This window comes from Alteromonas sp. K632G, assembly GCF_017653625.1.
In the GTDB taxonomy this organism is placed as follows: Bacteria; Pseudomonadota; Gammaproteobacteria; order Enterobacterales; family Alteromonadaceae; genus Alteromonas; species Alteromonas naphthalenivorans.
Window position 1 is genome coordinate 1 of the sequence record NZ_JAGGDM010000024.1, and the last position, 57,470, is coordinate 57,470.

Annotated in this window: 48 protein-coding genes and 1 pseudogene; 24 read left to right on the plus strand and 25 right to left on the minus strand. The window is 43.0% G+C overall.

The features are described 5' to 3' along the window. Positions 1-71: 71 nt before the first annotated feature. Positions 72-1,124 carry a cell division protein ZapE gene (zapE, locus tag J5X92_RS18940; protein ID WP_208806314.1) on the minus strand — a complete coding sequence of 351 codons (1,053 nt, stop codon included), beginning with the start codon at positions 1,122-1,124 and terminating at the stop codon, positions 72-74. 120 nt (positions 1,125-1,244) lie between these two features. Further along, positions 1,245-1,844 carry a DUF1456 family protein gene (locus tag J5X92_RS18945; RefSeq protein ID WP_013783121.1) on the minus strand — a complete coding sequence of 200 codons (600 nt, stop codon included), beginning with the start codon at positions 1,842-1,844 and terminating at the stop codon, positions 1,245-1,247. A gap of 202 nt (positions 1,845-2,046) precedes the next feature. On the opposite strand from J5X92_RS18945, the gene J5X92_RS18950 reads away from it, so the two are divergent. The 3 genes from J5X92_RS18950 (at position 2,047) to J5X92_RS18960 (ending at position 3,991) form a co-directional block, all read left to right on the plus strand. Further along, positions 2,047-2,616 carry a DUF4136 domain-containing protein gene (locus tag J5X92_RS18950; protein ID WP_013783120.1) on the plus strand — a complete coding sequence of 190 codons (570 nt, stop codon included), beginning with the start codon at positions 2,047-2,049 and terminating at the stop codon, positions 2,614-2,616. 108 nt (positions 2,617-2,724) lie between these two features. Next, entirely contained in the window at positions 2,725-3,288 is a 564-nt protein-coding gene (locus J5X92_RS18955; RefSeq protein ID WP_013783119.1) for a DUF1439 domain-containing protein, read from the plus strand. A gap of 115 nt (positions 3,289-3,403) precedes the next feature. Continuing rightward, positions 3,404-3,991: a hypothetical protein gene (locus tag J5X92_RS18960; protein WP_126871699.1), complete on the plus strand. Its 588-nt coding sequence runs from the start codon at positions 3,404-3,406 to the stop codon at positions 3,989-3,991. A gap of 30 nt (positions 3,992-4,021) precedes the next feature. Here J5X92_RS18960 and gloA read toward each other — a convergent pair whose 3' ends face one another. Beyond that, positions 4,022-4,570 carry a lactoylglutathione lyase gene (gene gloA / locus J5X92_RS18965; RefSeq protein WP_013783118.1) on the minus strand — a complete coding sequence of 183 codons (549 nt, stop codon included), beginning with the start codon at positions 4,568-4,570 and terminating at the stop codon, positions 4,022-4,024. Positions 4,571-4,848: 278 nt separating this feature from the next. Between gloA and J5X92_RS18970 the strand changes: the two genes are divergently transcribed. Then, entirely contained in the window at positions 4,849-7,107 is a 2,259-nt protein-coding gene (locus J5X92_RS18970; RefSeq protein WP_244361085.1) for a tetratricopeptide repeat-containing diguanylate cyclase, read from the plus strand. Between the two features lie 5 nt (positions 7,108-7,112). On the opposite strand, the gene J5X92_RS18975 is transcribed toward J5X92_RS18970, so the two are convergent. Further along, positions 7,113-7,769: an NAD(P)H-dependent oxidoreductase gene (locus tag J5X92_RS18975; protein WP_013783115.1), complete on the minus strand. Its 657-nt coding sequence runs from the start codon at positions 7,767-7,769 to the stop codon at positions 7,113-7,115. Positions 7,770-7,990: 221 nt separating this feature from the next. Between J5X92_RS18975 and J5X92_RS18980 the strand changes: the two genes are divergently transcribed. The 3 genes and pseudogenes from J5X92_RS18980 (at position 7,991) to J5X92_RS18990 (ending at position 11,443) form a co-directional block, all read left to right on the plus strand. Beyond that, a complete protein-coding gene (locus J5X92_RS18980) occupies positions 7,991-9,964 on the plus strand; it encodes a class I adenylate cyclase (protein ID WP_041452481.1) in 1,974 nt (657 codons plus the stop codon). A gap of 280 nt (positions 9,965-10,244) precedes the next feature. Next, a pseudogene (locus tag J5X92_RS18985) lies at positions 10,245-10,751 on the plus strand (cupin domain-containing protein); the annotation flags it as partial. A 119-nt stretch (positions 10,752-10,870) separates the two neighbouring features. Then, positions 10,871-11,443: an acyl-CoA thioesterase gene (locus J5X92_RS18990; protein WP_013783112.1), complete on the plus strand. Its 573-nt coding sequence runs from the start codon at positions 10,871-10,873 to the stop codon at positions 11,441-11,443. A gap of 72 nt (positions 11,444-11,515) precedes the next feature. Here the strand turns inward: J5X92_RS18990 and J5X92_RS18995 are convergent, their stop codons facing one another. Next, positions 11,516-13,900 carry a peptidase U32 family protein gene (locus tag J5X92_RS18995; RefSeq protein ID WP_013783111.1) on the minus strand — a complete coding sequence of 795 codons (2,385 nt, stop codon included), beginning with the start codon at positions 13,898-13,900 and terminating at the stop codon, positions 11,516-11,518. Between the two features lie 108 nt (positions 13,901-14,008). On the opposite strand from J5X92_RS18995, the gene J5X92_RS19000 reads away from it, so the two are divergent. Beyond that, positions 14,009-14,776 (plus strand): glutathione S-transferase, encoded by a 768-nt coding sequence (locus J5X92_RS19000; RefSeq protein ID WP_013783110.1) that lies wholly within the window; start codon positions 14,009-14,011, stop codon positions 14,774-14,776. Between the two features lie 66 nt (positions 14,777-14,842). On the opposite strand, the gene J5X92_RS19005 is transcribed toward J5X92_RS19000, so the two are convergent. The 12 genes from J5X92_RS19005 to J5X92_RS19060 form a co-directional block, all read right to left on the minus strand. Beyond that, positions 14,843-15,736 (minus strand): hypothetical protein, encoded by an 894-nt coding sequence (locus tag J5X92_RS19005; protein ID WP_013783109.1) that lies wholly within the window; start codon positions 15,734-15,736, stop codon positions 14,843-14,845. Between the two features lie 221 nt (positions 15,737-15,957). Continuing rightward, complete coding sequence (locus J5X92_RS19010) at positions 15,958-16,452, minus strand: hypothetical protein (protein WP_013783108.1); 495 nt, start codon at positions 16,450-16,452, stop codon at positions 15,958-15,960. A gap of 15 nt (positions 16,453-16,467) precedes the next feature. After that, positions 16,468-17,517: a YHYH protein gene (locus tag J5X92_RS19015; protein ID WP_013783107.1), complete on the minus strand. Its 1,050-nt coding sequence runs from the start codon at positions 17,515-17,517 to the stop codon at positions 16,468-16,470. Between the two features lie 206 nt (positions 17,518-17,723). Further along, positions 17,724-19,400 carry a peptidoglycan-binding domain-containing protein gene (locus J5X92_RS19020; RefSeq protein WP_208806316.1) on the minus strand — a complete coding sequence of 559 codons (1,677 nt, stop codon included), beginning with the start codon at positions 19,398-19,400 and terminating at the stop codon, positions 17,724-17,726. A 2-nt stretch (positions 19,401-19,402) separates the two neighbouring features. After that, the gene (locus J5X92_RS19025; RefSeq protein WP_126871590.1) at positions 19,403-19,753 is read right to left on the minus strand and encodes a hypothetical protein; all 351 of its coding nucleotides are present in this window, start codon (positions 19,751-19,753) and stop codon (positions 19,403-19,405) included. A 17-nt stretch (positions 19,754-19,770) separates the two neighbouring features. Then, a complete protein-coding gene (locus J5X92_RS19030) occupies positions 19,771-20,070 on the minus strand; it encodes a hypothetical protein (protein ID WP_208806317.1) in 300 nt (99 codons plus the stop codon). Continuing rightward, on the minus strand, positions 20,070-20,885 hold the full coding sequence (locus J5X92_RS19035) for a hypothetical protein (protein ID WP_208806318.1): 816 nt from the start codon (positions 20,883-20,885) through the stop codon (positions 20,070-20,072). Before J5X92_RS19035 ends, J5X92_RS19030 begins: the two co-directional genes overlap by 1 nt. Positions 20,886-21,167: 282 nt before the next feature. Further along, the gene (gtfA, locus tag J5X92_RS19040; RefSeq protein ID WP_126871587.1) at positions 21,168-22,649 is read right to left on the minus strand and encodes a sucrose phosphorylase; all 1,482 of its coding nucleotides are present in this window, start codon (positions 22,647-22,649) and stop codon (positions 21,168-21,170) included. Positions 22,650-22,781: 132 nt separating this feature from the next. Then, on the minus strand, positions 22,782-24,002 hold the full coding sequence (locus J5X92_RS19045; RefSeq protein WP_244361101.1) for an MFS transporter: 1,221 nt from the start codon (positions 24,000-24,002) through the stop codon (positions 22,782-22,784). A gap of 200 nt (positions 24,003-24,202) precedes the next feature. Continuing rightward, positions 24,203-26,743, minus strand: coding sequence for a TonB-dependent receptor (locus tag J5X92_RS19050; protein ID WP_013783099.1), 2,541 nt, complete (start codon positions 26,741-26,743; stop codon positions 24,203-24,205). A 761-nt stretch (positions 26,744-27,504) separates the two neighbouring features. Beyond that, positions 27,505-28,029, minus strand: a complete 525-nt coding sequence (locus tag J5X92_RS19055; RefSeq protein WP_041452480.1) for a RidA family protein — start codon at positions 28,027-28,029, stop codon at positions 27,505-27,507. A gap of 9 nt (positions 28,030-28,038) precedes the next feature. Further along, positions 28,039-29,370, minus strand: coding sequence for an aminotransferase class V-fold PLP-dependent enzyme (locus tag J5X92_RS19060; protein ID WP_013783097.1), 1,332 nt, complete (start codon positions 29,368-29,370; stop codon positions 28,039-28,041). Between the two features lie 331 nt (positions 29,371-29,701). On the opposite strand from J5X92_RS19060, the gene J5X92_RS19065 reads away from it, so the two are divergent. Next, the gene (locus tag J5X92_RS19065) at positions 29,702-30,166 is read left to right on the plus strand and encodes a hypothetical protein (protein ID WP_013783096.1); all 465 of its coding nucleotides are present in this window, start codon (positions 29,702-29,704) and stop codon (positions 30,164-30,166) included. Between the two features lie 76 nt (positions 30,167-30,242). On the opposite strand, the gene J5X92_RS19070 is transcribed toward J5X92_RS19065, so the two are convergent. Beyond that, the gene (locus tag J5X92_RS19070; RefSeq protein ID WP_013783095.1) at positions 30,243-31,016 is read right to left on the minus strand and encodes an SDR family oxidoreductase; all 774 of its coding nucleotides are present in this window, start codon (positions 31,014-31,016) and stop codon (positions 30,243-30,245) included. Positions 31,017-31,123: 107 nt separating this feature from the next. Here J5X92_RS19070 and J5X92_RS19075 point away from each other — a divergent pair, with 107 nt between their 5' ends. The 8 genes from J5X92_RS19075 (at position 31,124) to J5X92_RS19105 (ending at position 39,206) form a co-directional block, all read left to right on the plus strand. Then, a complete protein-coding gene (locus J5X92_RS19075) occupies positions 31,124-31,465 on the plus strand; it encodes a winged helix-turn-helix transcriptional regulator (RefSeq protein WP_013783094.1) in 342 nt (113 codons plus the stop codon). 215 nt (positions 31,466-31,680) lie between these two features. Next, the gene (locus J5X92_RS19080) at positions 31,681-32,073 is read left to right on the plus strand and encodes a BlaI/MecI/CopY family transcriptional regulator (protein ID WP_013783093.1); all 393 of its coding nucleotides are present in this window, start codon (positions 31,681-31,683) and stop codon (positions 32,071-32,073) included. After that, entirely contained in the window at positions 32,066-33,289 is a 1,224-nt protein-coding gene (locus J5X92_RS19085; RefSeq protein ID WP_013783092.1) for a TonB family protein, read from the plus strand. Before J5X92_RS19080 ends, J5X92_RS19085 begins: the two co-directional genes overlap by 8 nt. 363 nt (positions 33,290-33,652) lie before the next feature. After that, positions 33,653-33,919, plus strand: coding sequence for a DksA/TraR family C4-type zinc finger protein (locus J5X92_RS19090; protein WP_013783091.1), 267 nt, complete (start codon positions 33,653-33,655; stop codon positions 33,917-33,919). A 691-nt stretch (positions 33,920-34,610) separates the two neighbouring features. Further along, positions 34,611-35,813, plus strand: coding sequence for a hypothetical protein (locus tag J5X92_RS19095; RefSeq protein ID WP_013783090.1), 1,203 nt, complete (start codon positions 34,611-34,613; stop codon positions 35,811-35,813). 57 nt (positions 35,814-35,870) lie between these two features. Further along, a complete protein-coding gene (locus tag J5X92_RS21345; RefSeq protein ID WP_013783089.1) occupies positions 35,871-36,005 on the plus strand; it encodes a hypothetical protein in 135 nt (44 codons plus the stop codon). Positions 36,006-36,364: 359 nt separating this feature from the next. Further along, positions 36,365-37,267 (plus strand): SDR family oxidoreductase, encoded by a 903-nt coding sequence (locus J5X92_RS19100; protein ID WP_126871585.1) that lies wholly within the window; start codon positions 36,365-36,367, stop codon positions 37,265-37,267. A gap of 202 nt (positions 37,268-37,469) precedes the next feature. Then, positions 37,470-39,206 carry a M1 family metallopeptidase gene (locus tag J5X92_RS19105; RefSeq protein WP_013783087.1) on the plus strand — a complete coding sequence of 579 codons (1,737 nt, stop codon included), beginning with the start codon at positions 37,470-37,472 and terminating at the stop codon, positions 39,204-39,206. A gap of 86 nt (positions 39,207-39,292) precedes the next feature. Here J5X92_RS19105 and J5X92_RS19110 read toward each other — a convergent pair whose 3' ends face one another. From J5X92_RS19110 to J5X92_RS19120, 3 genes are all read right to left on the minus strand, one after another. Continuing rightward, positions 39,293-40,015 carry a hypothetical protein gene (locus tag J5X92_RS19110; protein WP_013783086.1) on the minus strand — a complete coding sequence of 241 codons (723 nt, stop codon included), beginning with the start codon at positions 40,013-40,015 and terminating at the stop codon, positions 39,293-39,295. A 295-nt stretch (positions 40,016-40,310) separates the two neighbouring features. Next, positions 40,311-42,017 carry a metallophosphoesterase gene (locus tag J5X92_RS19115; RefSeq protein ID WP_244361088.1) on the minus strand — a complete coding sequence of 569 codons (1,707 nt, stop codon included), beginning with the start codon at positions 42,015-42,017 and terminating at the stop codon, positions 40,311-40,313. A gap of 395 nt (positions 42,018-42,412) precedes the next feature. Further along, positions 42,413-43,651 carry an endonuclease/exonuclease/phosphatase family protein gene (locus tag J5X92_RS19120; protein WP_013783084.1) on the minus strand — a complete coding sequence of 413 codons (1,239 nt, stop codon included), beginning with the start codon at positions 43,649-43,651 and terminating at the stop codon, positions 42,413-42,415. Between the two features lie 169 nt (positions 43,652-43,820). Here J5X92_RS19120 and J5X92_RS19125 point away from each other — a divergent pair, with 169 nt between their 5' ends. Then, positions 43,821-44,354: a PepSY-associated TM helix domain-containing protein gene (locus J5X92_RS19125; protein WP_013783083.1), complete on the plus strand. Its 534-nt coding sequence runs from the start codon at positions 43,821-43,823 to the stop codon at positions 44,352-44,354. On the opposite strand, the gene J5X92_RS19130 is transcribed toward J5X92_RS19125, so the two are convergent. From J5X92_RS19130 to J5X92_RS19140, 3 genes are all read right to left on the minus strand, one after another. Further along, the gene (locus J5X92_RS19130; RefSeq protein WP_126871584.1) at positions 44,337-46,451 is read right to left on the minus strand and encodes a TonB-dependent receptor; all 2,115 of its coding nucleotides are present in this window, start codon (positions 46,449-46,451) and stop codon (positions 44,337-44,339) included. The genes J5X92_RS19125 and J5X92_RS19130 overlap by 18 nt on opposite strands. A 93-nt stretch (positions 46,452-46,544) precedes the next feature. After that, positions 46,545-49,802, minus strand: a complete 3,258-nt coding sequence (locus J5X92_RS19135) for a hypothetical protein (protein ID WP_013783081.1) — start codon at positions 49,800-49,802, stop codon at positions 46,545-46,547. 337 nt (positions 49,803-50,139) lie between these two features. Further along, the gene (locus J5X92_RS19140; protein ID WP_013783080.1) at positions 50,140-51,033 is read right to left on the minus strand and encodes an SDR family NAD(P)-dependent oxidoreductase; all 894 of its coding nucleotides are present in this window, start codon (positions 51,031-51,033) and stop codon (positions 50,140-50,142) included. 733 nt (positions 51,034-51,766) lie between these two features. On the opposite strand from J5X92_RS19140, the gene J5X92_RS19145 reads away from it, so the two are divergent. The 6 genes from J5X92_RS19145 to cyoE all read left to right on the plus strand — a co-directional run bounded on the left by J5X92_RS19145 (position 51,767) and on the right by cyoE (position 57,277). After that, the gene (locus J5X92_RS19145) at positions 51,767-52,186 is read left to right on the plus strand and encodes a hypothetical protein (protein WP_013783079.1); all 420 of its coding nucleotides are present in this window, start codon (positions 51,767-51,769) and stop codon (positions 52,184-52,186) included. Positions 52,187-52,400: 214 nt separating this feature from the next. Then, positions 52,401-53,342, plus strand: coding sequence for a ubiquinol oxidase subunit II (gene cyoA / locus J5X92_RS19150; RefSeq protein ID WP_244361091.1), 942 nt, complete (start codon positions 52,401-52,403; stop codon positions 53,340-53,342). 2 nt (positions 53,343-53,344) lie between these two features. Further along, complete coding sequence (gene cyoB / locus J5X92_RS19155) at positions 53,345-55,333, plus strand: cytochrome o ubiquinol oxidase subunit I (RefSeq protein WP_208806319.1); 1,989 nt, start codon at positions 53,345-53,347, stop codon at positions 55,331-55,333. 29 nt (positions 55,334-55,362) lie between these two features. Then, positions 55,363-55,956, plus strand: coding sequence for a cytochrome o ubiquinol oxidase subunit III (gene cyoC, locus J5X92_RS19160; RefSeq protein ID WP_208806322.1), 594 nt, complete (start codon positions 55,363-55,365; stop codon positions 55,954-55,956). After that, the gene (gene cyoD / locus J5X92_RS19165; protein WP_208806320.1) at positions 55,956-56,348 is read left to right on the plus strand and encodes a cytochrome o ubiquinol oxidase subunit IV; all 393 of its coding nucleotides are present in this window, start codon (positions 55,956-55,958) and stop codon (positions 56,346-56,348) included. The genes cyoC and cyoD overlap by 1 nt, the downstream gene beginning before the upstream one ends. A gap of 53 nt (positions 56,349-56,401) precedes the next feature. Further along, positions 56,402-57,277 (plus strand): heme o synthase, encoded by an 876-nt coding sequence (gene cyoE / locus J5X92_RS19170; protein WP_208806323.1) that lies wholly within the window; start codon positions 56,402-56,404, stop codon positions 57,275-57,277. Here the strand turns inward: cyoE and J5X92_RS19175 are convergent. Then, a partial coding sequence (locus tag J5X92_RS19175) for a hypothetical protein (RefSeq protein WP_208806324.1) occupies positions 57,256-57,470 on the minus strand: 215 nt, incomplete at its 5' end. The genes cyoE and J5X92_RS19175 overlap by 22 nt on opposite strands.

Here is a 57,470-nt window from a genome sequence, read left to right on the forward strand (position 1 = left end):
TTTAGCAACTGGCTGATATGCTATTTACGACAAAATCGCTCGGTAATTAGACCGACACAATCCCTTGGTAATCACACCAATGCAATAAATCGGCGTAATGCATCATCCATTGGCGCTAAAACCACTTCCCGCTCTCCGGTTTCAGCAGAGGCGATGTTGATATTCGAACCATTATCTTCAGTGCCCCGCGCTTTAATTCTCTCGTATGCCTGGCCACTCATAGGCGGTACGTTGAACACTAATATGGTTTTGTACAACTTGGCTAACTCTACGTAATCAAAGTGACTACGAGGCCCTTCACACAACGAGGAAAAATCAAAGCAAACTGCCTTATGGCTTATGCCTGAGTTGCTTGTATCAGCGTCACTTTGGGCGATGATATTAATAGTTCGCCCCAACACCGTTACGCTTGACGCCACATCATTGAATGTTAAGTCGTACTGACGAAGGAGGGTTTGATGCAATTCCGCCTGCGCTTGCAATGGCTTAGGTAATTCGAAATAACGTTGAAGGTAATTAAGAGCACGCTTTCTATGATCTTGTTCACCATTAAGATGCAGCACGTGTAAATGGGCTTCAATGGCCGCGATAGCGGGTAAAAAACGTGAGCGCTGTAATCCATTTCGATAAAGCTCGTTTGGCGCACAATTGCTGGTACACACCACTACCATGTTAAGTTCAAACATGTACTGCAGTAAGTTACCTAGTAACATGGCATCGCCAATATCAGAGACAAAGAATTCGTCAAAGCACAGAACCTTGTACTGCTTACTTAGCTGCTTGGCAATATGGCGCAGGGGCTCAGACTTACCGGATAGCTCAGTAAGACGCTTATGCACATCCTGCATAAAATGATGGAAATGTTGTCGTTTACACAAAGCGCTAGGCAAACACGCGTCTAGCAAGTCCATTAAAAAGGTTTTGCCCCGCCCTACCTTGCCCCACAAATAAATGCCTTTACTCTGTGGTTGCTTACTTTTATGAGAAGCGTCTTCGTGAGCACCCTGTAACGAAAGATACAGTTGCTGAAGTAATACAATGGCGTGTTCTTGTGATGGGTCTTTTTGAAGTTTACCCGAATCGACTAACGCTTGATATTTGGTAAGCGGTGAGGACCGTTGCATACAGGTTTTTAAATGATTGTTGCCGAGGAAGATAGCGTTGCGCGTATGTTTGAACTTTCAAACTATTACACTCTATGAACACAGTGCAAAGCGCAACGCTCGATGATTACCAGCTTACGCTTAAGAGGTTTTACCCCACACTGAACTTGGCTTATTGGCTTTCTCTTTCGCTTTCTCTTTCGCTTTTTGGGCCTGCATATCCGCTTTTACGTTCTCGCGTACTTGCTCTTTCGTATGCGCTGTTTTTTTCGCATCAGGGCGGTATTTTTTCACCATGCCTTGCAATAAATTTCGCACAACTTGGTCGCCAGCCACTTTATAGTTTCTGTGATCGGGTTTTCTGAAAAACGCAGAAAGTTCGTTCTTGCTTAATCTGAAATCAGCCATTTGAAGCGCGTTAATCATGTCTTCGTCTTTGTAGCTCATAGCAATACGGATTTTTCGAAGCACTTCGTTGTTACTCAAACGCTCACCGGCTTTTAAAATAACAGGCTCAACACCTTCTTGTTTGCCACGTCTTTTAATGATTAAGCCGTCTAAGAACAAAGAAATGATTTTGTCTCTGCAAGGTAGATACCCTTCTTCACCTTCTTTTTTCATAATTGAATGAAGGTAGTCTACATCCATGTCGTAATCTACTAACTTGAAAATACCGATAGCAGCGGTATCGTTAATTGCCAAAGCAAAACGTAGGCGTCGTAGAACATCATTGTGGATCATGGTTTTTAGTCTTAATCTAGAGGTGGCTCATTTATTATGGCGTAGTTTATCGCAATGGCTAATAGACCGCGAATTAAAAGCGCGGGTTTGCGTGATTTGATTCGGCTTTATGTTTAATTCGTGTTATTTACGGTAATAAATCGATCCTAATTGGTGGTTTTCTTCTTTAAACTACTAAAGCAGCTCTTTATTCGGCGTACTTATGACACCAACAAATAAAAGTAAACATACGGCAAGCAAACCCTTTTACCTGATTTTAGTCTTATTGGCGGTAAGCTTCTTAGCTGGGTGTGCCAGCAAGGGCCCCCAAATTAACATTGATGAAAGCCAAAATTTTGCTGAAATCAATACATTTTTTGTTCGACCACCACTTAATAGTTTGAACCCAGAAATAGAAAGCCAACTTACATCAGCGATTAGCCGAGCTCTTATCGCCAAGGGGCTCAAGCCCTCGCCAGAAGAAGGGGCAGATGTACTGGTAGGTTTCCTTCCTTCTACCGCCAGTGAAGAAAATGACACGCGGTTAAATCTAGGATTAGGCTCGGGTGTGTTTGGGCGTTCTGGTGGCATCTCTCTTGGCAGTATATTCAGCGTACCTATTGGTGAGCGTGTGACGCAATATCAAAATCTTCAAATCGACGTAGTAAGAGGCGATACCTTTATTTACAGTGCGTTGGGTAGTGTAGAAGTAGAATCTACCGATTCAGTCACTATCCAAAATAAACTTGGCGAGTTAGTGGCCAATTTACTTGAAGCCTTTCCAGCAAAATAAAAGTCACTTATGTCGGGCACATGACATAATGAGAATAGTTAGCTTGCTTGTTATAAGACACTCTCTTGTTTTCATCGTAGGCTATAAACTCTATACAGAAGGTTTTTTATGAAAGTTATATTATTTGCTATCACACTTTTTCTCACTGGATGTGCAAGCACTAACGGCTTAGCGGTTTTCTCTTTTTCAAATGCTGAAGTTCAGTCGTTGCTTACCAAGCAAATGCCTAATTTAACTGAAAACGTTAATCTTATGGGCTTGCCTGTACAGCTCAATGTGAATGATGTGAGCGTAAATATTGGCCCAGATAACCGCGATGTCATATCACTGGGGTTAGACACAGGGGCAGAAATTAATGCTTTCGCCTTTAAATATCCGGTACGTTTAACCTTTCAGATTGAAGGCAGCCCTTACTATGATAGTGAGCAAAAAGCCGTATTTCTCCGCAACCTTAATTTACTCGACTCAAGCGTAGAAGCAGGAAGCTATAAGGGGAATCTAAAACCATTAAACAATGAAGTGATGAATTTACTCAACGCTTTTCTGGCGGTTAACCCTGTTTATAAATTAGATATGAATAACCCTAAAGTGGCGCTATTAAGCAAAGTACCGCTAGACATGAAAGTGGTTGAGGGTGCTGTTCAATTAGTACCAAGAAACTGGAATAACTAGGCCATAATAAAAAATAATAATAAGGTAACGCATGAAAATTAGCTTAACACTGCTTCAAATAGCACCTCGATTAGTCGCACTGGGCACCTTAGCGCTAATAATGACGCCAATACTAATGCCAGCAACCGCTTTTAGCGCAGAAAAAATGGCGACTGTCCCTATTATTCAGCCAGCCCCTTTAGTGTCGATTGCCAGCCACGATAGTTTTTTTGACAGTATACGCGCGCTGTGTGGTAAAGCGTTTGCGGGGAAAGTAACGGTTGATAACCAGCCCACTAGCAGCATGACTGATAAACCTTTGGTTATGCATGTCAGGCGCTGTAAAGACGATGTGTTATATATCCCCTTCCACGTGGGTGAGGATGCATCTCGGACGTGGATCATTACAAAAACGGGCTCTGGGTTGTCGCTCAAGCATGATCATCGCCATAAAGATGGTAGCTACTCGGAATCGACCATGTACGGCGGCCATACCCTTGATGCTGGTTGGCCCCAAGTTCAATCTTTTCCCGCCGATGCCTACTCTAAAGCCTTGTTTGCGAAAAGTGGCATTCCCCAATCAAGCTCCAATATTTGGCAAATGTTTATTTACCCGGAAACCTTTACCTACCGATTGATTAGAGAAGGCAGAGAGTTCCGGGTCGATTTTGATTTAACCCAACCTATACCCGTACCTGCGGCACCATGGGGCTATGCTGACTAAGTTTGGCATTACAAGACGGGGCGCCTTACGCTACTTAGCTAAATGCGGGGCGCATACCTTAGCCGTTTGCTTAGCATCGAATATTTCAATCCAATAATCATCTGGATCTTTAATAAATGCGATGCCTTTCATCGAACCATCGTTAGGACGTTTTTGGAAAGGGACACCTAGCGCTTCAAACCTTTCACATGCAGCGTCTAGATTCGGTACGTGAAAGCCAATATGACCAAAGCCTTTCGGTTCGCTATTGCCATTATGATAATGAACCGTGTCTGCGGTATCGCCCCAGTTATGAGTGAGTTCTAACATGGCTGGACGACCAAAGGTTTGGGCGGTTCGCTCACTGTCATCTTTGCTAATATCAGAAAAATCGTCACCCGCTGCTAAGAAATAAAGGCTAAATTTCATCCCTTCAAAGTCAAGACGTTTTAGCAAGGTCATTCCCATTACTCGTGTATAAAAATCGAGTGAACGTGCAGGGTCGGCAATACGTAGCATGGTCTGGTTGAAAATAAACCCTTCTGTCGCCTTATCCTTGTCTTCACACAATCCTTCGGCGTTATCAAAATGTCGGCTCATTGAAATAGTATCCTTAGTTAAGTGACTTCGTCAGTGCTTTAAATGGGGGCAATCAAAGCTATAAGCAACAATGAAAGCAGCAATAGATGTTTTATTGTACAACGGCTTAGACTATTGGACCTTTGATAGCAGCACATTCTCTCTGTTAGTACAAAGCCTGAACATTTATACTTTGTTTATTCAGTTGGCATAACCCGAACTCATAGTAAATGCGCTTTTTTGTTTTGATCCTGTTACTGGTCATTTGTACTTCCGCCCGTTCGCAGCAGGCTAGCCCCTTGCCTTCTCAGGATGAAGCTTCATTTCAGCGCGCTGAAACATTACTTTCCCAGGCACAACAAGCACAAGATTCCTCACCAAAACGCAGCACTATATGGGCTAATCAAGCCCTAAAAATATCGGAAGAAATAGACGACGTTAGCACGTCAGCACAAGCGCATTTTCTACTTGGAAAACTAACGAGTCGAACCGATCAATACAAAAAATCACAGCACCATTTTTTTACCGCGTCAGCTATATTCGAAAAGCTCAACGATACGGAAAATTATATATCGTCGAATGTGGGCTATATCGATGTATTGGTGAAAGATAAACAATTCACCAAAGCGGAAAACGCGATTACAACGCTAGTGCCATTGGCTTTTCAATACGGCGTAGATTTCCCTATTGGGATTACCTTAAAAGCCAAAGGTGATTACCATTTCGCACGGGCAGAATACACTATTGCGGTTGTGCAATATTTGATGGCTATTGAATATCTTACGGTCAACGAAAGCCACATTCAGAAACTAAACGCAAGAACCCTCGTCAGAATTGCTGAGGCCTACAAGCGATTAGAAAACCGAGAAAAAACCGTTGAATATTATGAAAAAGCATTAGCTATATATACAGACTTAAATGAAATAAAGTCTATGGCACGTACCTTTAATACACTGGCTGAAGCACAACGATACCTTGGTAACTTAGTACTTGCGCTAGACTACGCATTACAAAGTTTAGCCCTTCACGGCCAAATAGATGATGCTGAGGGCCGCGCTAAAGCGTTGATGGGAGCAGGGATTATTTACCGCTACATAGGCCGCTATGAACAGTCTTTAAAGCATGTACATCAAGCTCATAAGTATTATAAGAAGGTCAATGATGCGACGGGCATAGCAAAAACGTCGAATCAGATAGGTCATATATATTTTAGGCTGGAACAATTCGACCAAGCCCGCTCGTTCTACATGCTGTCCATTAGCTTGCCAGAGGAAAAAGTTGAGCCTAAAACCCTTGCTACCGCGCTAAGAGAAAGCGCGATTATCGATTACAACAAGGGTAACTATGCTTCGGCAACCTTGTTAGCGCAAAAAGCAGATGATATTTATCGGGACAGCAATGACAAGGCAAAGCAATCAATAACCCAGCGAATATTGGCGAACATCAAACGAGACGAAAATAACGTTTCCGGCGCGCTTGATTATTATAAAGAATCACTGGCTTTAGCCACAGAGATCGAAAGTGATTTTTATCAAATTAAAACGCTCATTCCATTAGCAGGTATGCTCATTGATACCGACATGGAAGAGGCTATTAAGCTGTTAAAAAGCGCCCTGACATTAGCACGTAAAAATGGCTACAAAGCCTATACGTTAGAAAGTTATCGTTATTTGCGACTAGCAGAGAAACGTAGAGGCAATACAGCGGCATCTTTACAATACGCTGAACAAGAAATTGCCTTAAGCGAAGTTATTCAAGAAGACACCAGTAACAACGAACTCGCGCTGGAGAAAGCCAAGCTACATTCATTAAGACTAGAAATAGAGTTAGAAACTCTGCGAGAAAAAAACAAACTCGATAAACTTGAACTGGCCCGAAAGAACAATGAAATTGAGATAGCCCAGCAAGCCACCACCATTTCAGAACTTGAATTAACTAAAAATAGATATGCCAGTGTCGCATTAGCATTGTTATTGGCCGTTTGTTTAGCAGCTATACTGTTAATTTATCGTCGCTTTATGTTGTCGAAACAACACAACAGGGAACTCGACTATTTAGCCACGCGAGACCCATTGACGAACTGCTTTAATCGCCGCGTTCTGTTTGATTTAATGGAACGAGATTTTGCAAGAAAGCCAAAGCCTGAAGACTATTGCGTGATAATGATAGATATCGATTATTTTAAATCTATCAATGATAGTTACGGGCATACCATCGGTGACTTAGTACTTCGAGGCGTTGCTAAAACTTTACAAAAGTGTGTTCGTCAGAACGACATTGTTGCAAGGTTTGGTGGGGAGGAGTTCTGCATTGTATTGCCAGATACCTCCTCACACCAAGCCATGCGTATAGCGGAAAATATGCGAGAAACTATTCAAGTTTGTCGCTTTGATGATATCGCGATTACCTGCAGCTTAGGCGTATCATCTATTCGCTTTAACGCAACGACGCCTTCTGAGTTTATAGACCAAGCCGATCTCGCATTATTTAAGTCGAAATCATTAGGCCGTAATCGGGTCACCTTGTGGAGCGAGGCTCTTGCTAGAGCGCAAGACTAACGTAACTATACAACGGTAATCACATCTTCCATTGGCAAACGTGCTTTAGGTAAACCGTGGTTCCAGTCCTGCTCTTCGTCTGCATAGCCAAGTGCAAGCGCCACTTCACAAACATGTCCGTCTAACTCTTCGCTAAACAATTCACCAATCAAGTCAGCGTCCACGCCTTCCATCGGTGTAGAAGCAATACCAAGGCGGGCTAGAGTGTGGAGCAAGTTTCCAAATGCTAGATAAACTTGAGCTTTTGTCCATGCGCCGTTGTAGCCGTTCTCATCAGTATTAGCTTCTGCAAAAGCGTAAGCCCCCATAAACGAGTCTCGCATTGCTTCTGGTAAGTGACCAGACGCCACTTCAGCATCAACACGTTTAACAAATTTCTCTTTGGTAAACTTAGGGTCGTAAGCAAATAAGATTGTGTGAGATGCTTCTTTTGCATGCAATTGGTTGAACTGGTGCTTGTTAGCAAAAGTGTCGTGTAGGCGCTGTTTTGCACTGTCACTTTCAACCACAACAAACTTCCAAGGTTGAGAGTTTATAGAAGAGGCTGATAACCTTAATGCTTCCAATATAGTGGTTAAGTCTTCTGAAGAAATACGTTTGCTACTGTCGTACTTTTTAACGGTATAACGCTGGTTTAAATCACTGATAATTTGGTTAGACATAACTAATTCCTAATATTTAATGCGAATACTTTAGATGCAGAGAAGTTTAACGAGTTATACTAAAGACGATAAGCCCAGTAATGATTGAATGAGTTTAAACAAATTTTTGATAATGGAAGCGCAGGCTAAACGTCTATTTTTCACTGCCATACTAGAAATAGGAGGCAGACAATAGAAAATCGCGCTATTTTTGAAATCACTATCGATACTAAAGAGCAGTAATGACAGAGCAGCAGTCTCTATCAATTAAAAAGAATCTAACAATACGCCTGTTACGTGTACTTAGGTACAACAAGGCAAGAGTAGAACGTGCACTTATGCTTATGCCTGCTGAGCACAAGCCGTTGTTCCATGTACTGCCGTTTTTACTGCACGTAAATCATCCTGAGCTTCCAGGTTATATTGAAGGCGAAAATATTCCCTTTGGTATTCATAACTACTCATTTCGCGATGTTGTTGAAAATGCACTTTTGCAATGCTTCCCAGATAAGCGTGATTTGCTCTCTGATATCAAGCCTCTGTGGCCCCGTCAGCGAGCGATTGATGCGTTAGTGCTTATGGGAAGTATTGGCACCATTGCACAAACTGACACCTCTGATTTCGACTATTGGGTGTGCGTCGATGGTAAGCAACTATCAGAAACATCGCTTACTAAACTACAAGAAAAATTAACTGCCATTGAAAGTTGGGCAGACCGCAAATTCGGTATAGAAGTGCACTTTTTCCTATCTGAAATTGACAATGTGCGACGTAACGACTTTGGTATTGCCGATGGAGAAAGCGCAGGCTCCGCTCAATCCCTGTTTCTTAAAGCTGAGTTTTACACCACCAATATTGTAGTGGCTGGAAAGGCTCCTTTTTGGTGGTTAACCCCAGAAAAAACAAATGATCAGCAATATGCAGCATTAAAAGATCACCTAGAAGAGGGTGGATCTCCAGATTTAAGTTGGTTTATGGACCTTGGTAACCTTGAAAAGCTCGACGCCAGCGAGTTGTTTGGTGCTGCAATATGGCAGTTAAGCAAGGCCATGGATTCGCCGTTCAAGTCGGTACTAAAAATAGCGAAGTTAGAAGTTTATCTTGCTCATATTGAGCACGGTCAGCCTTTATGCAGCTTGCTTAAAAAGCATGTTCACCGAGGTGCCGAAGCACCTGGACAAGTCGCAGTTATCGACCCTTATGCGCTGATGTTCGACCAACTTATTGAACATTACGAAAAAGAGGGGCAGCCTGAAGACATGTTATTGCTTCAACAGTGCCTATACCTCAAATGCAATTGCAAACTCAGCCAACCGCCGCTACGTGGCGAAACCTCAACGTTTAAACGCAAGATAATAGCGGCCTATGCTAAAAAGTGGGGGTGGACAAAACAAGACCTTTATCATTTAGATAATCAGCACGAATGGTCGTTTCATGAGCGGGTTCAATTAAGCCGACGTATTCATCGGTTTCTTTTGAAATGCTATCGACGTATTTCAAGTCAGCTTGGTGCTGAACAACAAACAATGAGTAAAGAAGACATGACCGTACTAGGTCGTCGACTGAGTACGTTTTATGGCAAGAAACCGAACAAAATTGAATTTCTACGCCGCGCGTTTGATGAAAACCTTTACTGCGAAACGGTAACCGTGGCGCTAAAGCACAGTAAAACAGGGCAAGAAACTTGGACTGTGTATGCCACAGATATACTCAGCAAGTCGGGAAAAATATCGCAAAATCAGAAGATAACGCAAACATCCTCTGCTATTGAGTTAATTGTATGGTGCGTAGCAAATCGTATTATCGACGCAAAAACCACCATCTACCTTGATTACAATGCCACAGAGGTAAGCGAACTGGATTTGAACGACTTATTGAAACATATCTGCCGCTACTTTCCGCCCATTAAAGTCTCTTCGCTGCAAAGAGATAATTTGCTCACTAGCGCTCGCATTACAACCTGCTTAGCTGTTGTAAATTTCAACACGCTCAGGCAAAAGGCGAGCGTTGAAGAGGTCTCTGTGTTGTATACCACGTCGTGGGGCGAAACCTTTTTATTCCACGGAAAAGATGTGCTTGATACACTCTGGTTTGAGCTTGAAGAAACGGAGCCTGCACCGCCTTGTTATGCCATGGTGCCTCGCGGAAATCAGCAGGCTCGCATTCAGGGTGAGTTTTTAGAATCCACTGGTGTGAGTTTTTCACTTATTCACTAAACACGTCCCCTGTGTTCTCCCCCTTCTATTCTGCGCCTCTCTTTATTGCCAAACAGTCACATTGGCCATAAGATTCCTTCTCTTGAGCCTGAAAAAGCTAATATTTTTTTGTTTATCTAGGTATGCTAGAAAACAAAACTACGTATTACGTTGTGGGGCTACCATGCTAAAAACTAAAACCCAAACATCCGTTCTCCCTTTTGTTTTGTCAGTAACCTTGCTGTGTACCCTGCTAAGTGCCTGCACTAACGTTACTACCACTACTCAATCGGCAAAGTCTCTCGATAAAAAACTCACCGCAGAACAACTCATCGAGTCTCTTGATTTAACCGGCCACGTTGAAGGCGGTTTTTTTCGCCAAACTTTTAAAGCAGATCACAGGCCGCTAATAAGTACAGAAAACGGCGATAGAGTGAATATGACCTCTATTTATTACCTGCTAAGTGCCCAATCTCCTATCGGACATTTTCATATGAATCGTTCTGACATCATGCATTACTTCCACATGGGAGACCCCATTACGTATTACCTCATTAACCAAGATGGCAGCCTTGAAACCCATGTATTAGGCCCCGATCCTACGCAAGGCCACAAGATGCAAATGGTGGTAAAAGGCGGAACCTGGAAGGCGTCAAAAATACTGACTACCGGCTCCTATGGTTACGGCCTAATAGGAGAAGCGGTAGCGCCTGGTTTCGAATATATTGATATGCAGTTGGGCGAACGCGCTGAGTTAATTAAGCAATTTCCTCAGCACAGTAAGCTCATTACATCGTTAACCCGATAAAAGAAGTCGCTCGCATTGTTCGAAGGTCAAACCTAAGCGCGCTTATGATAAAAACACTTTTACCCTAAATAGCCATCTACCCTACAACTACATCAACTATCACAATATAAAGGTTAACTATGAGCCCACGTACTGTCGCATTTTCAAGAACACGCTTAACTGAGCTAATGGTTCCTTCTTTTGCCAACTTCGGTGGAAAAGTCCATGGCGGAATTATTTTGTCTTTAATGGATAAAGTGGCCTACGCCTGTGCCAGTAAGCACGCTGGCGCCTATTGCGTTACGGTTACCGTTGATGGCGTTGAGTTTTTACAGCCTGTGGAAGTGGGCGAACTATTATCGCTAGATGCTACTGTGCATTACGTCGGAAACACTTCATTGGTGGTGGGTATTAAAGTCACGTCTGAGAACATCAAGACCAATAAAGTGAAGCATACCAATAACAGCTTTTTCACGATGGTGGCTAAAGACGACAACGGTGTGCCAGTAAAAGTGCCCGAGCTTGAACTCAGTAACCCTCACGAAATGCGTCATTTTGTCACAACGATTAAGCGTAATAAAGTAAAACGAGAAGCGCAGGCAAGAATACAAAAAGAACACGACGACTTCATTCCAAAAGAAGACTTTGTATTGCTTGATAAACAGCGCTGCACCATCACCTTCGACAAAGATGCGTCTTATACCCAAGAGTAAGATACAAAAAAGCCCTTGGTGTTTTGCAACAACCAAGGGCTTTTATTAATGCTTACACAGGTATGCGCTAGCCTACAATCCTGCGTGGTACTGGCTTACTGTTGACGCTGGCACCATACTATTTAGCGTGTCTTCAACTTGTTTATCACCGGCTAATAGCTGTTCGAATTGGCGAATTAGCGCTACCTTGTCTGGCGATACTTTGTCTCCCGCACCAATGTTGGTTAAATCAATCATGAAGCCGTCGAACAAGTCAGATAAATCGTTCATTACTTCCATATTTAAAAACTGGTCTTCGTTATAAATACTCGGATAACCGGCTTTTTGCTTATCGATGGCGAACGACATACCTTTCATATTAGTAATGCTGGTTGATTTGTCACAAGAGAGCATACACCCGTTATCGATACGCGGCTTCTCGCAACCTACACTTTGCTGGAAAAAACACTGACGGCTGGTCATCAACAAAATAGGGTGATAAATACTGTAAAACAGTTTGAAGTTTTCAGGCCGTGCAATGTTCTTCATTTGCATGCGGTTTAGCTCGTTTGAAATAAACGCACCGTGACAATCGAAATCTTCTTTCATGGCCATTAAAGCATACGAGTTAGTGGTATTTAAGAAAGGCCCTGCAATCCACTTGATACCCAGTTCATTCGCTTTAAAAGCAATACCGGTATTGTTGGTTATAATTAATGGCGGCATGACTTGTTCAAGAATGTTCACTGCCACATCGTAGTCTTTGCCAATAAGTACTGCAGGAAACCACGGAATTAAGCGGGGGTTGTCTTGTAAAAAGCCTATATATTTAGTGCAATTACGCTTGTAAGCATCTGGCAACTTAAAGTAGATATCAGCATCCGTCTCATCAGCTAAATGCACGTCTGCCTCATCACAGATTAGCAACGAAAGCGCGGGCTGTTTATCGGCTTCGCTTTTAGGGTAACTCGTGAGTTTTGGTAATATCACTTCAGGTATTAACGACTGTTCACCGTTAAGCTGCTTCATGGCTTCGTTTTTAAGCGCCGTTACATCGCGAAACGGCAAACTAAGGCCTGTACCTAATTGTGTGACATCAAGGTCGGCGATGCCATATTCGCCTGTGCCTAAACTTCTAAAACGCTTCTCTAACAAGGTTTCGTCTAGCGCGTTTTTCTCGCTTTTAGACAACACACCTTCAGAACGTAGCGTAATGGTTTTAGGAGCAATGGTGTTGATACTGTCCTTACCAGACTCGCCTTGAACATCTTCAGTATTAGAAGAGTTGCCTGCTGCTAACCCATGGGATTTGATAGTCAGGGTTAAGCAACTTCCCTCTTCACCTGAAAACACTAGTGTTGTAGGTATTTTATCAATAGATAAGTATTGAATTTTCTCTCTTACCAAGTCGTGTAGCTCGTTCTTTTCTTGATAAAGAGTTTGCTTCACTTCTTGTATTTGCACCACTGAAATACGATTAACGTCTTTCGCCGACGCATCATTTGCGCTTTCCGTTTGAACCGCTTTTTCAATGGCATGATTTTTTGAGTTATCACGTGGATTATCAATAAACATCGATTGATTCAAATCGCCACGTAAGAACGCGTTAGAAAAGTCTCGGTTGAAAACCTTATAAAGGCGTTCGCCGTCTTCTAACAATTCGCCTGTTTCTAAAAAGCCATCTATCTGCTTTCTAAAACTATCAATAACGGTATGAACGTAACTTGCGCCTTTTATCCGCCCTTCTACTTTAAAAGAATACACGCCAGCTTCTATCAATGCAGGCAGGTCGAAAAAGGCTGAATTGTCTTTAATATTTAGCGGAAAATTATGCCCCGATTCGGTGGTTTCATATTCTTCGCGGCAAGCCTGACTGCAGCGGCCTCGGTTACCCGAGTTTCCGGCACTCGCAGAGGTTGAATAACATAGCCCTGAGAACGCCACACATAAAGACCCATGCACAAACACCTCGGTTAGCACGTCGTGTTCGCGGCTTACTTTGGTAATGGCAGTAATTTCCCGCAGGTTTAATTCTCTCGACAAATTAACCCGTGAAGCCCCTAGTTTTTTAAGGAAAGGGATTTGACCGATGTTATGCGTGGTCATTTGGGTAGAAGCATGAATATCAAGCGTAGGAAAATGCTTTTTGATAAGATTGAACATGCCAATATCTTGCACAATCACGCCATCAAGCGTGGTATTTACCAACTTGCTTAGTAGCTTTGCAAGAGTGGGAAATTCTTTTTCAAGAATAACGATATTCAACGTTAAAAAGATTTCGCAGTCGTATTGGTGCGCCAAGCGAATAACGCCCACCAGCGCATCAAATGAAATATTAGACGCACGATTTCGCGCATTAAAATTATCTAACCCGCAGTACACCGCATTGGCGCCTGCAATAATGGCGGCTTTAATCGCATCAACATCGCCACCTGGGGCTAATAATTCAATTTTCGGATTCGTGTGAGTACTGTTCATGTAGATGCTATATTGTGGGAAACTTTATGCCGAGGATTTTACCTGCATATTTGCCCAATGAATATCATAACGGCAGATTAATCGCGGTAAATGGAGATAAAACACCCAATGCCACCGTCAAAGCCACCTGCTACGCTACAACCTAATCACAAAAACGCACCTGCAATTGCACAAAAATATGAACCTATACGTGGGCAGCGCCCCATACTTTATTCTTTACGTAATTGCCCTTATGCCATGCGCGGAAGAATTGGTTTGTTTAAAGCGGCGCAAGACGTTGAAGTGCGTGAAGTGGTATTAAGCAATAAGCCCGATGCCATGATTGAAGCGTCTGCCAAAGGTACGGTGCCCACTCTCGTATTGCCAAATTCAGATGGCACTAATACCGTGATAGATGAAAGTTTGGATGTGATGCTGTGGGCACTGCATCAAAACGATCCAGAAGACCTACTGCATCAGCAAGACCCCAACGCTCTGCCCGCCATGCTGGCATTAATTAAAATATTCGATGACGAATTCAAAACACAGTTAAATGCTTACAAAGCTGCTAAACGTTATCACGAAAATAATGTCACCGAGTGCAGGCAAGCCTGTGAAGTATACCTGCAAGATTTAGAAGCGCGTTTAGGTGCTAATAGCATTGAAGGAAGTGCTCAACAAGGCCTCGAAGATGCACAATCGAAGCGGTTTATTTTTGGCACAAAAGAAAGCCTAGCAGATATCGCCCTACTGCCCTTTATTCGCCAATTTTCTAAAGTTGAACGAAAATGGTATCGAGAATCGCCCTACCCTAACCTAAAGCAGTGGCTAAACAGTTATATACAAAGTGTTATGTTTAATAAAGTAATGACGCAGTATGAGCTGTGGAAGCCATAAGCGAAGCACAAAAAAAGGCTGTTCTATTGTTGTAGAACAGCCTTTTAAATAGATTTTTCAGTCTGTCTATTTGGTATTAATTTTAAACTTACCATCTCGCATGAAAGTAGCAAATGCGCCATTGGGATCTGACATCATCATCATAGGTACAACTGAAAAAGGTTCATCACTATCACGGTAAAGAGTGACCTCCTCGCCTTCAAGTAGCGCAAGCATTCCTTCCAATATCATTTGTCTTGGTTCCTCAGCTTGCTCCAGCGCTAATTTTAACTCTTCTATCGCTTCATCACGTAAATTATCGCCGTCTTTTTCAGCAGTAGCTTGAGAAGCAAATAGTCTATCTACTAATCCATCATCTGCTAACGAAAACTCAAACGCGCCAATTTCAATGGCGGCCATTAAATGCTGTGCCATTAACTCGGGGGCTGTTGATATCGGTGCTTTAGTGAAAAGATCGGTTGAAAGTGAAACGCGACCAGCATCTTCTACATCGAAAGAAAGCTCTTTAATACGATATTCGTTGTCTTCTTCATTTACTTCAAAGGAAAAACGTTGATCTAGCGTTTTTCCCTCTTTCATCAGCATGTGAACCAGAATCTCTTGAATATCGTCAGGCGTATCATCAACACCCTGGCCTTTAAATTCTAAAAAAGAAACTCCCGAAAAATGCACTTCACCTTCTGTGGTATTTTCCAACTCGGCTTCAAAGCCCGAAAGCGCTATGTTATCGACCAGAATATCTCCCTGTCTGGCATCACCAATGCGAATATCGTCAATGGACACATCACCAAAAATAGTCGCACTTACATCGCCGTAAGAAACCTGGGTGGTAGCAGGGAGGTCGGCGATCATTTCATCTACTGCGTCTTTGGCTTTTGAGGAAGCATAAACATTTCCTCCTACATAACAAACGCCAAGTGCAACTAAAACGCCTACAACAAGCTTTGTGTTTTTACTCATTTACGTGTCCTTTCTTTTACACTATCCCGAATTTCACACAATCAAATTTCGCTTAATCAAATATCACGCCATTTACACCCCACAGAAACCGAATCTGCAAGATGGAAGATGCAATATGAATAAGTACATCAAACTGACTGCTAAAATCGATGCTATAAGGCCATGGTAACGAATTTTAACGAAAAGTTATGCCCAATTTTTATAGCCGCGCTTCAATCAGTTCAACGTATAGGGATAGTTGCCGTAAAATTGTTCGACTTATTTAAAATAAATGACTGTTTATTTGCAGCCCATGGCGTAACAATTAGCTTAGTGGTGTGACGGTAGATATCTTTTACTGCGCCGTTAGTAAGCACAACTTGCTTGGCGCTTTTGGGAAGCTTGATTTGGGTAAAAACAACCGACGTTTCGTGCCCAAGAGATACCGTACCTTCACCAAGTGGAATAGATTTAAGTTCTGCGTTGATACTCAACGTGGCGCTAATATGGTTAAGAAGCTGCTCGTTAAATTCCTCTGGAGTAGTGTAAGGGGTTTTGGAGAAGTGCAAACGCACTTCTTTTCTAAAAGCATCTAATGATGAGGTTATGGCTAAGCGCCACGTATGGTTTTCTGTTTCTGTTAACCTAACAACAGAATAATCGAATCCGTGGGCATGAACGCTAATTGACCACCATAATAAGGTGATAAATAACACCGACTGTTTAACTACATTCATAATATACCTGCTGGATTACTCTGCCCACGCGCCATAAAAGCAATCTAAGAACTCATTACTTTCTAGCGACAATACGTGGTAATGGTAGCCACGTGTGTCATCGTTGTGCCCCCGGCATTCATCCATATCTTCTGCTTCATTACCGTTGTCATCTAACTTTGCGTACAAACCAAAACCATCAAGGGCATAGCCAATCATTGCCGCGTGACCGTCCGATTGCTCAATACGTGTAGTCATTCCGGTATCACCATGATAGTGATAACCCAAGCTGTTGTTCACGTGCCCACCTGCATCATCTACCGGCGCAATTTGATACCCAGCTAGAATAATATCGATGTCGGCGGGATGATCGAATCTAACACCATTGAATGCCAAGCCCCTTACTGAAGGTCCGTATTCAACGCCAGCCACTTCTAACGTAGGGCCATCGCTTAGCTCAACCGGTTCGTCTTGCTTAATGGGTGTAATAGGAATGAGGTAGGTCACTTGTGTACTTACCCACTCAGGCAAACACTGAGCACACATGTTCGTATATTTATCTTTAATATTAGGATCTGCACCCTCGGCGCACTCCTCGGCGGTTTCCATACGGCGCACTGTGCCGTCATCTTCATACATCTTAAAGCCGGGGTCATCATAATAGGTGGCCAAGTTTTCAATAAAAGCGCCATCTAGGTCATTTATTTCACCTTTATCAAACCAAAGCCCGCCCTCTTCAGCCGTATCGTAAATTGTCTCTGGGCACCAGGGGCCCATATCGTGCTCTTCTGCCGTGTGCTTCGATGTTATTTCGTAGCACAACGTTTGCGTACCATTCACCAAGGTACAAGATACGGTATCGATGCTGACGTTTTCTCCAGTAAGAAACAAAGTCGCATCCACATCCAATCCTGCATTCTCATCTTGCGCGTCGTCATCAGAGCTATCGTCACTGGCTGAACTATCATCAGAGCCTTCACTTGCACTACTGTCGGTGACTTCAGTACTTGAATCGCTTGAACCGCCACAGGCAGTTAAAAACAAAGATAGTGAAATAAAAGCAATTTTGAGCAGATTGTTATTCACGTTAATTCCTTTGTAAAATATAGGGCATAAATTCAATTTACCGCCGCATATCTATAACCAGCTAGGTAAACAAGTACTTAGCCGGCACAGGGGCAGATTCAGGCAATAAATAATGACTGGGCAACTACCTTACTAAATTAGAAAGGGAAACAATGTGGAGAAAAAGTGGAAGTTAAAAACAGGCGAGTAAAAGACAATATATGATATTAAGAGATACGGGTTTTAAATAAAGACTTTCGATGTGTAACGTCAAGTTCATACTTCTCAACAAGGCTTATTTGCTGGTTTATTGCCTTAATAGCGTTAGCAACATTTGCCAATGAAAGCAGGGCTAAAAGCCATCCAACGGGTGAAGAGACTGTTCTTACTATTCGCTGCGCTATACGCAACAGATGACCAACAATCGTCAGTCCTGCAGCATAGAGTTTGGCTTGGAAACCATACTGGGTTCTATCAAAACTAATTTGGTGGGGCAGCGCTTTTGAGTCTATGCAGCAAAACTGATCAAAGTCATTATCATGAGCAAAGCACGTTTTAGAGGGTGCCCCATAATGAAATGCATGACCTTTTAAATACGACATGCCTGAATAAACAATATCGAACGCTTTCACCACACTCAAGTAACATGTGCGTGCTTTTTTACTAATGTAACGTGCAATATTCGCAATCACTTCCTTTGTTTTTTCAAGCACGCGCTTTACTGCACCAAAAAGCCAACTTACCATTCGCTTTAATCCGTCGAAAATACCATTGGCTAGCTTGTTGAACTGCGCTCTTAACGCATTTTGCTTACTTTTACTTTGCCATAATTGGCTTACCGAAGCATTTAGACTTTCATTATCGCTATCAGTCACATCAACACTGGTAGAAAGTGCGGAGAATGCTGCCATTAAAGCAGCATTTAGAGGTTGTCTATTGTCGCTTCTTTCATCATATATTTTATCATTTTCATTATCACTTAGGCGCACCACAGGGTAATCAGAATAAAACTGCTTAACCGCGAGTTGAGTTTTAGATACGCTGATAAAGGTGCGTTTTTTGAATCTTCTTGTAGCCCTTCTAATCGTCTGTTCTTTCCCCGGGGAAATATCATAACCGAGCAACCAAAGCTCTACTCTGGCTATCGCTTCTATAGTGTTAGGGTACGCAGTAAATGCTGGTTCAAAGTGTGTATTGTCGCCTAACCTAGCAACGATATTATCGTATTCAAACATGGCATTGAGTAAATCCATATCCAATCCGGAGCACGCGTTATTCACTAATTCCAGCTGTTTAGCAAACACACAAAACTGGTCAATCGCATTTTGAAAGTCGGTATTTTCGCTAGGGTTGATAATAGTTTTGGTGTGAATACGATGTTTATCCCAATCGGTGAAAAAGCCGAGTGTGTACAAGCGGCAGTACACCGCTCGCATCACGGCTTTGTTTTGTAGTACCTCACCTTTTAATAACCAAACGTGGTGTTGATTTTCCTGTGTTGATTGCTGCCATAAGCTTCTCCATTTCTCGCTAGCAGCTTTTCGCCAAACAGTCCCCCATAGTGCAGGGCTTTGCTGATTTTCAAAACTTACTAAGCACTCCAAAACCTGCCATGTAAGCTTTCCGGCCCAACCGTCTTGGGTAATACCAGCATCATGTTGAAACTGCTTTATTTTTTTAATCAGTATGCGGTCAGTCTGCGGGTTATGCCGATTTGCGAATTTATGCCCTTCTCCTAAGTAACCAAGCTCAATTAAACGGGCTCTTATGGCGCGAATATAGGCAGAAGAATCTGTCTTGTTAGGGTTATCGGAAGCTAACGTTGCGTTGGGCAAATAATGCTTAGATACCGAAGCATCAAGCCCTCTCCCTAACTTGTCGATTATGCCAAACTTGTCGTCCATCACTACAAATCCGCAATTTCCCCTACGATAGATCTCACGAACTCAATAGATGCGGCTCGAGATTCAGCACCCGCAAGCACCAAATCAGCATGAGCAAGTCGCTGCTCTTCGGTGATATCCTTATCGTAGAAAGCAACAATGTCACCATCAATACTGGTTTGAGTACTAGCGAGTACCTTAACCGCCACGGTGGCATTTCCCATTGCAGACGACATCACGGCATCAAATTTTAACGGCGCGGTATCCGTCGCGTTCAATGTGACTGAGCCTTGAAATGTCACCACATCAAGTTTAGACAAATCACCAATACCGTCAGCCATGGTTTGCATTGCGTCTTTGAACTTTCCCATCATAAAATTCCTTCTATAAATTAATAAAAAAGTAGCTTTATTGCCTTAACAAAGTTTGTATTGAACAGCGCGTTAAACAAAGGCAAAGCGGTACCCTGATTTGCTGGTATAGATACAGGTAAAGATGCTGGTAACACTGGGCTTTCTTCCGTTTCCTGTGAAAATGGATAAGTCGCCAAATGTTTAAAGTCATGCTGATTGTCGATTTCCAATCTGCCTTGGTAGATTTCAACCCGAAACTCTCCCCTTTCAGCAAAACGCTGATGTGCTCGGGTGTAGGCTTCATACCGTAAATGTAAATCGTGCTGAAGCGTTTTCATTACGCAACCCTTACCAGGTCGCCAGCGATATACTTTCTATCTGAATGCCTGACTAGGTTAGCTTCATCGTCTCGCCGGTGTAATAAACCATCGAGCCCTCTGCCCTGCCACAATCGCTTCATCTTCGTAATTTGCTGCGCAATGCCAACATAATCTTTGCTTGCCACCAAAGGCTTAATGGCAGCCATTTCTCGTCGTGAATCCCCTTTTAGGCTCCCACCACGGTTATATACTAACGATACCAAGGCAGCTTGAGCATCAGCATTCAAGTACTCGACACCAGGGAAAGTAGATTTTGTTTTTTGTGCATATTTCGGCAGTGATGAGTGCACAAATACATGCTTCGCGGCATCGAAGGGCACAGTGACAGAACGTAAAGAGGAGACATGAATTTTAGCCGCTTGCCCCTTCAGGCCACATACCCGGGTAAGTTTCACCATATCAAAGGTACTAAGGAGAGACTGCCAGTCTGATTGAAATTGCCCCTTACTCGCGTAACCTAAATCGTAGCCAATACCGATTGTTATCCCAGACTCACCTTTAGGCCATGTTGGACGGGTAAGCCGTTTCTCATAATATTGCTTTGAACTGATCTCATGTTGCACAATGAGGTTTATCCCCTTTTGTGAAAGCGTAAGGCTTATTTCATCTGAGTTGGCTGGCGTTGTTGTTGAAGTAACTTGGGTTAGGCGCTCTGCGATGGGAAGTAACCGCTTTTCAAGGGCTGAAAGGGTTTCGCCACCAAGTACACCATCAGGTGACACACCTAAGTGTTGTTGAATTCGTTTTAGTCGCTCTGAAGTGGTGAAGTGCATTGGGTTGTGTCCATGCAACCTTGAAACATACTTCATTTAGATGGTTATTATTTAAACTGGTTAAATATTAACTTAACATTATTTGTACAAAATACAACCAATTCAGTTTCAGTTTTGTGTGTTATATGAAGAGAGTGATAAACGTAGCGTTAAAAGGATTGGGCTATGCAATTATTTATGAAGGTAACAAGCTGAATTTAATAATGAATAATCGGTAGTGACTTCGATTAAATAAAAGAAGTCACTACCGTTTTTTTGTTTTTGTTCGGGCTAGAACAAGGGCTATGCCGTAAGTTTCGCTAAAGATAGGGTGGATTTAAGTCCACCTTCTAGCAATGTGATAGTTGCATCAAGCGTGTTCATTTCTATCCGTAATTCGGCGCGGTCTTCACCTAAAGTCCAGACTAATAACAAAGTACCTGCATCTTCAGTAACAGAGAAATCACCGTTAAACGCATTCGTATTGTTACGAATATGAATCAATTCAATTAGGCCTTTTACCTCTGGCTTAGCGAGAGCTTCATCAATATCGCTTTCACTTAAATAAGGTCTATTGATATCACGCCCCACATTGGTTTTCGCAAGTAGCTCCATGTCGTTAGTCGCCCCTAGCATCCCAGCATAATACACTTGTGGTACCCCTGGACTGAAAAACTGTATCGCACGCGCAAGCAAGTATTTATAATCGTCTTTTCCTAGCGCATCATAATAAGTGCAGTTAATTTGATACAGGTCGACATTACTTGCCGCATCCCCAGTGGCCTTTCTCGACTCGCCATTCGAGTTAACATGAATGGTTTCTACCAAATTATCGATTTGCGAGTTAGTTAAAAGCCCTGGCTTATCACCGCTGGCTCCTACATCAACAATACCAATTCCATCATGGGTATCTAGTACGGTGAAGCAATTGCGAGGGGAAATAGACAACCAATGCGCCAAGGCAGATGCGTCTTTGCTAAATAGGGTGTGCAACACCAATGGTGGAAGCGCAAAGTCATAAACGCTGTCACAACGAGACGCAATAGCAATTTGAGTTTCATAATGACTGTGAATTTCAACCAAGCTTTGAATGCCCATCGCGTGTGCACGCTTGCTTAATGCCTCAATAAACTCAAAGGTTTCTTCTAACATAAAACAGTTAGTGCCAGCGCGTTTAATGGCATAACCTGCTGCATCTAAACGAATTAAATCGACATTACTTTGTGTAAAAGCTTCTAGGATTGATTCTAGGTATGCTTTACCCAAATCAGACTCAACATCAATATCGATTTGATTGGCGGTGAACGTTGTCCAAAAAGGCACAACCTCTTTGTTATCTAGCTCATACTCAGAGAAAAATGGCGTAGGGCGAGGCCTAAATACCTTTCCAATATTGGCAATATTAGCCGCATCATCTTCGCTAAATACAGATTGTTTTGTTAAAAATAGCGGCCAGTATTGTGATTCACGGCCGTGTTTAATTACATCTAAAAATGGCTCACTTTGCGCAGACATGTGATTCACTATTAGGTCTGCCATAATATTCATCGACTCGCCAATCTGCTTCACATCGGCCCAGCTGCCCAAGCGCGAATCAACGGTCGTGTGATCGATAGGATCAAAACCTGCATCTTCACCATCGAAGGGGTAATAGAAAGGTAAAATATGAACGCCTGTAAATAGCCCTTTCAACGTGGTGCTTAGCAGCGTGTTGAGGCCTGTCATATTTCCCTTACCTAAACGGTCTGCATAGGTAATAAGTTGAACGCCATTGCGTAAAGGCATGAAAACTCTCCAATTAACGGGGGTGCGCCTTATTAAAAAGCAAAAATGCACCGAAGATTTGCAGTGTTTCCTATAGCAACAAGAAGCACTGCATTGATTTAATGTAAATAGTGGAACTTGATAATGCTCTGGCTAGGTGTGTTGAGGCACTCCATATTCTCTTTTCTCAATCATGGCGAGACGCTCTCGCGTTGGCTGAGCAATAGCGTTGTAAAGTAAGCCTAGGAATAACAAAATAGAAAAGCCCGTGGCTACGACAAATCCATACTTGGCATCGCCGCCATTGGCATCACTTACCACACCCATAATAAAAGGCCCAGCCGCAGCACCCGCCGCAGTAAAGAATAAAATAACCCCCGCCACTGAACCGTGCTGTCGCTTCTCGAAGCAGCTAATGCCTTTGGAATTAAAAGTAGGATAAATGACTGACATAAATATGCCGCTTAATGGAAAAAGGAAAACGGCTAGCGTTTGGCCTGCTATTAAGCCAACCACAAAACACATCATTATCATGAAACTAAATAACAGAAGCACTTTGGTCCACTCGAAGTGCTGCATCATCCAAATACCAACAAACCGACCTACCGCGCGCAACGCGAAAAATACGGAAACGGCGTAAATGGCAAGTGTTTGGGTAGATTCATTGGCGTAGCAGCTGTAAATATCTGATGCCGAATTAGCGTCACAAATTAAGTAGCTTGGCATCCACACATAAATTGCACTTTCGGCCGCAACATAAAGAAACGCGCCGATTGAGAAACCTAGTGCGTAAGGGTCTTTTAGTAACTTTAAGCTATCGACAAGACTAGTAGGCTTTTCTTTTATCGCCTTGCTTTCTGGATATTCAACCATCAGTGCCATGCAAATGAGCACGGTGCATAAACCACCTGCAATCACGTATAGCCAAGTCCAATGAACACCCTGGGTAATCAGCCAGGCGACCAGAATTGGACCTATTATTGCGCCCACACCAAAGAATGCTTCAGCACCGTTCATGGTGCCAGTATGTTCTTTAGTTGAGCGTGAAATATCGCCGATTAAGGCAAGTGCAGCGGTTTTAAACACCCCAACAGCCAAGCCTGACAAAGTTACCAAACTTAGAATAAACGCAAAGGTACTGCCTACCATAAACAGATAACAAGATATCGCGAATAAAGCTAAGCCCAAGATAAGCGTTTTTTTGCGACCAAATTTGTCGGCCAAAAAGCCAAGAAATAGCCCAGAAAATGCAATACCAATCATGAACAAAGAGTGCATTAGACTCGCTTGCGTATTGGTCACTGCAAACTCAATTTTTACTTCTTTTATGATTTCGCCTACCGAGTCGGATGTCATCGCAAACATCATAAACATCAAATAGGTTAACCAGCGAATTAACCCGTAGTTATGCTCGCTCGTTTGGTTAGTAGACATGAAGATTTACCTTTGAAACTAAAGAAAGATAAAATGCATTGCTGCGGCGAATTATCTTATGTAGCGCTTGCAGCGAAATACCAGAACTATCACTTACGGCGCTTATTAAAAAGCGCCGCAGCGAATAGTTTTAACGACCATTAATAGAAGGCGTACTTCAATTGAATTGAAGACGTTCTTCCGCTAATCGGGCGAGCACGAATGATGTCGCCAGCTGATGCAGCACTTTCTTCAGACTCAGTAATAACAAACTCATCGGTGGCGTTGTTTACATTCAACGATACTGAGAATTGGTCAGATACATACCAAGTGGCAAATAAGTTAGCTACTACGTAAGCGTCTTGCTTAAGCTCGTTTGAGTCTTGAACATAGTACTCTGTTGAGCCTTGTAACGACGCACCAATACTGAAGTTTTCAAAGTCATACTGTGGAATAACCGTGTAGATGAAATCAGCTTGACGACGAGGAGTCTTACCTACTAATGCAGGATTGAACTTGTCTTCACTAATTTCTGCATCTGTCCACGTTGCATTTCCTGACATTGTGAAACCGTTACCAAAATCGTACTTACTTTCAAGTTCTAAACCTGTTGCTTCGTATTCACGAATAAAGGTTAAACCGCTTGTCACTTCAGCTTGAGTATCTTGGGTTACCGTATTGAACAACGTCGCGTTAAATTTGAAGTCTCGCGTACCGTACTTGACACCAAACTCTAACTGCTCTGTTTCGTCGAAACCACTCGTTGTGCTTGTTAAGCTGCCATCGGCATTAAGGGTACCAGCAATTTGAAGTAGTCTATCGGCGAGAGCCCGGCCACCTTCACTATAGCGACCAAAGAAAGTCACAGAATCGCTGTACAGGTATGAACCACCAAGTGAGAATGATGTGTTACTTGCTTCGTAATCAACAATTTGACTTGTTGCGTTAGCTCGGTTCAAACGAATTACACCACCACCGAAGCCAAAGCCATTTGATGCAGATGCATCTTCAGTATTACCTGAAATAACCCCATCACCATTAATGTCTACATCGGTATTACCGCCGCAACACGAGTTAATAAGTTCGCCATTCGCTTGCACTGTGTCACGACGTGCACTCACGTCAAACAACCAGTTATCACCTACTTCGAAGCCTACGTTAATGTACGGCGCCGTAGTGGTGTAGTTTAAATCCCATTCCCATGAAAGGAAGCTTGGAGCCCAAAGCCCCTGGTCAACAAGTGCAGTACCGTCGGCATCTTCAATATGAAGATACTGAGAGTTAGTACCGTCAACCGTTTGGATAAACGTATTCCAGCTGTTCCAGCTAATAGCGATATCTTGCTTAGAGTAGTAATAACCTGCGGTTAGCGTTACCCCATTGGCGTACTCTTTACGAAGACTCAAGTCGTTGATCATATTACCTAAATCATTGTAAGTCGTATCGAACAATAAATTAAGGAAAGCTAAGCCGTTGTACTCTTCACCGGCATTTGGACCATTCGCAAGCGTTACGCTGGTTGAATCACAGTTGAACGCATTACCATCACCGTCTAAGGCTGAAGCACAAATTGCGGTAGCCATACTGCTAGCAGACTGCGGTCCATAAGCTCCGAAAGTATCAGTGAATGGAGATACGAATCCACCGCCTACATCAGACGTTCTGAATTTGTTAAGCAGGTAAAGATCTTCTGCCACTTCCAAATCAGCTTCAAAGCCGAAAGAGGTCACCTCAGATTCAATACCGTCCGTTAGATCACGATTAACTGGGTTACCGAAAGAATCGAAAGTCGAAACATTGGTAGTGTAAGCAGAATGCAGTGTTTGGCTGCTTGCATCGAAGTTATCTACTGCGCCATAGCTGCCGTTACCTTTTACCAATACCGGAGCTGGTAAATAGGTCGTTACTCTGTCGTCTAAATGCTTGAAGTAAAAGCGTAAATGACCGTTTTCGAGTAGTTGAGTGAAGTTGATTTTTACTTGGCCACCTTGGTCGCCGTTATAGCCGGTGTCACGAACACCTTCACCACCGCGCGCAAAACCACCAATGTGGAAATAGAGGTCGTCGTTTACTTCACCGCCGTAAGCGAAGTCTAAACGAAACTCTTCGTAGTCAAGACCAAAGGATGTGCCGATTGCACCACCACCTTGTTCACCCGTTGCGCTGATCATGTTGATGACCCCACCCGGTGAGTTACTGGCAAATGTAGATGCTGAACCACCACGTACCGATTCCACCCGTTCTACAGACCAGTCATAACGTAAGAAGTTATCTGCGTTACCGAAGTTAATATCGCCGTACTCTAAAACGGGAAGGCCATCTTCATGAATTTGCATGAATTTAGAGCCGCCGGTAGCCAAAGGAATACCACGAATAGTGATGTTTGCGTTACCGCCACCGCCTGATGATTCGGCACGAATACCTGGCAGCGCACGGAACACCTCAGCCGTTGAGCGAGGTGCAAGCTTCATGACTTCTTCTTCATCAAACGAACTAACAGAGACACTTGCCTCTTGTGCGGAAACACCCGCGGGGCTGGCTGTTACCACGATCTGTTCATACGTTTCTTTTGCTTTCTTCTCTTGAGATGAATTCTCTTGAGATAAATTCTTTTGAACTAAAGAGTCCTGAGCTAAAGCAGCGCCATTCAGGCCTAATAACACTGCAATGCCCAATGCGCTTTTATTAAATGTTGTATGCATGGGTATTCTCCAAAGCTAAGCGAAATTCTCTTGCGCTCAGCTTTATAGAAAGAAGCGAAAGAGAACTAAAACCATAAATTAACAAACATTGACTTAATCGATTAAGAAAAAGATTACTAGAAAAATTGCATTATGTAAAATATTTGTTTAAAAAAATGACCAAATCCATTTCACCCTATTAGCAAACTAAAATTACAAATACATAAAAATCAGAACCTTATACAAAAAACTAACAAGATAAAAAAGTTCATTTTAATTTTAGTTTTTACCCACCATTAACTTAATCGTTTTAGATTAAGATTTAATTAACAATGTATAAACATAGTAAAAACTCAGATAATTCTTACTCTTAGGCATCAAGTTCGCCACATACTTCATAAAAATCAAGCGCAAGTCTTCGCAATTATCTCATTCAAAAATAGACCTTTCTTACTAAAAAGCGAATTGAGAGATCGGGGTTAGCCTTGCCAAGATTTTGGCATATTAGGCTCGGCGATGTTCCACATAAAAAGCTGAGCTCTGGGTCGTTATATTGTTGAGGGGTTAATACGTGAAGCCGGGCAAGCCGGCCATGTATTCTCTGTCTAGGTGAGAAATGGCGTAGCATGGATGTGTATTCTCTGTCTAGGTGAGAAATGGCGTAGCATGGATGTGTATGCACACAACACTGATCACCATCTTTAAAAAACTCTCAAATATTAGTGCCGCGTACATGCGAACTTAGATTTAGCCACTGTAGAGCTCTCCCTCAAGCTCCTCGTTTAACTCCCATTCAATTCAAGAACTGCGCTCACTTCAACCGCCATATTGCCCGGCAAGCTACTCATGCCAACGGCGGCTCTTGCTGCTTTACCATCATCACCAAACGCAGTGACAAAAATATCGGAAAAGCCATTTATCACGAGTGAATGCCCAGTGAAATCATCAGTGGCATTTACCATCCCCGTTATCTGTAGCACTTGTTTTACCGTGCTCAAATCGCCAGTGGCTTCTTTAATCGTTGCCAACGCGCATAGCCCCACCAATTGAGCAGCATCGTAACCCTGCTCTACCGATACGTCTTGCCCCAATTTGCCAAGTACACTCTTGCCTTCACAGGCCCCGTGACCCGATAAGTACAATATGTTTCCCGCACGTCGCCATGTTACGTAATTGGCTATCGGCTTCACTGGCGCTGGCAAAGTAAACCCCGCCGCTTTGAGGTTTTCCTCTGGCGAATTCGCGCTTGCAACTAAAGGCATTAATATTAATAAAGCTGCTGTCGATACTATAAATTTTTTCATCATTTTTCCTTTCTACAGGCTTTTTAAAGCGAGAATTAAGTGATTTATTTCTTCAGCTGAAATGAATATCTGCGGTGTAACTCGTATACAACAACCACTGGCTAGCCCTACTCTCAATACCGTAAATACGTTGAATTCATTTTCCAGTCTTTTCTTCAGCACCTTTGCGTCGTTTAACGACACTTTCTCTCTCATTCTAAATGCTCCCATTCCTGTGCTTGATGCGTCATCTTCGCCGCCCAACACTTCAATATTAGGCAGTTTTCTTGCTTCTTCTACCCACAAATTGCGCAAGTAACGCAACCTCGCTTCTTTATTGGCAGCCCCAATAGACTGATGAAAGTCGATAGCGGCAGGAATCGTTAAAACAGACGCAAAATTTGATGTGGCAGTATGAACCCGTTTGTGAGCCAACGTATTGGTAGGGTCGGTCTCACCGGGGTATGGAGATATTTTGCCTAACGTGCCCTTCTTCATATAAAGCGCTCCCACCCCCACTGGGCTGCCTATCCATTTGTGCAAGTTGAAGCCTGCCCAGTCCACATTTAAGTCGGTAATGTTAAAGTCGAGCAACCCCCACGATTGGGCACAATCACAAATAACATCTATACCACGGGCTTTTGCGGCTTTAGCGATATCAGCAACAGGCAATATGAGGCCGTGCTGATTACTCACATGAGTAAGCAGCATTAGCTTCAAATTAGGGTTTTCATCAAAGGCTTTCGTGTATACCTTGAGGATCTCTGCTTGATTGGTTTGCGCGGGCAACGTGACTTCCACAGGTTCGACGCTCTGCGTTTTAGCCAACCACCGCATGGTGTCTTTAAAGCTAGGATAATCGATGTCGGCAAATAATACGGTGTCGTTAGCATTAAAGTCGTTGTACTGACGCATTAAGTTATGAATCGATTCCGTCGCGTTACGAGTGATAACGACTTCATCATAATTAGCACCTAGCGCTTGTGCGATTTTGCCAGCGCTTAGCTTTAGGTCCTCAGAGAAATGCTTACGTGCATAAACGGAAAGTTGTGTATTCACCATTTTCGTTTTATCAACAAATACTTCCTGCACCTGCTTAGACATCTTTCCCCAGTAACCATGTTCTAAATTAACTATCCGCTGCGCTTTGTCATAATTCAGTGCAACTTGTGCCCAAAATGATTCATCTTTTGCCAGCAACTCGGGCGATATATTATTAGGTCTTGGGGGTAACTTAGCGGTGGTCGATGATGCAACTTTACTATTAGAATGAACCAATTTTGACGCCGCAAAGGTTCCTAACACCCCACCAATTAGGGTTTTTAACGCCCGCCTACGGTTTAAATACTCCGGCACTACACTCATGAAATCACGCTCACTACTAGGCCTACATTGAAAAGAAAAACATCGTATTTCACTAAATTTGAATCATAAGGAGTCTATCGCAGCCAATTGAAGCAATTGTTAAACCACATGATTTAATGGTGTGTATTTCTGTTGGCTACGCCTTGTGCATACCGCACCTCTAATTACCTTACTTGATGGGGCAAAATAACTTCGATACTCAGAACTGCTGCTTTGTTATTTTGTGTAAATTTCCAGCAAAAAAACGTAAAGCCTAAGGCACTTTTGCGGGAAGTTAATTAAGGTTTCAGATACTAAGCAATGATTGCACTGAATCAAAAAGGAGCGAGATATGAACAAATGGTTTTGGGGTGTATTGATTTTCTGCTTTATTGTAATCAATGAGATAACAGTAGATTGGTTACTCGCCATTACCATTGGCGGTTATGGTTTCGAAGCCAGCTTCGAGCATATCTTTCGATATTCCTCTCCTTTTGCTTACTTTGAATCGGCTCCCTTTCGGCTCATTCCTTACTTGCTACTTACTAGCCTAGCTGCTTTCCTTGGTGACTATTATTCTGTTCATGAAAAAATGGCATTTTGGGGAGCACTAATAGCAATAGCGCTTTTTCATTTTTGGGGATATTGGGGCTTAAATTACCCTTCCTATAATGGTGAGCGCCTATCATCGACAGCCGCATTGGCACTTCTTTTTATTCCCCTGCACGCTATTTGGGTTGGCTTACTTGCGGGTATAGTTACAGGGCTTTTATCGTTATTGTCCGCTAGTATTTTCAAGAAAATTCGCGGCGTTTAATGACAGTAAAACAGCCAATTAAACGCCTTCGAATAAGCGATCTTGCTAGCTACCAATTTGCAATGAAATAATCCGCTTAATTTCGCCCAGCGATAACACCGCCATCAACATCCCAAATCGCACCGGTTACCCAACTCGTTTGTTCTTGTAACAGGAAGACAATACTATTAGCGATATCATCAGGTGTTCCAATGCGACCTATTGGATGAAAACCGTTGAAGCCGGCTAGCGCATCATCAAGTTCAGATGGGTCAATAAACGACTCATAAATAGGCGTTTTAACTACCGCAGGCGATACTGCATTTACCCGTATATTATGCTCTGCTAGTTCCATAGCCATATGTTGCGTTAATGCATGCAAGCCTGCTTTTGCCATTGAATAGGCAGAAGACGGTGTTGCTTTTATTGCCTGTTTCGCCCACATAGAACCAATATGCACAATAGCGCCGCCGCCATGCTTAATCATATTATTCGCCACTGCCTGACTAATAAAAAAAGTAGCGCGATTTAAGCTTGCATAAGTATCGTAATCACTGCCCTCGTGAGATAAAAAGGGCTTAGGGTTAAAGTAGCCAGCAGCGTTCACTAGGTGCTGAATATGTCGATTTTCAGTGTTTATACTATGAATAACTCTGTCTATGTCTTGCTTAAGATATAAATTTGCTTGAATAATTTCTACCGTAGCGCCACCTTTCGATATCGCTTCTAAATCAGATTTAGCAGTAGCCAATTTGCTACCTTTATTACCTAAAATAACAACACTAATACCTTTAGCAATAAGTTGCTTGGCGGTGGCCAATCCCATTCCACTAGAGCCACCTACTATTAGTGCTATGTTTGAAGTATGCATAATTAATTACCTTGGTTATGTTAAACTGTGTGGCGAATTTAACGGTAATTAATAGGCTTAAAAAGTAAGTACTTATCGGTAAGGTAGGTACTTTTTGGTACATCTTAATGAAAACATTAGAGAAGAATTTTTCAAAAAAATTAGCACCAAGCAAAGCGGCTCAAATGGTAGAAACTATTTATGGCTGTAAATGGTCGCTTACCATTTACCAACTTCTGAATAATGGTATTAATCGCCCCGGCGAAATGGTGCGGTGCGTAGATGGCCTTACCACAAAAGTACTCAACCAATGTTTACGCAAAAATATCGAGTTTAATATTTTAGCCCGCGTTTCTTACAACGAAGTTCCGCCCCGAGTTGAGTACGAGGTCACTGAGTTTGGCAGAAAGTTTATGAGAGTACTGGATGAGCTAGACACCCTACAAAATGAAATAGATGGGCATGAATAGTTACTAGTTATCCCCTCTCGCCCTACCACTCACACTTTCCTGCTCCACTGATAGGCCACTCCCGTGACAGGCCAGCCTCCTTCCCTCCAGCACTGATTAAAAAAAACGCGATAAAAACTTGCGCTTTAGAATTACACATGTAATCTTTAATTAAGACTACACATGTAATCCATTTATAGAAAAGTCACTACCACATTGGTTAAAGCGAAATAATTATGAACACACCTAAAGCGCAGCCAGATATTAGCAATACCGAGTTTGAAGTATTAGACGTGATTTGGGACAGCAACCCGATTTCGTCTAACGAGGTCATTGAGCGCCTTAATCAACATAAACCGTGGCATGAAAAAACGGTGAAAACCTTGCTTGGACGCTTAGTAAAAAAGGGGGCTATCAGTTTTCACAAGCAGCAGCGCCAATACCTTTACTACCCCTTAATTGCCCGCGAAGAATATGTTCAAGAAGAAACCAGTAGCTTTTTAAGCCGACTCTTCAAAGGTAAAGTTGCGCCAATGATTGCAGGCTTTGCCAACCAAAACGAGTTATCTAAAGAAGATATCGATGAGCTTAAAGCGGTGATCAAGCAATGGGAGAAAAACAATGATTGAGTGGATGATTTCTCAGCAAACTATGTTAACCGTTGTTCTGGCGCTATTGATTCTTTGTGAGCGATTCCTCACTCCCCAACTAGGCACTACGTTTGTTTACAAAGCATGGTTACTACTTCCGGCTGCACTTGTGATGAACAACCTACCAATTGATTTGGTTTCTATTCCCGCTAATAGCATTAGCCGCTATTTAGTAGGTATTAACCCTAATGTATCCGGTGGGCAGTTTAATGTGCTGTTTTGGTTATGGGCAACGGGTGCTAGCGCAGTAGCGGCTTACATAGCGGCAAACCATATAAGTATATTAAGATCTATTGATAAAAAGCACCTTGTGCGAGCGCCTAGCGCAACGGTTCCGGTAACTTCAAATACATCACCTTCCCTTCGCGCTTATTATTCTGATAAAGCTTCTACGCCTATGCTCTTTGGCTTCTTGAAACCAGCCGTACTGCTGCCAAGTTACTTTAAGACCGCTTTTTCAAACTCCCAACAATCATTAATACTTGAACATGAAAGTGTCCATAACCAACACAAAGATAACCTATGGAATGCTATTGCGTTAGCGTTTGCGGTGCTTTTTTGGTTTAACCCCGTGCTCTGGATTGCGTTGAAATCGTTTCGTAGCAGTCAAGAATTAGCATGCGATAACGCAGTGCTCGCCAACAAATCACCAACCGAGAAACTCATTTATGCAAAAGCACTTGTATGTTGTGCCGAGCATAATTCACAAGCAGTAAACCTGTACCCAACCTTTGGAGAGAAAAATACAATGATTAAAAGATTAAACGCGATTAAAACCCCGCATAAAGGTAATAAATTACTTGCCGCTGGCACAGCTGCTATTTTTGCCTTAGTAACGGCCAACATGGCGTTAGCCAATGTGCCACTTCAAAATACTGAACACAAACAGTCGAAAGTTGACGAAGCAGCCCCGGTAGAATTTGTATCGCCTGAATACCCCAAATCGGCCGAAAAAGGAAATATTGAAGGTTTCGTCGTACTGCAGTTTGATATTACTAAAAACGGTAACACCGACAATGTCACTGTAGTTAATGCCACTCCCGAAGGTATATTTGATGAAAGTGCAAAAGCTGCGCTTGAGCAATGGAAATACAAACCAGCAATTAAAGGTGGTGTAGCCCGCAGGCAAACAGGTTTGTTAGTGCAGCTCGACTATAAACTTGACCAGCCATTAACGGCGGGCACTGATAAGTAAGCTTAAGCCAAAACAGTAAGAATACTAAAAGGAGCTCTTGCTCCTTTTAGTGTTTTCTTCAAACAAGGCTGTTTTGTTTTCGACCACTCTGTCTTAGACCATTCCATCATAGAACGAAGCAAATATTTCACTGCATTCAGTAAAGACTACGGGCACTCCGGGCTCCCTACATTACTTTACCTTTCTTCACCTACCTTAACCTTCTGTAACTATTACCAAAAATTCTTGAGGAAAGGCTCGGCACTGTTTTTGCCTCATTCTATCGTTAGCGCTAGTGATGAGTATCGATGCTGATTGGTTTTGATACCGATGGATTGGATATTATTTATTAGCAAGACCCACAAGCAACAATTGGGAGGAAACATGGCCGGTGGCTGGGCAAAAGACGGGGCAGTACAAGATCAGATAGATGCAAGCGTTGAAGATGCCGTGGCGCGTGCTAAAAACAGCATGTATCAGGGTGAAAGTGCAGAGTTCTGTGAAGAATGTGACGCTCGTATACCAGAACGAAGACGAGTAGCTGTGCTCGGTGTGCAGCTGTGTATAAACTGTCAAGCTAAATTGGAAAAGGCGACTAAGGTTGAATCGGCCTTTAATCGACGAGGAAGCAAAGATAGCCAGCTAAGGTAATTTCCCCTCCTGCTTCTTAAAGATTAACTATTGTTGATTTCACTTAATATTGCTAGCACCTATTCTATTCACTCCTCTATCGCAACAGCGGTGATATGGCACGTACCATTGTGCTCGAGCATTACTAAGCAATGTCTTCAATAGCAGCAAATTATAATCCACTTAACGCTATTTATGCGAAGTCAAATTACTGGAGCTCCAGGGTTTTTATTCGACATTAATAATTCGACACTTTTAAATAAATAACAACATCAAAAATAAGTAAAAAACTCCACCCCCCTTTTCTTTAAAAATAGCCGCCATGAAAATAGAACCACGATTTTAAATGTACTGACATGCATTTACATGTAATCAACTACAAGTATTTAGATATATTTAACAGTCCATTTATTAACATTTATTTCTTGCTACACCATCTCTATTAAATATAATTTCCAAGATATAATACTAAATGTAAATGTTACTTAATGCTTGGTAAGTATTGCATTAATTATTACATTTTCTTCATTTACTTAAGTTTAATTGATATTGAAGAATCGACGCACACCGCAGCCATTAAGGCACCTCTAATAAACTTCTAACGACTTCTGCTCTCTGGCTTAGTTATTGCCATTTTAATAGTGCGTTCAGTATTAGCACTACGATGGCAAGGTTTAAATACGCCGTCCTTCATTTATTAGAGGAATTCATTATGGAAAGAGAAATCGTTGGAACACCAAGCTCAACGGCCGCTAATTTTAGCCTTCCAATAGGGCATCGCATCAGTTGGGGCGCTATCATTGCTGGTATTATGTTAATGATTGCGTTGGGTTGGCTTATGCTCCTTTTGGGCTCTGCTATTGGCGTGGGTATCGCAGATGCTACAGACCTATCTGCAATGGGTAACGGATTAGGCATAGGGTCGATTATTTGGATATTAATAACCACTATTTTCTCTACGTTTGCAGGTGGTGTACTTGCTGCAAAAATGGCAGGAACTGCTGATGATAGAATAGGTGCCCTACACGGCCTAACTGTGTGGTCTGTAGGCACAGTACTTATTGTTATGTTAGGTGTTTCCGGTATCGGCAGTACGATGAACTCAATTGGTAGTGCATTAGGTAGTGCTAATAAAGCCAGCACTACAATTTTAAAATCAGGGTCTGGTAATGAAAGTATGTTGCCCGAATCAGTAAAAACCAGTATTGCCGCAGTGATGAAACGCCAAGCATCACAGGTTATCAGCGAAACAGGCACGGGCTCACAAAGCCCAAATCAGCAAGAAGTAAGTTCAGCTATTGAGTCTTTAAATGCTGAAGATACAGGTGCAATTACCAGTGCACTTATTTCAGGCGACACAGAAAAAGCCCGTAATGAATTAACGCAGCGAACTAGCTTATCAGATGACGAAATCGACTCGATTATCACCGGTGCTCAAGAAAAGGCTGAATCGTGGAGTAACTCAAGTGAATCTAACGAAGCTAAAAATTGGTTAGGCCAGAAAATGGCTGATATTGAAAGTTCGGTGAGCCAATCGGTAGGTGGCATGGCAGGTAGTGAAGTGTCTTCACAAGAAGTTAGCCAAGCATTGAAAGATTTAGATTCAGATACATTGGTTGAAGCGGGTCAGTATTTAATTACTGGTAAACCTGAGATGGCGAAAGATGTATTAGCCGTCAATACCAGCTTATCTGAACAAGAAATTGAAGCCATTGTTAGTGGCGCAGAAAAAGAAGCTAAGCAACTAGTATCAGAAGCAAAAGCTGAATTAAACAAAGTATCGGAAACGGTAGGTACTTATACCCAAGCGGTTCTATGGACAGCCTTTATCGCCTCTGCACTTGGCCTAATAGCCGGCTTAATCGGCGGTCACCTTGGTGCTGGCGCTGTACGTAAAGTTTATGCGGTAGCGTAACAAAAAGCGATATCACCGTTGCGTACACATTAAGTGAAAATAATTGAGGAAGATATTATGAGAATGGGTTTACTAAGTTTAGTCATTGTAGTGTTGATAGTAGCAGCGTTAGTTCAAAACGTAGCTATTGGTGGAATTGGCGGTTTACTTCTACTTGTGGTGCTGCTTCTTTTCCTAACTGGAAGACTATAGATACATGTTTTTTTACTCTCACTCTTTAACGAGCTTATTTTCCAAGCAGCTTAGACTCCAATAGATTAGAGAGTAAAAAAGGCTATTAAATAATAGCTTTCAAATAGAGAACAAGGCTCCTTTAGCATTTGCTATAGGGGCTTTTTTTCTTGCTATAAAAATAATATTTCACTTCACATTAAATAGATTATTTTAAAATATGCATGGCATGTACTTTGCTTTTCTCTATATACGTCATAAGTGCTAAAAATTTAAAAACACGAACGTAAATATTAATTCGAACCTTTTTATATTTATGCGCAAAAACGGTTCCGTTAATAATTCATCAATAGCATTTGCAAACCGTATAGGAGAAAAGCATGTCAAAGATTAATCAATTTACTATGCAGGATCCCCGTTATCAGTATGATGTTTCAGATACTCACAAGAATGATGATCAGCCAGACCCTGGGTTAGATGAAATTCTGTCGCCTAAATCGGACCATGGTGAGAAGACCTATGAAGGTTCAGGTAGATTGAAAGGGCGCAAAGCCCTAGTTACGGGCGGAGACTCTGGCATTGGCCGTGCGGTGGCCATCGCATTTGCAAGAGAAGGTGCCGATGTAGTGATTAATTACCTTCCTAGTGAGGAAAAAGATGCGCAAGACACGCTAACGTATTTGTCAGACTGTGGTATCTCGGCACATGGTATTCCCGGCGATATTTCTGATGAGAGCTTCTGTGAGGAGTTGGTTAGTCAAACCGCAACAAAACTTGGCTCTATAGATATCTTGGTGAACAACGCGGGTAAACAGCAATTTGTGGCTGAGCTAGAAGATTTAACCACAGAACAGTTTTGTAAAACTTATCAAACCAATGTATTTGCTATGTTTTGGATAACAAAAGCCGCAGTGAAACATATGCCCGCAGGTTCGAGCATTATCAACACTACATCTATTCAATGCTATCAACCTTCTGCTGGTTTACTCGACTATGCTTCTACAAAAGGTGCTATAACCAGCTTCACAAAAAGCCTAGCGAAGATGTTAATTGAAAAAGGGATACGAGTGAATGGCGTAGCGCCCGGCCCTATTTGGACACCCATTCAACAAAGTGGCGGCCAGCCTGAAGAGAAGCTCCCTAAGTTTGGTGAAAACGTGCCTTTAAAGAGACCAGGCCAACCTGCCGAGCTAGCACCAGTCTATGTATACCTTGCATCTCAAGAATCTAGCTATGTTACTGCTGAAATTACGGGCGTAACAGGTGGTCAACATCTACCATAATTTGCGGATATTTAGTTAAACATTAACCCAACTGCTCACCCGAGTAGCAAATATGCTATTCGGGTAAGCATACCCTTATAGCTTTTCACCGCACGAATGCTCACGTTAACCGTTTAGCCATTGCACTATGAAGAGACTTTTGCAAATCATAACCCATTGATTTATAAGTTCCTTAGAATGTAATAATAAAAACGGAAAACACATGAAATTAAAAACGCTTGCCTTAGCGTGTGCCTCAACATTTGTAGTTGGGTGTGCCACTCAACACACTTCTTCAGTCAATCAAGCACCAGCTGCCGAGCTATCAACACCATACACGTTAAAGTCTGGCGGAGAGATTTCTGAAAGACAAAAGCATTTATCCATTAGTCATGCAAAGCTTGCCTTTTCCTTCGATTTCGACAAAGAGATAGTGTTTGGCGATACCACACTTACGCTGCAAGCGCCTTTACCACAACAAGAAATCTCTGTGGATTTAGACACACGTTTTACCATTGAAAGCGTTTGGCTCAATGGTACCGAGCTACCTGCACAGCAATTTAGTAACCTTGAAGGCGAGCTTATTGTTTCGCCAAATAGCAGTGTGTCTTTTCCTGTAACGCTCCGCATTGTCTATTCCGGACATCCACGCACGCCAATCAGAGCCCCTTGGGATGGCGGAGTGATGTGGGAAGAAACACCGGATGGACATCCATGGTTGGCAACAGCAGTGCAAGGTGAAGGGTGCGACATTTTCTGGCCGTGTATTGATCAACCTTATGGTGAACCTGCTAACACCGAGCTTTTCATTACCGTACCTAAGCCGCTTGTGGCCGCCAGTAACGGCGTATTGGTTGCTACTGAAGAAAAAGGTAATGACCGCACTTTTCATTGGCAAACCAAGTCGATGCACAATACTTATGGCATTGCCTTAAACATAGCGCCTTATGAAAAGCTGACCAAAAGTTTTACCAGCATATACGGTAACACCTACCCGTTAACCTACTACCATCTTCCAGAAAACGAAGAAAAAGCCGAGGCATTATTTGCCGAACTTCCTGAAATGATAACCTTTTTCGAGCGGATGATTGGCCCCTACCCGTTTGCCAACGAGAAAGTGGGCATAGTACAAACACCTCACCTGGGTATGGAACACCAAACCATTAACGCCTATGGCAATGAATATAGAAAAGATGACGCTGGATATGATTGGTTAATGCAGCACGAGTTTGCCCATGAATGGTTTGGTAATCAGCTAACCAACGACAACTGGGATCACATGTGGTTACACGAAGGGTTTGGCACCTACATGCAACCGTTATATGCACAATACTTACACGGCAATGAAGCCTATTTTGTGAAGCTTAACGCACAGCGAAAAGGGTTGGCTAATGCTCACCCTATCGTTAGCAACGAATTGATGTCTGAAGAAGATGTGTATGAAAAAGGCCCAGCAGGTGATATTTATGCCAAAGGTTCATGGGTTATTCATACACTTAGAGGGCTAATGGGTGATGAACCCTTTTTCCGTTCTGTAACCGAACTTGTGTATGGCCGTGTTGACCCACAACCAGGCAATTTCGAACCTATTTTCGCCAATACTCAAGACTTTATCGATATCGTCAATAAAAACAGCGAGCACAATTTAGATTGGTTTTTTGACGTGTATATATTCAGCGCGGCCTTACCTATATTAGATGTAGCCCGTACAGAAAATGAAGTCACCTTTACGTGGAAAACAGAAGGTGACTTGCCCTTCCCTATGCCCCTAGAGGTTAGCGTAAACGGTAAAGTAACTACGCTTGATATGCAAAACCAAACCAGTTTAATGGTAACCGAATACGATGTGGTGGTTGCCGATCCTAATAGTAAGGTGCTTCGCTACGAACAGCGATTCGAGGATTATAAAGCCTGGCAGGAAGCGCAAGCTGAAATGAGGAAAAAGCAGACCGAAAAATAAGCTTAAAGCAGGGAGCTTAAAAAGCTCCCTTAAATATGCGCTAATTGAGGTTGGTAAAACGAACCCATTGATACCCCGTTGCCGTTCTATCGCTTCTTGGAAATGGGAGTAACCACCTTACTACTCTCTACCAGTTCTTCTAATGCCACACCTGGGTCTTCTTCCCCAGCCACTGACGTAGCATAGGGGCTAGCTGCTTCAGCTTCCTCATCTGAAATGGGGGTGACGTTTCTGGTACGAGAGCCAGTGGTCTCGCCCTCCTTGTTTTGATTTTTATCTTTCAAGCCACGCATTAATTCCTCCAAGTAGGGTACAAATTCTAAGGCTAATGCTATCAATAGTACGGTAACTAAATACCATGTGGGTAAAGGGTCTTCTTTAAGTTGTAGCGCGAAGTCAGCAGGAATGTCGCCGAAACCAAACAGCGCAATAAAATGCGGCCAATGACGACCCACTACTAACACTAAGGCTAGCAGCGGGATCATTTCTAAAAAACTATGAACATGCTGCTCAATTGGGCCTACACGGCGCTTAGTTACAGCATAAGATACATCCCACATTGCCGTTGCTTCATGCACAAAAAAGAGCAAGATACTGATAGCGATAATTAGGCTGTTTACTTCGAATATCAGCACCATGAAAAGTGGAATGCCCACTTCAGCGAACATAAGTAAATGGATAAGAGATTCTTTTGCGCCGCTCGTACCAGAAATATTACTTCGCCTGTGGCAAAACCAGTCGACTATGCCCGCCACAAACCAGATGGGAATGATGAAATACATTAGGATAATTAGCGTAGGATCGTCCATAAAAACCTGCATCTCCTCTTAAACAAGGCCTACATCAAGTGACATAAGCGAAGGTGTATGAGGTTATAAACGGACAACAGAGCAGAACAGATTAGCAGTTCATTAAATTTTTTTAACGTTGATGGTAGATATTTAAAATTGGCAAGTCGATGCTATTCAATAGCTTCTTAAAATAGGACACCCACATTATCAATAAATTAATTTGTGAGTGTCCCAGCTACCCAAGCGTTCTAAAGCACCTCAATGGGAGTATTTTTCATTATTGAAGCCCGTCTTGGAGTAAAAGCACTGAAGGCTAATCTAATAAAAATTCATCGAATAGTATTACTTCAGAGTTTAAGTCCGAAGGATCGAAAACATAACTTTTCACGCTGCCAGACTGCGTATCCAACACTGAAAATACCGAAAGGTTATTACTGGTTACAAACGGCAAATTTGGATAACTTTCATTTTCCATGCTCATCGGGCTGAATAAGGTTGGAAAGCTCATCACTCTATCCTGGGGATCACCGTTCGGAGGATAATTTTCAATATCCCAGCGAGGTGCCGCAGAATTTACATCTTCCCAAAAGTCTGAATAACTCGCCCTTACATCTGCCGTATAAGATCCGGTTGAATCTATGTAATACGCGCCATAACTATTGCCCACATTCGAGCTTTCAAGGTAATTTAAGCCTTCAACCTCTGCTCTGTTCCATAGATGTGAGTGCCCTATGTGGACCAAATCAACATCATTTTCAATCAATAAGGGTTCAATATCATTTAGCCAAACATCTTGCGCCAGTGGGTATTGATAGCGTATTTCTTCCGCTGTTCCAAGCAAAGGAGCGACTTCGGATGTCCACGTTTCAGGGGCGATTGGAAAAGTATATTCGGTGATAGTTTCGTTCTGATTCTCATCAGTTGTAACAACTTGCATTACAGGCTGTGCTAAAACGGGAACCGTATTATCACCTAATCCAAAGACGCCTTGATGTGCCATAACCACTTTGTATTTAGCCTCTTTAAAAGCATCGGTTTCCATTACGCCCTGCAGCCATGCGTATTGATCTGATTGAGCATCGAATCGCTCGAAAAGAAACTCTCCAAATCCCCATTCAGAAGGCGAGTCAAGGGTATCTATACTTTCAACAAACTTTGTTTTACTGGTACCTGAAACGCTCCAAGAGCGCCATATTCGAGAGACATTCATAGAGATAATGAATACATCACCAAACGAAGCAGCATAATAATCTTCTCCTGATGGCCCATCATCCGGAAAACTAAAAATGTCTAGAAAGCTCTGCTGATTATGTGAATTATCCGCTATCCACTGCGCTTTTATACTTTCATCGCCGTCAGGATTAACCGTTTCAGCTACTTGATCATAAGCTACTTCAGCATACCAAGCAGGCTGAGGATCGTTGAAGCTTCCGTTTAAAGAATATCCCTCTTTTTCAGGGGTATAACGTCCCATGACTTCGTGATTTCCGATAGTACCAAATAACGGAGCATGCTGAAGAATTTCGCCTCCATTATAGGGAAAACCTGGTACATAAGCCTGATAGTGGCCTTGCAATGCGGGGAAAAAAGCGGGAGAGTCTTCTTTTACTTGGTCGAACCATTCTGATGCTCGGTCAGGGACGTTTACGAAATCTCCTGCAAACAATACGGCATCTGGTACGCCCACGGTTTCAACCACTTTTTGATAATTTGCTACCACGTTTTTCTTAGACTGAAGATCCGAGGTTAACAATATTTTCAACGCCTGACCTTCTGATGGTGCAGGTGCTAGCGTGAAGCTATTACTCTTAAATTCAAATCCGTCTTCATCGGTACTGGTAACGAAATAATCTACTCTTTCACCTTGAACAAGACCTGTTGCTGTTGCCTCATGACGATAAACATCACGGTAGGTTAAAGCATCATAATTAATGTCTCCCAATGAAGAAGAAGTATCTTCCATCATTCGGTTTAATTTGGTCGTAGTAATTTCCGAGGTTGATGAACTTCCAAAGGACAATTCGTGCTCACTGCCTTAAAATTCGTAAACCACACAACGTTCACAGTGCTCGGTGTAGGGAGTTGCAAAAATGGGTCTGTGAGCATTTCATGTTCAGGATTAACTACTACTGGTACCTCTACGGGAACCTCTACTTCAACGGTTTCATCGTCATTACACCCGGTGAGTAACAAAAGCGGGGTAAAAAAGATTAGCGTTCGCCACTGTATCTTCATAAAGCCTTTTCCTTTTGTGTTATAGATTTAACCTATTGTTCGTGAAAACAATAGAGAAAACCTATGAAGTAAGGGCTGAACATTTATGAATTTTTGGTGAAATATTCTTGAACCGTAACGTTAAAAAGATTAGTTAAATCATATATATACAGGAACTTATAAAACCAAACTTCAGCAGATTCATTTTACTAAAAGCGTGACCCAAACCATTCTGTGGTCAGAACTTGCTTGTCTGTCATTAACTAACCTATACAAGTCACTGTCTTTGGTAGGCCAAAATACGCCAGCGTCTTTTACGTCAAAGCCATACTGTGAAGGCAGTACATAATCGGCTCTTGCCCCCCAATAGGCAGTGAAACGGCTACTGAAGGCTTCGCTTGAGGCTGCTGCGCCACCAGCACTTGTTGGAATAAGGCGATTGTTCACCAACGGGCTTTCGGTTAATTGCTCTATCACATCAGGTCTGTGTTTATCGCCAATATCAGCGGCATTAAAATCGCCAACTAATACGAACCGGTCGTTCTCTTTTAAGCTAACCTGCTCGCCAGCATCGTCATAAATATAGCCACCACGTTCAGGTGTTAAGTAATCTGCCATTAGACGAATTTCATCGTGATTGCGCGTACCATTTCTGTCTTCAGCGCCGTCGAAATTTGGCGGTGTGGGGTGCATAGCCAATATGTGCACTATTTTTCCGTTCACATTTACCGGAATATCCCAGTGAGATTTAGAACTTAGGCGAAAGGCTTGCCACTCTTCTTTTGAATACCAAGGCGTTCCCTTTTCATCAGTACTGGCAGCAGGTAAAATCGGCTGTTGTGCATTAGGCATATCTTGCCATTTGAAGGTTTGAAAAGTGCGCGCATTCGCCTGTTCAATCGGGTACTTAGACAATACCACCATGCCATATTGGCCTGGGTATAAGCCGTATCCATAAGCATCACCGCCGAATTGTTCTTTTTTGCCATTATTGTCTAAATCAAAATTGGTCGGCTCACCAGTGTTGACGGTATTTGTATAAACATAGCCATAATCCACCGCTTTTTGCCCCCCCTGAGATACATTCAGGTAATGCTTTATAAAGTAATCAATACCTACCGACTGGTCGGCGATATAATCAAACTCATTGAGTAACAGAATGTCGGGGTTAACACGTTGAATTATTTCAGCAATATTCTTAACTTGCGAATTCTCACCATTAGATAGCACCTTCTGTAAAACCTTCGCACTAGGCGCTAACCCAAGCGCTTTGTAGTTAGTCGACTCCATGCTCACATTAAACGTGGCTACTTTTATTGTTTGAAGCCCTTTATGTATTTCAAGCGGTTCTGGGGATTCAAGTGCTTCGGCGTTTAGGGCAGTTGGCAGCAAGGTAGACGACAGCAAGGTAAATAGTGATACAAGAAGCCTGTATTTCATGAGTTTGCTCAGTGGTTATTCTACTTTCTATAAGACTATCAATATTACGGTGATTACCAAGCGGTTTTAACCCATTTATTCGTCGCTTGAAATCTTAGTATGGGCTCACATTTTTTACTCGCTAAATTAGATGCAGTATAGTGAGTGTCCATTTTTAGGTAGTAAGTGCATGTCGATTAACCTGCGTAAAACAAGCCGCAATTTTCACTTGTGGCTCTCTTTGGCCATTTTTATTCCTGTCGTTGTTGTGATTGGCAGTGGTCTTTTGTTGCAGGTAAAAAAAGAGTTCGACTGGCTACAACCGCCTACCCAAAAAGCCGCTGGTAACGCCCCATCTATTAGTTTCGATAGTATTATTGAGGCAATTCAGCTCGTCCCTGAAGCCGAATTAAACAGTTGGAGCGACATCGACCGTTTAGACGTTAGGCCCGACAAAGGCATTATAAAAGTACGCGGAAAGAATCATTGGGAAGTACAGTTGAATGCAACCAATGGCGAAGTGCTGCAGGTTGCTTATCGGCGTACCGATACCATTGAAGCTATTCACGATGGCAGCTGGTTTTTTGAAGGCGCAAAGTTATGGCTATTCTTGCCCGCCGCCATTTTGCTATTCATTTTATGGCTGACGGGCTTAGTGATGTTATTTACTACATTAAAGAGTAAATATCGAAAACGTTACTATCGTTCACAGCAAAAAGGTTAACGCTAGCTGTACACTTTCACCTTGCGCAAATGCCGCTTTGTCGTCGGCGCTTACATAATATTGCTGATTAGTAAGATTACGCCAGCTAGCTTGCAGTGAAGTACGTTGGTTGAATTGCCAAGCCGCGCCAATATCTAATGTCGTTACATTATCGAGTTCTTTTTCACCATCGCCAATATCCCGCTTGCTGGCGCGATAAACAAGCGTTGAAAATAGCCGTACATCCTCTAGCTCATACCCTAATGTTAGTCGCTGACTATGTGGCGGAATATCAGCAATAGCGCTACCTATATTATCTTCGCCCTCAATCCACGCGCCATTTAACTGCGCGAACCAATATCCTTGATCGGGTGTGTTATTTTGCGATCTATTTGCAGCTTGTGACTGTTGCCAATCTAGCTGATAGCTTATGCCTTGAATGGTCGCACTGTCTAAATTACTGTAAACCTGAACATCTTCAGATACCGTAGTACGCTCAATATAGTGGTTGATTTTCTGCCGAAACACTTCAACTGAAGCTGTTAAGCCGTTGCTGTTATACGATAACGAAGCCTGTATATTTGTGGCCTGCTCTGTGTCTAAATCGACATCACCTAACACGGTACCCCGAGGGGTTTCACCGGAGAAATAGCGTTCAGTTAATGACGGATTCCTAAAGGCGCTAGATAAGTAAACACTAGCCGTCCATTGCGGCGAAAGTATATGGCTAGCGCCAATAAAACCGCTGATGTTAGCATTTTCAATATCGACAGCATTGTTAGACTGTTGCTGCCAATCTAACCTACCTCCAAACGCTAGCGAGGTATCACCAAAAGAGCGTGTTGCATCAGCAATACCGGCAATTGTGGTTTCACTGGCATCCAATGTACGAAGCTCGTAAGCTAATTCAGAGATAAAAGATGAGCCGGTCGAGCTTAATGTCTCATTTAAAAGAGATTCACCTACAAGCGAGCCACTAGCAGAGGAAACCAAGGTAAGCTCCCTTTCATCAATAGTTACCCCCTCCCGTCCCAACAACTGAACTTGCCAGTTTACCTGCCAGTTATTGATACGTGCGTTACTGCCAACATCAAATCCGAAGTCTAACGCCTCGCTTTCACTTTCGTTTATCCGATCCTCGGGTCTTAAAATGTGGGTGTCCAATGTGGATTGGTGCCACCAAAGGCTGCTAAATATATTAGAGAATGCAAACGTCATTTTGCCTAGCCAGTGCGTATTTTCTGGGTAGGTTGTTACTCTATCTTCTGGAAAGTCGCTACTGGATTTACCGATATCACGGTTGTCTGAATACAACGTCCAGGCTTCTTTCAGCACACCATTATCCGGCCGATGCCTTAAAAACAAGGCGGTTTGTTCAAACTTATCGAACAGGGTATTGCCTTGTGCGTCAGAGCCGTTATTGCCTTTACGATACGACAGGTTCCAGTCGGTATTGCCTGCATAATCGGCATAACTGTAGTCTTGTGCCTGCTGGTTACTGCTCCACCCTATTTGAAGGTTAGATTTAGTGTTGTACGGTAGTAACAAATCCACAGCGCCACCTATAGCGCCCGAACCTAAATAGGTAGAGGCAGCGCCAGGAATGACGGCAACACCTTGAATAAATGAGGGAGGAACAAACCCAACACTCGCCCCTGCGCGGCGATCACTCACAATAGGTACGCCATCAAGCAAGGTTTGTATTCGCCAGCGAGAAAAGCCCCTAATATTGATATTTTGAATTTGCCCACCTTGCCCATTTAAGTTAACTGAAGGCGATTGGAGCAAAATGTCATTAATGTGGGGGCTACCCACAAGATTCGATTTATCGTAAGTATATTGGGGGAAGATGCTGTTTAAGGTTTGATTGTAATAGGCGCGCTCTGCGGTGACAGTGTACCGCTCGACTTCCTTAGCGCTAATATCGTTGGAGCTTGCATTGTTAGCCCCTTCAGCATCAACACCTTCACTATCAGCGCCTTGAGCATCAGTAGCACTGGCACAAAAAACGGGGACGGCTAAAAAAGAAACGGTTAACAATAGTCTAAAAGGGGCTAATCCAAAACGCGAAAACTTAGCGGAAGATAAAAAACAGAAAGAATACGACAGGCTTTTCATTGGGTCTTGCTACGGTAGTAAAGCTAAAAAAGAAGGGTGAAAATAAAAAACGCGGCAGCGTAACGCTGCCGCATCTGTTTGCACTAACGCCCGTTAGTTTGCAATAACCGGAATGCCAGCGGTCCACGGACCACCTTCATTCACCACCGCTTGCTGAAGCGCAGGCAGCGTGGTTTCATGCAACGTTTTAATACGCGCAATTACTTGGCTTAATTCATCTTCAGCGTAACCAAGTTGGTCTTTATGCTGTTGAGTCGGCCCATAAGATGAATTTAATGCCGAACGTGCATAGCGCAAACGGCTCATAATATTAGCCGGTTTAATCCCTTTGCGATTGCGCGACTCTAAGCCAGTAAACGCTTTATTAATATCGTTTATTTCACTTTGAATACTCGCAAATTGTGCTTCAAATTGGGTTACATTACTTGGTGTGCGGTCAATTGCCACACGAAGCAACGCCATAGTGTCTTTTACCTGTTTAAGCACAGTGGTTGAAGACATTGCACGTTTCTGCGCTTTAGTTAAGGCGTTCCCATAAGTTGTAATTTCTTCAGCAGATGCCCCTTCAAGCGCACCTTCATAGATAGATTCCAACGTAAACTGAACAGGCTCAGCTAATTGAGTAACTGTTGCACCTTCACGCTTAAATAACGTCGCACTATAGGTTCCCGGCAATGCCATTAAGCCGTTATTTTTGCTGTCTTTCTTAGTAAGCGGCGTAGTATTCGAATACTTCATATCCCACGTAATGCGGTGAAGCCCTTTCTTGGTGCTGCCCGATACGCGATTTATTACGTCGCCCGCATTGTCACGAATCTCGACATAAACAGCAGGTTCTGGCTCTTGAAGTTCAGCTTCTATCGCTTCCCAACTTGGGTATTTAGGATATTTGTCATCTTCAAGTAGCTTTTTCTCAGCTTCTTGACGCTTACCCTTCGCGGTTAACAAACTGTCTTTTAAGAAATAGGTTAACGTAGCGCCATGTGCTGGGTTTTCAGCTACAAAGCGATCATCACCGTCCGAGTCAGAGTGCCTAGTGTCTAACTTAAACCATTTAACTGGGCGGCTGGGCGCAAATAAAAGCGCGTCTTGTTGCATCGATTTTTCAGTTAATGCGCGAAGTGGTGCGTAATCATCTAGAATATAAATACCACGGCCAAATGTACCGGCCACCAAGTCGTTTTCTCTGCGCTGAATTTTCACATCGCGAGTAGAAATGGTTGGTATACCGCCATCAAGTTCAACCCACTTTTTACCGCCATTCACCGTAAAGAAAACACCAAACTCAGTACCAATGAACATCAAATCTTTGTTCACATGATCCTGCACAATACGCCAAACAAGGTGTTTTGCAGGTAGGTCGTCAGCAAGTGACGTCCACTTTTTACCTAGGTTCGTCGACTTGATCAAATAGGGTTTGAAGTCGCCATATTTATGGTTGTCTAGAGCAACATATACGGTATTCGGATCGTATAAATCAGCACGGATATCATTTACATAAGCGGTAGCAGGAATACCTTTAATAGCGTCTAATTCAATCTTTTTCCACGACTCACCGCCGTTGGTAGTGACTTGAATGATGCCATCGTCGGTACCAGCCCACAGAATGTTTTCATCTACTGGGCTTTCAGAGAAGTTAGCAATGGTGTGGAATTCTGTCATGGCGTACAAATCCCAGCCCGCTTCTACCGACCACGTTCTGCCCATCATAGGCATATGCATACGGTTTCCGTTTTTGGTAAGGTCGCCAGAAACGGCTGTCCAGCTATCGCCACGGTTATCAGAACGCCATACGCGCTGTGATGCAAAATAAATACGAGCAGGGTCGTGGCTAGACACATTAATAGGTGCATCCCAATTATAGCGCTCAGCAGGGTCGCCCGGTAATGGCTGCGGCTTAACATAAACCCCTTCTTTGGTGGTCATGTCTACGCGGGTAAGGTTACCCTGTTGCCACTGAGAATACATAATATCTGGGTTGCCCGGCTCAACCGCTGGCTGATGCCCATCGCCGCCTAGGGTTAAGAACCAATCTTTGTTCTTAATACCTTCTTCGCGCATTGTGCGCGATGGCCCACCTTGGGTAGAGTTATCTTGTGCGCCCGCATAAATCATGTAGAAGGGTTTTGAATCATCCGGCGCCACTTTATAAAACTGCGTTAACGGCAAGTTCGCCATAAAACGCCAATTCGCCATTCTGTCATGAGACATATAAATGCCGCCATCTGATCCCATCAATACAAAATCAGGATCAGTCGGGTGGAATGCCATAGCATGGTCATCTACGTGCTTGCGCTTAGTATTGATTGGCGTCCATGTTTTGCCGCCATCGTCCGACACTTTGCTGTAGTTACTGGCAATATAAACACGGTCAAACTGGTGTTGATCAGCAAAGATTTCTTGGTAATAGTGAGGGCCTGTACCTGCACCTATTTCATCAGAGACCTTGGTCCAACTTGCGCCTTGGTCGGCTGAACGATAGAAACCGCCTTTGCGATTGTCAGTTTCGATAGTGGCGTAAAGCACGTCTGGGTTCATAGGTGATATCGCCATGCCTATTTTACCCATGTTACCTTCTGGCAAACCGGTTTTAAGTTCGGTCCAGGTTTCACCGCCATCGTCAGACGTATGAATGCCTGCCCCTTCGTTAGTCCCTACATATACGGCAATAGAACGTTGGCGAGCCCATGTGGCTGCATAAAGTTTATCTGGGTTACGCGGATCGATAAGTAAGGAGGTTACGCCCGTCCATTTGTCAGCAGGCGTGAGTACTTGCTTCCATGTGTCGCCACCGTCAGTGGTTTTGTAAAGACCGCGTTCACCGCCACCAGACCATAGCGGCCCTTGAGCAGACACCCACACAATATCAGGGTTGGTAGGGTGAATAATAATGTCAGAGATATGTTCAGACTTCTCTAGCCCCACATTATTCCATGTTTGACCGCCATCTACAGACTTATATACGCCGTCACCAAAGCTAATATGACGCCCGCCGTTGTTCTCACCAGTACCTACCCAAATAATGTTTGAGTTACTAGGTGCAATAGTCACATCGCCAATAGAGTAAACCGCTTGTTTATCGAAAATAGGCGTCCACGTATTACCTGCGTTTGTGGTTTTCCACACGCCACCAGAACCTACCGCGGTATACCATGTTGAAGGGTTATTTTGATCGATAGCAATATCTGCTATTCGGCCAGACATATAAGCAGGGCCAATATTTCTCAGCTCCATGGCTTTAAAAGTTGAACTGCTAAAAATAGGTTTGTCGTCGTTAGGTTTTTCTGCAAAAACAGTCGAGCTTGAGAGTGCAAGAGATACAGCTACTGCAGCTTTAAGAAGCTTTTTCATTATTATTATCCACAGAGTGTTTATTTGAATTTAGAATTATAGGTATTAACACTATATAGAGTTACTAACAAACCTATAAAGTTTCAATAAACACACGACCAACCACTGAATATAGAGGTTAAAAAATGGTCGTCAGTGGATAGGCATTGTAAGGGAAAATTTTTATACTCCCCCCAAATTATGGCTGGCATGTTTGATTTGTATGTCTGGTTTTAGGGGTAATAGCTATGCTTTTTTAACCGCTAAAATAACGGTTAAGAAGTACGGCGCTTATAAAAAGCGCAGCACTTGATAAGCAGCTCACAATAAGTAGCTCAAAATAAGCAAATGTATCTTATTAAAAAGTGACGATGTCATCGTTAATTAAATGCCCTACTACAGAACTGTTTTCAGCGTCGACAAACCCGTTGTCGATAGCTTTAGCACGGCCGCGAGTTACTTTGCGATAGTTAGGGTGGGTATAAATATAAGTTTGCTTTGAACGTAATGCTTCTAACACACGTTCTGCCAACATAGATACAGGAATACCAGACTCCACCGCCATCGTGGCCGCTTTGGCCCCTGCTTTTAGTTTTTCTTTATCGATACGCTTTTCTGTGGCTACCGCATATTTTTCTTGTCTGTTGCGATAAGACTCATGAATACGGGTTTTTACAAATGCAGGGCATAACACCGACGTGTGGATATTAAATGGCTCTAGCTCTGGCATCCAGCTTTCAGTCATAGATACTACTGCTGCCTTAGAGGCACAGTATGCGCCCGCGTATGGCATACCCATCAAGCCAGCCATCGATGCCACGTTTAACACCCAGCCCCCTTCACCATGTTCTTTAATGGCAGGAACACAAGCTTGAGCACCATACAAAACGCCCATCACATTCACGTCCATTACCCAGCGCCAAGTTTCAGCTTCAGAGTCTTCAATTTTTCCAGGAGAACCACCCACACCTGCGTTATTGATGACCATATGGATTTTGCCAAATGCCTCTTTGGCTTCAGCTACAACACCTTCCCATTGGGCATAATCGGTGACATCAAGTGAACACGTGATTACCTTGTAGCCTTTTGAGCGCAAGTCTTCGCTAGACTGTGCAAGCGCTGCGGCATCTATATCGGCCATAACAATATTCATTCCCTGCGCCGCTAATGCTTCACTTAGGGCTAAGCCAATTCCACCCGCTGCGCCAGAAATAACCGCGGTTTTACCTGAAAATTCATTAGACTGAGACATCTGCTCTCCTGTTGCCTTTATTCCTGCAGCTCAATTAATTGCTGCAACTGCCGTTTGCCGCCATCACTATGGCCGAATGCATATAAGGCCATCGAAATGCGAAGCATAAATAATGAAATAGTGAGTTGTTCAGCAAGTAGACTAGTCTGATGACGTAAGGGTAGATACTTTATTTGGCTAATTTCAGATACTTCATGAAATCAATAATATGGAGAAAACAGGCTACTGCTTTTTAGTGTGGCTAATAAAAATAGCGCGTTTTATGATTTTAATAATATGACGTCTTAATTAAATATGACTGATATTCATCAATATTTAGGTTGTAAGCCAAAATTGAGTGCTTCTACTCATCGCAAAAATCGGCTTACTTAACGGTTATCCTAACTTACTTCGTGAAAGCTAAAACATGCAGAAAGATAAAACATTAAATTAACAAAACGAGACTTTAGCGGTGAACAAAGCATACAAATAGAATGCACAGGCCCAATTTATCAAGTATTCAGCTAAAAATAGCATTTACACTCTCAACCTTTAAAAAATTAATTTTTTGTTAACACAAGGGAAAATAGAGAGTTTATATTGAGACGACTTCTAATAAGGTGGTCCTGCTCCCCCTTGTGATAAATAGAATTAATCATTACTCTCCCACGCTCAAATAACGGCTCAAGTTCATTCGATTATCTAGGCAATTTCAGTCTAGGCAATTGCAATTTTCGAGGATTCTTACGTAAGCATGGCCAATCCATACCCTTCCATTGATGTTTTTCTGCAGCCTGCTTTCGCAGCATTTGTGCAGAAGCTTCAACGCTACACCACGGGTGTAGGGGTATTCCTATGGATTGCGAACGCAGCCTTACTGCTTAACGTAGCATTGATAGCCAGCGGCACAATGGCCGATTCAGGCGAGTTTGTTAGTGCACTTCACGACAATATTGTTATTGAGCCTTTTTTCATTGCGGCTTTTAACCAAGCGCTTTCCCTGTTTTCTCTTCCAACCATAATATTGGTGCTGGTTGGCCTTCAAGTTCATGCCTGTGCCACCGCTAGAGCTCAATTTGTTGGCAATGACCAACCTGTTCCATTCGTTTTTCACAAATACCCTCATCCCTTTATTCAAAAAATTGGTAGCCGAGCACCTCCTACTCTTAGCTAACCGTTTTTGATGTCGATGTGTAAACACTAATCGTTACCCGAAAACGCTAAATTGCGTGCTTGTCTTTGCGGATTAAGCACAGCGGCTATCTATTGTCTTCGATATACATATCGACGCTCTATTTGCTGCTTATTTTGCTGCTCGTCGGTGCTGTTTATCTGCGCTGGCTAATTGCCGCACTCCCTTGAACTTACGGGTTATAGGAAAAATATTTTTGTCTATTCGTAACCTCTTTAAATTAACTTTTACCACAATCGTGCTGATGCTGGCCGGTTGCAGCGGCGGCGTACTCGATCCTAAAGGGCAAGTAGGTGTGGATGAAAAGAATCTCATCATTCTTTGCACCATTCTTATGCTCATTGTTGTGATCCCCGTCATTGTGCTAACACTTTATTTCGCTTGGAAATATCGCGCCAGTCGCGACTTTGAAATTTACACCCCGAAATGGGCCCACTCTACCAAAATTGAAGCCTTGGTATGGTCGGTTCCGGTACTCATTATTATTGCGCTAGGCGTTATTACTTGGCGTTCAACGCAAGCGTTAGACCCCTACGCGCCGCTCGAAGGCAAAGGTGAGCATCTCACTGTAGAGGTGGTGTCCTTAGACTGGAAGTGGCTATTCATCTACCCAGAGCAAGGCATTGCTACGGTTAACGAATTAGTTTTTCCTGCTAACAAACCCATCGCCTTCAAAATTACCTCTGAGAACGCCATGAACTCATTTTTCATTCCTCAATTGGGCAGTCAAATCTACTCAATGGCCGGAATGGAAACCAAGTTACACCTCATTGCAAATGAGCCTGGTACGTTTAAAGGCATTTCATCCAACTACAGTGGCGCTGGTTTTTCGGGCATGAAATTCGATGCTATTGCCACCCCTACTGAAGCTGATTTCGACGATTGGGTACAAAAGGTTAAGCAAGAAGATACAGTATTAACTTCTGGCACTTACAAAGAACTCGCAGAACCGACCGAAAATCACCCTGTGACCTACTACAGCGATGTAAGTGATGGGTTATTCCACGAAATACTAATGAAATATATGAAAGACCACGGCTCAATGGATTTTTACAGCAAGCCTAATAACGCTGCTACAGGTATGAAAAAAGCTATGCCTGATATGCACAAGGGTCATCATGAAGAGGTTAACGAATAATTATGTCTTTTTTAGGTAAATTATCTATAGAGTCAGTGCCTTACCACGAACCTATTATTATGGTTACGTTGGCAGTGATTGCTGTAGTGGGTATTGCTATTGCGCTACTCATTACAAAATACAAGCAGTGGGGCACACTGTGGAATGACTGGATCACGTCTGTGGATCACAAACATCTAGGCATTATGTACATTGTGCTGGCTATGGTGATGTTACTACGTGGTTTTGCCGACGCCATTATGATGCGTACCCAACTTGCGGTAGCGACTAATGGTGCGCCTGGCTATTTGCCACCGGAACACTACGACCAAATTTTCACCGCCCACGGCGTGATTATGATCATCTTTATGGCCATGCCATTTATGATTGGTTTAATGAACATTGTGCTGCCGCTGCAAATTGGTGCGCGTGATGTTGCCTACCCCTTTTTGAATAATTTGAGTTTTTGGCTTACCGCTGGCGGCGCCATTCTCATTAATATTTCATTAGGTATAGGTGAATTTGCAAAAACAGGTTGGGTAGCTTATCCGCCAATAGCGGGGCTTGAATTAAGCCCGGGGGTTGGCGTCGACTACTACATATGGGCCTTGCAGATATCAGGGCTCGGCACGCTACTTACTGCGGTTAACTTTTTAGTGACTGTATTTAAGATGCGTGCACCGGGCATGAAATTGATGCAAATGCCAATTTTCACGTGGACATGCACGTGGGCAAATATCCTTATTGCCGCGTCGTTCCCTATTCTTACGGCAGTGCTAGCCATGCTAACACTAGACCGCTATCTAGACTTCCACTTCTTCACTAACGAAGCAGGTGGTAACTCTATGATGTACATTAATTTATTCTGGGCCTGGGGCCACCCTGAAGTTTACATTTTGGTGCTACCTGCTTTTGGTATTTTCTCAGAAGTTATTTCAACCTTTACAGCGAAGCGCTTATTTGGTTACACCTCTATGGTGTATGCGTCGGGTGCAATTGCTATTTTAGGCTTTGTGGTATGGCTGCATCACTTCTTTACCATGGGCTCAAGTGCCAATGTAAATGCGTTCTTCGGTATTATGACCATGGTCATCGCCGTGCCGACAGGGGTGAAACTATTCAACTGGTTATTCACCATGTACCGTGGCCGATTGGTACTCAGCGTGCCTGTACTTTGGGCATTGGGCTTTATGGTGACCTTTACCATAGGCGGAATGACAGGTGTTTTATTAGCCATTCCTGGCGCCGACTATGTACTTCATAACAGTCTATTTTTGATTGCTCATTTCCACAACACCATTATTGGTGGTGCAGTATTTGGTTACTTGGCAGGGTTTGCATTTTGGTTCCCGAAAGCCATGGGCTTCAAGCTTGATGAAAGAACCGGTAAGGCCGCCTTTTGGTGCTGGCAAATTGGTTTCATGATGGCGTTCTTGCCTTTGTATGTGCTGGGCTTCCTGGGTATGACCCGCAGGCTTAACCACACCAATAACCCTGATTGGAATTTGTGGCTATACATTGCGGCTGTGGGTGCATTTGTTATTGCCCTTGGTATTTTCTTCCAATTATTGCAGTTGTTCATAAGCTTTAAAAACAAAGACAAGCTTAACGATACCACAGGCGATCCGTGGAATGGACACACACTGGAATGGTCTACAGCATCTCCGCCTCAATTCTATAACTTCGCCAATATTCCACACATCAAAGATATCGATGCATGGACAGACACAAAAGAACGTGGCGATTCCTATCAAAAACCAGAGAAATACGCCCCTATTCACATGCCGAAGAATACCTCTGCTGGCGTATTTATGAGTATGAGCTTCACGGTAATGGGCTTTGCGCTTATTTGGCATATTTGGTGGTTAGCTGCTGTTGGGCTTATTGCTGGAATAGGTGTATTTATTAAGCGTTGTTACACCTCTGATGTTGATTACTACGTTCAGGTAGATGAGATTGAAAAAATTGAACAAGCGCATTTAGCTGCCAATGCGAAAGGAGCGTCTGTATGAGCGCACTAGAAAATGATATAGCGACTGATATGGCTCACGATATACAACAAGAACATGAGCACGAACATCATGAAAACAATACGGTATTCGGCTTTTGGCTTTACCTAATGACTGACTGTTTGTTATTCGCTTCATTCTTTGCCACTTATGCGGTGTTATTTATGAACACCGCTGGCGGGGTGTCAGGTAAAGATATTTTCGAACTTAACTTTGTGGCGGTTGAAACCGCTGCCCTGCTCGTTAGTAGTATCACCTTCGGCTTCGCCATGATTTGTGCGCACAAGCAAAACAAAAGCGGTGCGTTAGCATGGTTAGCTATCACCTGGGTTTTGGGTGCGACGTTCATCGGCATGGAAGTATATGAGTTCCATCACTTAATCGTACATGGCAATGGCCCTCAAGAAAGTGCGTTTCTTACCGCCTTTTTCTCGCTAGTAGGGTTACACGGGCTTCATGTTACGTCGGGGCTTATTTGGATGACCATTTTGTTCATCGAGGTATCCAGCCGAGGCTTACCTGAAAAAACCGTAACGCGCCTGAGTTGCTTAAGCTTGTTCTGGCATTTCCTCGATATTGTGTGGATTTGCGTATTCACCGTGGTTTATTTAATGGGGGCAATGTAATGACAGGCCATCGTACTAATAAATTTGGCGTTAGTACCTTAGCGGGAAATAGTGCTAACGATGACAATGCAAACTCAGTCAATCACGCTGCCGATCATGGCAGCGTAAAAACTTATCTTATTGGCTTTGTGCTATCGGTGATATTGACGGTTATTCCATTTGTTATGGTTATGGAAGGCGACTTCTCAAAAGTAACTACCCTGTGGAGCATCGTCGTTTTCGCACTTGTACAAATTTGGGTTCACCTGAAGTACTTTCTTCACCTTAACTTTGTGACTGAAGACGGCAGAGCCAGTACCATTTCGTTTTTATTCAGCGCTCTTATTATCTTCATGGTAGTAGGGCTATCTATTTGGATAATTTACGAGTCTAACGCGATGATGATGTATTAGCGTATTGCTATTCATTATGCATAAGCAACAAGGTAAACAGTAAAATGAACGCGATATTTCGACGCTATTTATCGGTCACCAAGCCCGGTATCATCATGGGCAACTTAATTTCCGTAGCAGGTGGTTTTTTACTTGCCGCCCGCGGGGATGTTGACTGGCCTTTGATGGTAGCGACCTTGATTGGCTTGTCTTTAGTGGTGGCTTCTGGATGTGCAGTTAACAATTGCATAGACAGCGACATCGACACCAAAATGCAGCGAACAAGCACTAGGGTGACTGTCACCGGCGAATTGTCGTTGAAAGCAGCCTTCTGGCACGGTGTAGTGCTAGGGGTTGCTGGTTTCGCTTTACTGGCTTTTTACACCAATCTTACGGCAGTGCTTTTCGCTGCCTTAGGTTATGTGGTTTACGTAGGCGTGTATAGCTTATACATGAAGCGTAACTCTGTGTATGGCACCCTTGTTGGTAGCTTATCTGGCGCGGTACCGCCCGTGGTAGGTTACTGTGCAGTAACCGTTGAGTTCGACACCGCCGCCGCGATTTTGCTAGTGATGTTCAGTATATGGCAAATGCCCCATTCTTATGCCATCGCTATCTTCCGTTTCAAAGATTATGAAGCTGCCAATATACCGGTATTGCCGGTGGCAGAAGGCATCGCAAAAGCTAAGCAACACATCGTATTATACATTGCGGTATATGCCATGGTTACGCTGCTGTTGCCAATTAGTGGTTATACGGGTGTGGGCTTTTTGGCAGTCGCATTTTCCACCAGCTTATGGTGGTTGATTATGGCACTGCGAGGATATCGCCGCGATATCAATATTGAAGGTTGGGCACGACAAGTGTTCGGGTTCTCTATCGTCAATATTACTGCGTTATCAATTGCTATGGCGGTAGATTATCACTCTCAGGCACAGTTTATTTTTTGATTATTTATATAGGGACCGGTGGTGTCTACAGTAAATACTCGGCCCCCATATCGTGTGATCACCAAGGGGAAACTGACGGTATACGCATCAAGCGGGTTTAACGCGTCTGATGTGACTAAGGCGTGTTGATCTTTCGTGATTGGTTTTTGAGCAGCATGGTAAAGAGTTATAATTTGCTTCGCCAAAAGTAAAA

Bases quoted from the DNA above. Each gene is read 5' to 3' on its own strand.
- zapE (WP_208806314.1), bottom strand. From the start codon at position 1,124: ATGCAACGGTCCTCACCGCTTACCAAATATCAAGCGTTAGTCGATTCG.
- J5X92_RS18945 (WP_013783121.1), bottom strand. From the start codon at position 1,844: ATGATCCACAATGATGTTCTACGACGCCTACGTTTTGCTTTGGCAATT.
- J5X92_RS18950 (WP_013783120.1), top strand. From the start codon at position 2,047: ATGACACCAACAAATAAAAGTAAACATACGGCAAGCAAACCCTTTTAC.
- J5X92_RS18955 (WP_013783119.1), top strand. From the start codon at position 2,725: ATGAAAGTTATATTATTTGCTATCACACTTTTTCTCACTGGATGTGCA.
- J5X92_RS18960 (WP_126871699.1), top strand. From the start codon at position 3,404: ATGCCAGCAACCGCTTTTAGCGCAGAAAAAATGGCGACTGTCCCTATT.
- gloA (WP_013783118.1), bottom strand. From the start codon at position 4,570: ATGAGCCGACATTTTGATAACGCCGAAGGATTGTGTGAAGACAAGGAT.
- J5X92_RS18975 (WP_013783115.1), bottom strand. From the start codon at position 7,769: ATGTCTAACCAAATTATCAGTGATTTAAACCAGCGTTATACCGTTAAA.
- J5X92_RS18980 (WP_041452481.1), top strand. From the start codon at position 7,991: ATGACAGAGCAGCAGTCTCTATCAATTAAAAAGAATCTAACAATACGC.
- J5X92_RS18990 (WP_013783112.1), top strand. From the start codon at position 10,871: ATGAGCCCACGTACTGTCGCATTTTCAAGAACACGCTTAACTGAGCTA.
- J5X92_RS18995 (WP_013783111.1), bottom strand. From the start codon at position 13,900: ATGAACAGTACTCACACGAATCCGAAAATTGAATTATTAGCCCCAGGT.
- J5X92_RS19000 (WP_013783110.1), top strand. From the start codon at position 14,009: ATGCCACCGTCAAAGCCACCTGCTACGCTACAACCTAATCACAAAAAC.
- J5X92_RS19005 (WP_013783109.1), bottom strand. From the start codon at position 15,736: ATGAGTAAAAACACAAAGCTTGTTGTAGGCGTTTTAGTTGCACTTGGC.
- J5X92_RS19010 (WP_013783108.1), bottom strand. From the start codon at position 16,452: ATGAATGTAGTTAAACAGTCGGTGTTATTTATCACCTTATTATGGTGG.
- J5X92_RS19020 (WP_208806316.1), bottom strand. From the start codon at position 19,400: ATGGACGACAAGTTTGGCATAATCGACAAGTTAGGGAGAGGGCTTGAT.
- J5X92_RS19025 (WP_126871590.1), bottom strand. From the start codon at position 19,753: ATGATGGGAAAGTTCAAAGACGCAATGCAAACCATGGCTGACGGTATT.
- J5X92_RS19030 (WP_208806317.1), bottom strand. From the start codon at position 20,070: ATGAAAACGCTTCAGCACGATTTACATTTACGGTATGAAGCCTACACC.
- J5X92_RS19035 (WP_208806318.1), bottom strand. From the start codon at position 20,885: ATGCACTTCACCACTTCAGAGCGACTAAAACGAATTCAACAACACTTA.
- gtfA (WP_126871587.1), bottom strand. From the start codon at position 22,649: ATGCCTTTACGCAATGGCGTTCAACTTATTACCTATGCAGACCGTTTA.
- J5X92_RS19045 (WP_244361101.1), bottom strand. From the start codon at position 24,002: ATGTTTATGATGTTTGCGATGACATCCGACTCGGTAGGCGAAATCATA.
- J5X92_RS19050 (WP_013783099.1), bottom strand. From the start codon at position 26,743: ATGCATACAACATTTAATAAAAGCGCATTGGGCATTGCAGTGTTATTA.
- J5X92_RS19055 (WP_041452480.1), bottom strand. From the start codon at position 28,029: ATGATGAAAAAATTTATAGTATCGACAGCAGCTTTATTAATATTAATG.
- J5X92_RS19060 (WP_013783097.1), bottom strand. From the start codon at position 29,370: ATGAGTGTAGTGCCGGAGTATTTAAACCGTAGGCGGGCGTTAAAAACC.
- J5X92_RS19065 (WP_013783096.1), top strand. From the start codon at position 29,702: ATGAACAAATGGTTTTGGGGTGTATTGATTTTCTGCTTTATTGTAATC.
- J5X92_RS19070 (WP_013783095.1), bottom strand. From the start codon at position 31,016: ATGCATACTTCAAACATAGCACTAATAGTAGGTGGCTCTAGTGGAATG.
- J5X92_RS19075 (WP_013783094.1), top strand. From the start codon at position 31,124: ATGAAAACATTAGAGAAGAATTTTTCAAAAAAATTAGCACCAAGCAAA.
- J5X92_RS19080 (WP_013783093.1), top strand. From the start codon at position 31,681: ATGAACACACCTAAAGCGCAGCCAGATATTAGCAATACCGAGTTTGAA.
- J5X92_RS19085 (WP_013783092.1), top strand. From the start codon at position 32,066: ATGATTGAGTGGATGATTTCTCAGCAAACTATGTTAACCGTTGTTCTG.
- J5X92_RS19090 (WP_013783091.1), top strand. From the start codon at position 33,653: ATGGCCGGTGGCTGGGCAAAAGACGGGGCAGTACAAGATCAGATAGAT.
- J5X92_RS19095 (WP_013783090.1), top strand. From the start codon at position 34,611: ATGGAAAGAGAAATCGTTGGAACACCAAGCTCAACGGCCGCTAATTTT.
- J5X92_RS21345 (WP_013783089.1), top strand. From the start codon at position 35,871: ATGAGAATGGGTTTACTAAGTTTAGTCATTGTAGTGTTGATAGTAGCA.
- J5X92_RS19100 (WP_126871585.1), top strand. From the start codon at position 36,365: ATGTCAAAGATTAATCAATTTACTATGCAGGATCCCCGTTATCAGTAT.
- J5X92_RS19105 (WP_013783087.1), top strand. From the start codon at position 37,470: ATGAAATTAAAAACGCTTGCCTTAGCGTGTGCCTCAACATTTGTAGTT.
- J5X92_RS19110 (WP_013783086.1), bottom strand. From the start codon at position 40,015: ATGGACGATCCTACGCTAATTATCCTAATGTATTTCATCATTCCCATC.
- J5X92_RS19120 (WP_013783084.1), bottom strand. From the start codon at position 43,651: ATGAAATACAGGCTTCTTGTATCACTATTTACCTTGCTGTCGTCTACC.
- J5X92_RS19125 (WP_013783083.1), top strand. From the start codon at position 43,821: ATGTCGATTAACCTGCGTAAAACAAGCCGCAATTTTCACTTGTGGCTC.
- J5X92_RS19130 (WP_126871584.1), bottom strand. From the start codon at position 46,451: ATGAAAAGCCTGTCGTATTCTTTCTGTTTTTTATCTTCCGCTAAGTTT.
- J5X92_RS19135 (WP_013783081.1), bottom strand. From the start codon at position 49,802: ATGAAAAAGCTTCTTAAAGCTGCAGTAGCTGTATCTCTTGCACTCTCA.
- J5X92_RS19140 (WP_013783080.1), bottom strand. From the start codon at position 51,033: ATGTCTCAGTCTAATGAATTTTCAGGTAAAACCGCGGTTATTTCTGGC.
- J5X92_RS19145 (WP_013783079.1), top strand. From the start codon at position 51,767: ATGGCCAATCCATACCCTTCCATTGATGTTTTTCTGCAGCCTGCTTTC.
- cyoB (WP_208806319.1), top strand. From the start codon at position 53,345: ATGTCTTTTTTAGGTAAATTATCTATAGAGTCAGTGCCTTACCACGAA.
- cyoC (WP_208806322.1), top strand. From the start codon at position 55,363: ATGGCTCACGATATACAACAAGAACATGAGCACGAACATCATGAAAAC.
- cyoD (WP_208806320.1), top strand. From the start codon at position 55,956: ATGACAGGCCATCGTACTAATAAATTTGGCGTTAGTACCTTAGCGGGA.